The following is a 57671-nucleotide window of genomic DNA, read 5'->3' as shown; positions in this document are numbered from 1 at the left end:
CGTGCGCCGCGACGTACTCCTCGATCGAGGAGAACGGCACCGGAGCACCACGCTGCGACTCCTCGAAGTCGAGGAGCAGGTTGAGGCGGCGCGCGAGCTCGGCGGCGTCGAGCGCCCCGCCCTTCAGATCACCCGTGTCCATCTCGGACTCCTCCCCAGCCGTGTCCGCGCGACCTGTGGGTCCGGCGCGTGGACGCCATGCTAGCGCGGGTGCCCGGCACGCGCGCCGCTACCCTCGTGGGCATGCCCCGCCGCTTCCCCGCCACCGTCGCGGCACCGGTCGAGCACGAGATCGTCATCACGAAGTCGCGGTTCATCACGACCGTGGCACCGGTCTCCGGGGTCGAGGACGCCGACCGCGTGATCGCCGAGGTCCGCCGTCGGTACTGGGACGCCCGGCACAACTGCACGGCGATGGTCACCGGCGTGCTCGGCGACCAGGCCCGTTCCTCGGACGACGGGGAGCCCTCCGGCACCGCGGGCGTCCCGATGCTCGAGGTCCTGCGACGCCGCGGGCTGACCGACGTCGTCGCGGTCGTCACGCGGTACTTCGGCGGGGTCAAGCTCGGTGCCGGCGGACTGGTCCGGGCCTACTCGACCTCGGTGTCCGAGGCGCTCGACACGGCGGTCGTCGTCCGTCGCGAGGCTCTGACGCAGGTGCGCTTCGACGTCGACCACGCCGACGCCGGGCGGCTCGACAACGTGCTGCGCGACTGGGTCCGACACCACCACGCGACGCTCGGCCCGACCGAGTACGGGCAGGCGGCGACCTTCGAGGTGTGGGTCCCCCACGAGGCGCTCGGCGCCCTGTCGGCCGACCTCGCCGCCGCGTCGGCCGGTTCGCTCGAACCCGTCATCGGCGAGGAGCGGATCGTCGACGTCCGCGCCGACTGAATTCGCAGTTCCTGCACACCTCGGGCGTGTCTCCGCATCGGCGCAGAAACCTGCCGCAAACGCACGAACGCCCCGACTCGATGAGCCGGGGCGTTCGTCCTGCGGTGCACCCCCTCGGACTTGAACCGAGAACCCACTGATTAAGAGTCAGTTGCTCTGCCAATTGAGCTAGAGGTGCATGTTCCGGCTTCCGTGCCGCAACGGGAATCAACAATAGCATGGGTTTCGCGCGCCCACGACCACTCGCGGGCGCACGACGCGAACAGGAGCACCATGACCGACCGTCTCGTCCCCGGCGACACCGCCCCCGACTTCACGCTGCCCGACCAGGACGGCGTCGAGCACTCCCTCGCCGCCCTCCGTGGCAAGAAGGTCATCGTGTACTTCTACCCGGCGGCGTCCACCCCGGGCTGCACCACCGAGGCCTGCGACTTCCGCGACAACATGTCCTCGCTGCAGGCCGCCGGCTACGAGGTCCTCGGCGTCTCGAAGGACGAGCAGGCGAAGCTCAAGACGTTCCAGCATGAGCAGGCACTGACCTTCCCGCTGCTGAGCGACCCCGACCTCGCCGTGCACAAGGCCTACGCGGCCTGGGGCGAGAAGAACAACTACGGCAAGATCGTCACCGGCACGATCCGGTCCACGATCGTGGTCGACGAGGACGGCGCCGTCCAGCTGCCGCTCTACAACGTCAAGGCCACCGGGCACGTGGCGAGCCTGCGGAAGAAGCTCGGCCTGGTCTGAGGGCTGGCCGCGCACTGGAGGCCCGGTGCCGGTTCCGAGAACCGGCACCGGGCCTCCAGTGCGTGGCGGACCAGACCGTCTACTCGGCCGGACGCGCGAGCGCGGCCGTCACCGACCGCGACAGCACCAGCGTGATGCCGAGCAGGGCCGGGACGAGCAGCACCCAGCCGACCGCGGCGACCCGGAAGACGCCCTGGAACGCCCCGATCGCGATGGCGCCCTGCAGGACCTGCCAGACGATGATGCCGGAGCGCACCCACGCCCGGCCCTGCCACAGGCCGTTCAGCAGCGCGCCGAGCCAGAGCGCAGCGATGGCGACGAGGACGGTGAGGGCGATGCCGGACGCGATGCTCGTGGCCGGGGCGACGACCAGTTCGACGACCAGGACGACGGTCACGACCACCAGCGCGAGGAACTCGAGGCCGACCACGGCGAGCAGCCCCAGCATCGCCGGCGACCGGCGCGCGACGGGTGCGGAGGGTTCGGTGTCGTTCGGGGTGTCGTCGTGCACAGTGATCCTCCAGCATCGGAACCCTTGATTTGGCCCTACCAGTATGGAACGATATTGGAGGTCGTTTGGACGGCACGATGTGGTGTGCGTCTCCCGTGGTTCATCGCTCCTCCCCCGAGCGTCTCGCGGGCGTCAGACACGCTTCCTGCGGACTCCTCCCCACAGTTGTCCCCTCCATGCCGCATGCATGGTCAGCGGTCCGATCCCCCGAGCCACGGCCCCGGCCTGCCGTTCGAGCATCGACATCAAGGAGCACCACACATGGACTGGCGTGACAAGGCTGCCTGCCTCACCGCAGACCCCGAGCTCTTCTTCCCCGTCGGGAACACCGGGCCCGCCGTCGACCAGATCGAGAAGGCCAAGTCGGTCTGTGCGCGTTGCACGGTCACCGAGATGTGCCTGCAGTACGCACTCGAGAACAACCAGGACTCGGGTGTCTGGGGTGGTCTCAGCGAGGACGAGCGTCGTGCGCTGAAGCGTCGCGCCGCCCGCGCTCGCCGCGCGTCCTGACCCCGGTCGTCTGACACCACGACGCCCGTCGTCCCCTCGGGGGCGGCGGGCGTCGTCGTGCGCGCGGTGCGGGTTCTGCAAAACACCGGTGTTCACGCGTCGAACACCGGAACGCGGGTGTTCGACCGGCGAACACCGGTGTTTTGCGATCTCGAACCGCCGGGCGGCGTCAGGCGGCGGGGGCGGTCAACCAGCGGAACGGGATGGTGATCGTCACCTCGGTGCCGCTGCCGGTCAGGGTGTGCCAGTCGATGGTGCCGCCGAGCTCGCCCTGGATGAGCGTGCGGACGATCTGCGTGCCGAGGCCCGAGCCGACCTTGCCCTCGGGGAGCCCGACGCCGTTGTCGCGGACCTCGATCTCCAGGTGGTCGTCGAAGCGGCGGGCGACGATCTCGACCTCGCCGTCACGGCCGTCCAGCCCGTGCTCGACGGCGTTCGTCACGAGCTCGGTGAGTCCGAGGGCGAGGGGCGTCGCGGCCTCCGACGGCAGCACCCCGAACTCGCCGGTCTTCTTCGGGTGCACGGTGGTGTTGTGCGACGCAGCGACCTCGGTCACGAGCTTGAGCACCGAGTCGAACACCTCGTCGAAGTCCACGGTCTGGCTGAGGCCGCTCGACAGGGTGTCGTGCACGACGGCGATGGCGGCGACGCGACGCATGGCGTTCTGCAGCGAGGTCCGAGCTTCGTCCGAGTGCGTGCGACGCGCCTGGATCCGCAGCAGGGACGCCACCGTCTGCAGGTTGTTCTTCACGCGGTGGTGGATCTCGCGGATCGTGGCGTCCTTGGTGATGAGCTCGCGCTCCTGGTGCCGCAGCTCGGACACGTCGCGGCAGAGCACGATGGCACCGATGCGCTCACCGTGGTCGCGGAGCGGGATCGAGCGGAGCGACACCGTGACGCCCTTCGACTCGATGTCCGCCCGCCACGGTGCGCGGCCGGTGACGACGAGCGGCAGGGACTCGTCGACGTCGAGCTGGGCGCCGATGAGCTCGGTGGTGACCTCGGCGAGGGACTTCCGCTCGAGCTCGCCCTCGAAGCCCATCCGGTTGAACGCGCTCAGGCCGTTCGGGCTCGCGAACGTGACGATGCCGGCGGTGTCGAGGCGCAGCAGGCCGTCGCTGGCACGGGGCGCACCACGACGGGGGCCCGCCGGTGCACCGAGGTCGGGGAAGTCACCGGTGGCGATCATGCCGAACAGGTCGTTCGCGCTCGCGGTGAAGTTGAGTTCCTGACGGCTCGGGGTCCGCATCTCGTCCTGGTTGGAGTGCCGGGTGACGACGGCGATCGGTCGCTCGGTGGTCTCGGCACTCTTCGCGCTCAGGCGGCGGAGCACCGGGATCGCGCGGACACGGGTCGGGGTGTCCTCGTACCAGTCCGGTTCGGCGGAGTCGACGACCCGGGACCCGGCGAAGCTCTCGGTCACCTGGCCGCGCCACTCCTCGCGGATCTCCTGGCCGACGATGTCCCGGTAGAACAGCGTCGCCGCGGAGCTCGGCCGGGCGTGGGCGACGGCCACGAACGAGCCGTCCTCGGCGGTCGGGACCCAGAGCACCATGTCGGCGAAGGACAGGTCGGCGAGGAGCTGCCAGTCCCCCACGAGCAGGTGGAGCCACTCCACGTCTGCTTCCGAGGAACGGCCTTGCGCGAGGACGAGGTCACTGAGGGTCGACACCCAGCCAGTCTAGGTCCGCTGCCTTGTGGAGAACGTCGCCCTCTCCACAGGGTAGACCGGTGTGTATTTCGTATGTCGCACGCCCCATACGCTCGCTCCAACGACGTAAGGGGCAGGGGTGGCAGAGCAGGCACGCCGCATCGATCACGAGACGACGACGGCGCACCCACCGCCGCTGCGGATCGTCGAACCGGCGCCGGAGCCCGCCACGGTGACCGGTCTCCCGGACCCGGCGACGACCGCACGAGCGCTCGGGCTCTGCGTCGCGGAGGTGCTCACCGGGGCGCGGGAGGTCGACAGCATCGCCCGCTGGATCAGCGACGACGTGCAGCGGCACCTGCAGCAGCGGGCCGCGGTGGCAGCGCACGCCCGAGGCTCCGGTCGGCGGGCACGCGGGCGCCCGGTGCTCCGGGTCGGCAGCGTGCTCGTCTGCCGCCCCGCGGCGGGCGTCGCCGAGGCGACGGTGGTCGTGCACGCGCGCAGCCACGCGCGGGCGGTCGCCATGCGGCTCGAAGAGCGACACGGACGGTGGCAGGCGACCGCGATCGGGGTCCTGTAGCCGGATCGCGGACGGACGGGAGGCCCGGTGCCAGCTGGCACCGGGCCTCCCGTCCGTCGTTGGTCACGCTCGGTGAGCAGGAATGGTCGGGTCCCGATGTGGGACCCGACCATTCCTGCTCACGATGCGCTCGCGCGCGGACGCTAGTTCTTCTTGGCCGCCTGGCGACGCTCGGCGCGGTTGCTCGCCGCGGCCTGACCGGAGGCGGTGGCCGCGTTGCCGAACGCGGAGCCCTGCTCCGGCTCGGCGACCGCTTCGGCCTCAGCCTCGGCCTGGGCGCGCTTCGCACGAGCGGTCGCGGCCTGCTCGAGGCGACCCTTCTCGTCGCGGACCTCGACCTCGCCGTCGATCGACGGTGCCGAGTACTCGAGGCCGGAGACCTCGTCCTCGCCGAGGCCCTTGGCCTCGATCACCGCGTTCTCGCCGTCGGACTGCACCTGGACCTCGAGGTTGAAGAGGTAGCCCACGGACTCTTCGCGGATCTGCCCCATCATCGTCTGGAACAGGGCGTAGCCCTCGCGCTGGTACTCGACCAGCGGGTCGCGCTGCGCCATCGCGCGGAGGCCGATGCCGTCCTTGAGGTAGTCCATCTCGTACAGGTGGTCGCGCCAGCGGCGGTCGATCACCGAGAGCACCACACGACGCTCGAGCTCACGCATCGCCTCGTCGCCGAGGAGTTCCTCGCGCTGCTGGTAGGCCAACTTGGCGTCGGAGAGGATCTCGCGGGCCAGGAAGTCACGCGATGCCTTGCCCTTCGAGCCGGCCTCGGTGATGACCTCGTCGATGGAGATCGAGATCGGGTAGAGCGTGCCGAGCTCGGTCCACATGGCGTCGAGGTCCCAGTCGTCCGGGGAGCCTTCGCCGGTGTGGCTGTCGATCACGTCGTCGATGACGGCCTTGAGGAACGACTGCGCGCGGTCGTGCAGGTCGTCGCCCTCGAGGATGTGGCGACGGTCGCTGTAGATCGCTTCGCGCTGGCGGTTCAGGACGTCGTCGTACTTCAGGACGTTCTTGCGGATCTCGGCGTTGCGGCCCTCGACCTGCGCCTGGGCGGACCGGATCGCACGGCCGACGAGCTTGTTCTCGATCGCCAGGTCGTCCGGCACGTTCGAGCGGCCCATGAGGCTCTCGGCGGCACCGGAGTTGAACAGGCGCATCAGGTCGTCGGTCAGCGACAGGTAGAAGCGGCTCTCGCCCGGGTCGCCCTGGCGGCCGGAACGACCACGCAGCTGGTTGTCGATGCGGCGTGACTCGTGGCGCTCGGTGCCGAGCACGTACAGGCCGCCGACGGCGCGGACCTTGTCGCCCTCTTCCTCGACCTCGGCCTTGACGCGGGCGAACACGTCGTCCCACTCGGCCTCGTACTCGTCGGGGGTCTCGGTCGGCGACAGGCCCTTGGCGTGCATCTCCTGCACGGCGAGGAACTCCGCGTTGCCACCGAGCATGATGTCGGTACCACGACCGGCCATGTTCGTCGCGACGGTCACGGCGCCGAAGCGACCGGCCTGGGCGACGATCGCGGCTTCACGTGCGTGGTTCTTCGCGTTGAGGACCTCGTGCTTGACGCCCTGCTTGGCGAGGAGCTTCGACAGGTACTCGGACTTCTCGACGCTCGTGGTGCCGACGAGGACGGGCTGGCCCTTCTCGTGGCGCTCCGCGATGTCCTCGGCGACCTGCTCGAACTTCGCCTTCTCGTTCTTGTAGACGAGGTCGGTCTGGTCGATGCGCTGCATCGGCTTGTTCGTCGGGATGGGCACGACGCCGAGCTTGTAGGTCGACATGAACTCGGCCGCCTCGGTCTCGGCGGTACCGGTCATGCCGGAGAGCTTCTGGTAGAGGCGGAAGTAGTTCTGCAGCGTGACGGTGGCGAGGGTCTGGTTCTCGGCCTTGACCTCGACACCTTCCTTCGCCTCGATCGCCTGGTGGATGCCCTCGTTGTAACGGCGGCCCATCAGGATGCGGCCGGTGTGCTCGTCGACGATGAGCACCTCGCCGTTCATCACGACGTAGTCCTTGTCCTTCTTGAACAGGGCGACGGCCTTGATGGAGTTGTTCAGGAACGAGATGAGCGGGGTGTTCGCCGACTCGTACAGATTCTCGATGCCGAGGTAGTCCTCGACCTTCTCGATGCCGGGCTCGAGGACACCGACGGTGCGCTTCTTCTCGTCGACCTCGTAGTCCTCGCCCGGGGTGAGGCGCTTGGCGATCGAGGCGAACTCGGTGAACCAGCGGTTGGCCTCGCCCGAGGACGGACCGGAGATGATGAGCGGCGTGCGGGCCTCGTCGATGAGGATCGAGTCGACCTCGTCCACGACGGCGAAGAAGTGACCACGCTGCACCATGTCGGATGCCTGCCACGCCATGTTGTCGCGCAGGTAGTCGAAGCCGAACTCGTTGTTGGTGCCGTACGTGATGTCGGCGGCGTACTGCTCGCGGCGCTCGGCCGGGGTCTGGTTCGCGATGATGCAGCCGGTGGTCATGCCCAGCGCGCGGAAGACGCGGCCCATGATCTCGGACTGGTACGACGCCAGGTAGTCGTTGACCGTGATGACGTGCACACCGCGCGACGGGATCGCGTTGAGGTAGGCGGCGGTCGTCGCGACGAGGGTCTTGCCCTCACCGGTCTTCATCTCGGCGATGTTGCCGAGGTGCAGTGCCGCGCCACCCATGAGCTGCACGTCGAAGTGCCGCATGCCCAGGGTCCGCTTCGCGGCTTCACGCACGGCGGCGAACGCCTCGGGCAGGAGGTCGTCGAGGGTCTCGCCGTTGGCGTACCGCTCGCGCAGCTCCTTGGTCTCGTCGTGGAGTTCCTCGTCGGTGAGGCTCGAGAAGTCGTCCTCGAGGTCGTTGATGGCCGAGGCGTACGCCTTCAGCCGGCGGAGGGTTCGTCCTTCGCCGATGCGGAGGACCTTCTCCAGCACGTTTGCCACGTGAACTCCTTACGAGGTCGTCGCGCGCGACCTGCACGCCCGATCGACCAGTCATGCTAGCAACCCGCGAACCCACGGCGCTGTGAGCGGCGCGGCTGTCGCGGACACGGGTGTGCGCGGCCCGCGAACGGACCGCGCACACGGTGCGGGACCGGAGTCCCGAGTCGGATCAGGCGATCGCGGCTGCGCGCTCCGCGTCGGTGTCGGCGTCGACCGCGGCCGGCGCCTGGCCGGCGGGCACCTCGTCGATGCCGATCACGCCGTAGTCCCAGCCCTTGCGTCGGTACACGACACTCGGACGGCGGGTCTCGGCGTCGAGGAACAGGTAGAAGTCGTGCCCGACGAGTTCCATGTAGTACAGGGCGTCGTCGACCGTCATCGGGGCGGCCTCGAAGACCTTGTGCCGGATGACGACCGGGCTGTATACCTCGTTCTCGTCCTCGGCGGCCTCTTGATCGACGACCGGGACGGCACCGGTCGCGACGTCCTCGATGAGCTTGCCGTCGGCCGGGACGACGCCCATGCCGTCGAACCCGCTGCCGGCGGCCTCGGCGACCGAGGTGGGGCGGTGCCGGCCGTGGTGCACCTTGCGGCGGTCACGCGCCCGACGGAGGCGTTCCATGATCCGCGCGAAGGCGAGGTCGAAGGCGGCGTACTTGTCCGACGCCGCGGACTCGGCCCGTACGAGCGGCCCCGGTCCGATCAGCGTGAGCTCCACGCGGTCCTCGCCCTGGCTGCCGCTCGACTTCTCGTGGTGGCGGCTGATGCGTACCTCGAAGGCGAGGGCGCGGTCGGCGAGCACGTCGATCTTCTCGGACTTCTGTTCGACGTAGGTGCGGAAACGGTCGGTGACCCCGACGTTCCGGCCCGTGATCGTCACGTCCATGTGGCGGCTCCCATCCAGTGTCGGCGCGTCGCCTCCGTCCGGCGACCCGAACGCCTTGTCGCGAGGCTAGACCCGGCGCACCCTCGGCGTCACGGGGAGGCGGCGAGTCCGCCGGACACTCACCGGACACACAGCGGCCACCGGGTGTTCACCGATCATCAGTCGTCGACGCTCGCCACGGCGACGCAGCGCACCACCCGACCGCCCGCCGCCCGCACCGCGCGGACGCCCTCGGCCATCGTGACGCCCGTCGTCACGACGTCGTCGACGAGCACGACGTCGCGGCCGTCGACACCGGTCGCCCGCAGGGTCCCGACGGTCGCGGCGACGCGTTCCACCGCCGACCGCTCCTTCTGCCCCGGTGCGGATCGCCGTCGTCCGGCAGGGGTCCGGCCGAGGCGCCCCGTGTGCCGGACACCACCACGGGCGAGCAGCAGCACCACCGGGTCGAACCCACGGCGTCGGGCACCCGCGCGGGACGGCGGCACCCGGAGCACCACGGTGCCGTCCGGGGCCGCGGCGAGCGCCGCGCGGACGAGGACACCGAAGCGGACGCCGAGCGGACGGGCGACGTCGACCCGGCCCCGGAGCTTGAGTTCGAGCAACAGGGTGCGGACCAGCCCCTCGTACTCGAAGGCCGCGTCGAGCCGGACGCCGGCGACCAGCCGGACCCGCCGGGGCCGTGCGTCGAGCGCCGCGCGGCACGGTGGGCAGAGCGCGCGGTCCGGGCGGCCGCAGCCCAGGCAGGCGACGGGCAGGAAGAGCCCGAGCACGGCGAGCAGGGCGTCACGCCACGGGGTGGGGGCGTCGTCAGGGGGCATGCCCACGACTGTGGTGGTGACCGGACGACGGCGGTGGGCCGGCGAGCCGGACGGTGGACGGGCCTCCAGGCAGGGCGGGGTGTGGAGGACGGTGGCGTCAGCGCTGGACGCCGAGCACGTCGGCGGTGACGCCCGTCGAGTCCCAGCCGCCCCCGGTGGACTGCAGGACGTCGCCGCTCGACATCCGCAGCAGCAGCGCGCCGCCGCTGCCCCCGCTGATCGCGGTGGCGCGGCCGTCGGGCTTCGGCAGGGTGCTCGACTTGCCGCCGATGGTGGTGCGGACGATGTTCGGACCGGTCGGCGTCTGCCCGACCGAGGCGACGTCGGTGTCGTTCACCCACGTGGCGTCGACCGCGGTGCCGCTGGCGGCCTGCACGCGGACCGGGGCGCCGAACGAGGTCGGTGACCGGTCGGACCCGCGGATGATCGCCATCACGTACAGGCCGGGGCCGTCCGCGGTCTCGATGAGTGCGAGGGCCCTGGTGGAGTCGCGGGACACCTGGAACGACACGAGGTCGCCGCGCGGCAGGGTGGTGCGCACCTGGTGGGGGTCGCCGCCGAGGCCGTACGCGGTGATGCGACGGGTGTCGGACTGCTGCCCCGCCCAGACGAAGCCGAGGTCGTCGACGGCGGGGGCGACGAGGTCCTCGCGGGCGTCGACGCGCAGGCGGTCCTTGCCGCGCACGACGACGACGCCGTCCTGGTTGCCGACGGCGGCGGTGGTGCCGGACGCCGACAGGGCGATCGAGGTCGGGTCGAGGCCGGCGATCGCGGCCCCGACGCCGCTGCCGAGCTCGGCGACCTTGCCGGTGCCCGAGGCGGCGTAGCCGACGACGCCGTCCTCGTCGACCAGGGGTCGGGGGTCGACGTCGGGGTTCTGCTGGGCGTCCGCTCCCCCGGAGTCCGGCACCGACAGCGTCGCGCCCTCGATCGTCATCGACACCGACGAGATGGTGGCGACCGAGGCGAGGGACTTGCTGAGCTGTTCGCGCATCCGGACCTTGTCGACGGTGCTCGCACGCAGGGCGTCGCTCGACAGGTCGACCAGGGCGGTGCCGCTGTCGATCGTCACCGCGTTGAGGGACAGCTGGGTGCCCTCCGGGAACGACGAGACGACGGCGCCCTTCAGCCAGTCGGCGGGGCCGGCGAGCAGGGCGCTGGCGATGCGTGTGCTGGTGGAGGACCGAGCGAGGAACCAGCGCTGGTCGGGCACCAGGAAGCGGTAGGTCGGGTCGTAGAAGTACAGGGCGTGCGACTGGAACACCGACTCGAAGCTGACCGGCGACAGGATGATGCCGTCCGGGGCGTAGGCGATGCGCCACTCGCCGTCCTCGCGGACGAACTGGAACGTCAGCGTCGACGAGGTCGGGCGGACCGCCTGGGTGTACTCCCCGTCGGAGTCGACCGTGGCACTGGCCGTCATCGTGTAGGTGAGCTCGCGGTCGTCGGCGCGCTCGACGGTGCCGCTGCCGTCCCGGATCGTGACGCCCTGCCGGGGGTTCCACCGCTGGGCGAAGTCGGCGGCCAGGAACTGCCGGGCGATCGCGTAGTTGTCCTGGGCGCCGGTGGCGGCGGCGATGAACCCGCGGAGGATCGCCGTCTGGTCGGACCCGGTGATCGGCTTGTCCGGCCGGAAGTCGACGCCCGAGAGCGACTCGTCCTTGATGGTCTGCCCGGAGCGCACGGCACCGTCGGTCGGGATGGCCGCACAGGCGGTGACCGCGAACAGGCTGACCGCGGCGAGCGCGACGGCGAGGACGTGGCGGATCCGGTGGCGCATCAGGACTCCTCTCGCACGGCGCGGGGGCCGTCGTACGACTCGTCGAGCTCGGGCAGCGGGATGGCCGAGGTGGCGGTGGTGCCCTGCTCGTTGCGGGGCAGGGTGAGCACGAACGTCGATCCCGCGCCCGGCCGGGACCACACGTCGATGCGCCCGCCGTGGAGCTTCGCGTCGCCGAGGCTGATCGCGAGGCCGAGGCCGGTGCCGCCGATGGTGCGCTTGCGGCTCGGGTCGGCCCGCCAGAAGCGGTCGAACACCCGTGCGGCGTCCTCCGGCGGCATGCCGACGCCCTGGTCGCGGACGGCGATGGCGACGGTGCGTGCGTCGCTGTCGACGACGACCTGCACGGGCTTCGCGTCGCCGTGCTCGATGGCGTTGCCGACGAGGTTGCGCAGGATCCGTCGGACCCGCTTGGCGTCGAGCCGCATCGTGGTGTGGCCGCCGGGGGTCGCGAGCTGCAGGTCGATGCCGGCGCGCTCGGCCAGCGGGCGGAACTCCTCGACGATGTCCGCGGCGAGGGAGGCCGGCACGACGGGTGCGGTGTCGAGCTGCACCGCCTGGGCGTCGTACCGGGAGATCTCGAGCAGGTCGGCGAGGAGCATCTCGAAGCGCTCCACCTGCGCGTGCAGGAGCTCGGCGGACCGGCCGACCGACGGTTCGAACGCGTGCCGGGAGTCGTAGAGCATGTCGCCGGCGAGCCGGATCGTGGTGAGCGGGGTACGGAGCTCGTGCGACACGTCGGAGACGAACCGCTGCTGCACGCGGGAGAGTTCGGCGAGCTGGGTGATCTGGCGGCTGACCGCCTCGGCCATCCCGTTGAAGCTCCGTGCCAGGGTCGCCAGGTCGTCCTGGCCGCGCACCGGGATGCGCTCGTCGAGGCGCCCCGCGGCGATCTTCCGGCTCGTCTCGGCGGCTCCGCGGATCGGCACGACGACGAGCCGGACGACGAGCGAGGTGACCAGGGCGATGAGCACCATGAGCGCCACACCGCCGATCGAGAGCGTCTGGGAGACGAAGTCCAGGGTCTGCTGCGCGTCGGAGAGGTCGTAGACCAGGTAGAGCTCGTACTGGCCGGCGCTCGGGATCTGCAGCGTGGAGCCGACGGCGAGGCCCGGCACCCGGCGCCCGTCGTCGTCGAGCTCCACGGGCTGCAGGCTGAGCCGACCGGTGTTCTGCGCGACCTCCTTGCGCAGGGCATCGGTGATCACCGCGTCCGGGAAGTCCTGGCTGGCGATGGTCTGCAGCGTCTGCGGGGTGGACTGGTCCGGGCTCCGCTCGATGGCGATGCTCGTGCCGCCCGGACTCGTCGTGTTCGACAGGATCGCCTGCTGCGCCTCGTTCTGCAGGGTCTCGAGCTCGGACTGGTTGTTGTCCTCGGCCGCCGTCGCCGCGTCGAAGATCCCCTGGGCGACGATGGTGGCCCGTGCGGACTCGGACTCGATCTGGTCGCGGCGCTGCGAGTAGACGTTCGTCGAGATGCTCACCATGACCGCGGTGCCGATGATCCCCACCGCGAGCCCGGTCGTCATCACGGTGATGGCGACCGAGCGGAACATGAGCGAGCGCCGCCACAGGTAGGCGATCGGACGCCAGGCGCGTCGGAGCCAGCGCCGCATCCGGCGACGGCTGCGGTCGACGACGCCGATCGAGACGGTGGTGCTGCCGGACCCACCGGCACCGCCGGCCCCACCGGCACCGCCGACCCCACCGGCACCGCCGACCCGGCCGGCGCCGCCGACCCGGCCGGAGCGTGCCGAGCCCGGCGGGCGCGTCGAGGGCGGCACGGTGCTCAGGCTCCTCCGGCGCGGTACCCGACGCCGCGGACCGTGGTGACGGTCTTCGGGTTGTCCGGGTCGTGCTCGATCTTCGCGCGGAGCCGCTGCACGTGCACGTTGACCAGGCGGGTGTCCGCCTTGTAGTGGTAGCCCCAGACCTGCTCGAGCAGCATCTCGCGGGTGAACACCTGGTTCGGCTTCTCGGCGAGCGCCCGGAGCAGGTCGAACTCGAGCGGCGTGAGCGCGATCACGGTGTCACCGCGGCGCACCTCGTGCCCGGCGACGTCGACCGTGACGTCGCCGACGTGCAGCACGGTGGCGTCGGACGCGCTCGGCCGCAGGCGGGTCCGGATGCGCGCGACGAGCTCCTTCGGGTTGAAGGGCTTCACGACGTAGTCGTCGGCACCGTTCTCGAGCCCGAGGACGACGTCGGCGGTGTCGCTCTTCGCCGTGAGCATGATGATCGGCGTGCCGCTCTCGGCACGGATGCGCTTGCACACCTCGATGCCGTCGATGCCGGGCAGCATGACGTCGAGCAGGACGAGGTCCGGCTTGGTGGCGTGGAACGCGTCGACGGCGTCGTTGCCGTCGGCGCTGAACTCGGGTTCGTACCCCTCGGAGCGGAGCACGATGCCGATCATCTCGGAGAGGGCCTGGTCGTCGTCGACGACGAGGATGCGCGGTGTCATGTGATCTGGACTCCGGGTGGCGTGCGGGTGCCGTGGTCGGCACGTGTCCCCACACGATAGCCGAGGCCCCGCCGCGCCGGGTTTTCCGCCAGGATGGGGGTGGACCGTGCATCGCTGGCTCGGTCCGACACGACGAGGGGGCTGGAGTCATGTCCGATTGGCACACACCGGGCGGTGGGCAGCAGGGTGCGCCGACGCCGCCGGCATCCGGACCGGCGCAGGGACCAGGACCCCAGCCTGGAGGCCCGCCCCGCTTCTCCGTGCCGCCGCAGCCCGCCCCGGGGCCGGGTCCGGGGCGACCGGGCGGCCCGTCAGGTGGCTCGCGTCCGGTGATCCCGCTGCGCCCGCTCGGTCTCGGTGACATCCTGGCCGGCGCGTTCACGGTCTTCCGCCGGAACGCCCGCGTGCTGCTGCTGTGGAGCGTGCTGCTGAGCGGCGTGCTCGGCCTGCTCTCGACGCTGGCCAGCACCTTCGGGCAGCAGGCGCTGCAGTCGCGGATGTTCTCGGCCCTCGACGGCGGCAGCGGTGCCGACTCGGTGGTCGCTGGCACGCTGACGCTCACGGCACTGCTCTCGGTCGTGCTGCCGTTCCTCGCCTACCTCGGTCGCGGGTTCCTGGTGGCGCCGGTCGCCGCGGACACCGGGCAGCGGGTCCTCGGCCGTCGCGCCACGTTCCGGGGGCTGTGGGCGCTGCTCGCCGGCCGCCGGTGGTCCGTCGTCGCGTGGATGCTCGTGCAGATCGGGGCCGGTGTGGTCCTCGCGCTCCTGGCCGGGCTCGTGTTCTTCGGGGTGTTCGCGGCCATGGGCGCCGCCGACTCCGGCACCGGGTGGTTCGTGCTGGCGCTCGTGCTGTTCGTGCTCGGCATCGGTGTCGTCGTCGTGTGGCTCGCCACGCGCTTCGTGCTCACCGTCCCGACCATCGCGCTCGAGGGCCGGCCGGTCTTCGCCGCAGCCGCCCAGTCGTGGCGCCTGACCCGCGGGGCCTTCTGGCGGACCTTCGGCATCCTGCTGCTCGTGCAGCTCATGTTCGGGTTCGCGGCGTCCATCGCGTCGATCCCGCTCACCATCGGCGCCGTGCTCGTCGGGGGCACCTTCGACCCGCTCGGGCAGACGGGCGGCACGTCGGGAGCCGGCACCGGTGCGGTCATCGCCATCGTCGTCGGCAGCCTGCTCGCGATCGCGGTGCAGTGCATCACCGACGTGCTGAGCGCCTCGATCACCACGTTCCTCGCCATCGACCGGCGGATCCGCACCGAGGCGCTCGACCAGCGGATCGCGTCGCACCTGGACTCCGGGCAGCCGACCGACCCGTTCGCCCCGTCCGAGCCCGTCGCACGCCCGCCGTGGCCGCCGCAGCAGCAGTGGGGTGGCCAGCAGTGGCAGGCGCAGCAGCAGCCGTGGCCGGGACAGCAGCAGTGGCAGCCGGCCCAGCAGCAGCCGCCGTGGCAGCCCGGTCAGCAGCAGCCCGGTCAGCAGCAGCCGCAGCAGCAGCCGTGGCAGCAGGGTCCGGGCCAGGCGCCGCCGAACGGCTCCGCGTGACGGCGGTCGACCCGGACGAAGCGCGTCGCCTGCTCGAGCGCGAACTCGAGCGGTCCGCCTACGACGGTGCCCGGCCGACGTGGTGGGACCGTGCCTCGCGCTCCTTCCTCGACTGGCTCGGGTCGCTGCGCGCCGACGGCATCGACTCCCCCGCTGCGGCCCGCACGGCGCTGGTGATCGCGATCGTGGTGCTCATCGCGGTCGTCGTGCTCGTCGTCGTCGCCCGCGGACTCCCCCGCCGACGCGCGCGGGCCGGAGACGGTGACACCGGCGGGGTGTTCGACGCCGACGACCTGCGCTCCGCCCGGGAACTCCTCGAAGCGGCCCAGGCCGCGGTGCGTCGCGCCGACTGGTCGGCAGCGGTGCTCGACGGGTTCCGCGCGATCGCCAGGGGGCTCGGCGAACGCGACCTGGTGCCCGACGTGCCCGGAGCCACCGCGCGGACGATCGCCGCGCGGGGTGCGGTGCCGTTCCCCGCGTCGGCAGGTGCACTCGACGCGGCAGCGACCGCCTTCGACGCGGTCCGGTACCTCGGTGCCGAAGCCGACGAAGCCGCGGCCCTGCGCGTGCTCGACACCGAGCGGACCGTCCGGCAGGCCCGGCCAGCCCGGGCCGAGGGACCGGTGGTGCCGGCATGACGACCGACACCGCCACGCGGACGAGCGCCGGACCGACTCCTGCTCCGGCTCCGGCCGAGGGACGCCGGCTCCGCATCGGGTTCTGGGTCGCGATCGTCCTGGTCGGCGTCCTGCTCGCCGCGCTGACCGCCGTCGTGCAGGGCACCGACACGGACGCACCGCGCGCACTCGACCCGACCTCGACGACGGCCAGTGGTTCGGCCGCGCTGGTCCGGGTGCTCGAACAGCGGGGCACCGCGGTCTCCGTCACCGACACCGTCGACGGCGTCGGCGGGATCGACGGCGGCACGGTGTTCATCGACGACGCCGACGGCGCGCTCGACCCCGCCGTCGCGGAACGCATCGCCCGCACGGCCCGGCACGTCGTGGTCGTCGGGACGAGCGGCGCCGGCCTCGATGCGCTGCTCGGGTTCCCGGTCGACCCGCCCGCCCAGATCGACGGCGACGCCACCGTCTCGACGGCCTCGTGCGGGATCCCGGCGGCGGCCTCGGCTGCCCGGGTGACGACCGCCGGCTCCGGGTACACCGTGGACGACGACGCCGCCGAACGGTGCGCGCCGACGGGCGAGGGCGGCTCCCGGGTCTGGGGCCTCGTGCGCACCTCGACCCCGGGCGGCGACGTCACCCTGCTCGGCACGACCTCGGCATTCCGGAACGACACGATCGCAACCGCCGGGAACGCCGCGCTCGCCCTCGGGCTGCTCGGCGCCGACGAGCGACTCGTCTGGTACACCCCGGCCGTCGGCACCCCCGACGCCGCACCGACCCTCGGCGAGCTCGCCCCGCCGTGGGTCCCGAGCGCCCTCGCACTGCTCGCCCTCGTCGCCGTGGCGGCCGGCGTCTGGCGGGGCCGACGGCTCGGCCCGCTCGTCGTCGAGCGGTTGCCCGTCGTCGTCCGTGCCGCGGAGACCACCGAGGGTCGCGCCCGCATGTACGCCCGCACCCGTGACCGCACCCACGCCCTCGACACCCTGCGCGTCGCCGCCGTCCGCCGCATCGGCCGGATGCTCGGACTTCCCCGATCGGCCCACGTCGACGAGGTCGTCCGGACCGCGGCCCAGGCCACCGGCATCCCGCACACCCGTGTCGGCGCCGTGCTCGTCGGCGGGACCACCGACGACGACCGTGCGCTCGTCGACGGCACCGCCGCGCTCGACGACCTCGAACGCGCCGTCCGCCGGGCGACCTCCGGTGACCGACCGACCTCCGACCCCGACCGACCAGGAGCACGACCGTGACCGACCTGCCCCCTGCCACCACCGAGCACACCGCACCGGAGCACGACCCGGCGACCGCGGCCGGGTCCGACCTGCGCGACGCGTTCGGCTGGGTCCGCACCGAGGTCGCCAAGGCCGTCGTCGGCCAGGAGGGCGCGGTCTCCGGCATGATCGTCGGGCTCCTCGCACAGGGGCACGTGCTGCTCGAGGGCGTCCCCGGTGTCGCGAAGACCCTGCTCGTCCGCAGCCTCGCCGCCGCGATGACGCTCGACACGAAGCGCATCCAGTTCACGCCGGACCTGATGCCCGGCGACGTCACCGGGTCGCTCGTCTACGACGCCTCGACCGGCACGTTCCCGTTCCGCGAGGGCCCCGTCTTCACGAACGTCCTGCTCGCCGACGAGGTCAACCGCACGCCGCCGAAGACCCAGTCGGCCCTGCTCGAGGCGATGGAGGAACGCCAGGTGAGCGTCGACGGTGACGCTCGGGCACTGCCGGACCCCTTCTTCGTCGCCGCGACGATGAACCCGATCGAGTTCGAGGGCACGTACACGCTGCCCGAGGCGCAGCTCGACCGGTTCCTGATGAAGCTGACGCTCGACATCCCGCCGCGCGACGTCGAGTGGCAGGTGCTCCGGCGCCACGCCGACGGGTTCGTCCCGCGCGACGTCCGGTCCGCCGGTATCACCCCGGTGGTCGGCGTCGACGAGGTCGTCCGTGCGCAGCGTGCCGTCCGCGGCGTCGGGGCGCGCGACGACGTGCTCGCGTACATCGTCGACCTCGCCCGGGCCACCCGGCAGGCACCGTCCGTCCGCGTCGGGGTGAGCCCCCGCGGAGCGACGGCACTGCTCGCGGCCGCCAAGGCCTGGGCCTGGCTCACCGGCTACGACGCGATCACCCCGGACCACGTGCAGGCCATGGCCCTGCCGGTCTGGCGGCACCGCCTGCGGGTCGCCGCCGACGCCGAGCTCGAGGGCGTCGGCGCCGACGGCGTGCTCCAGCAGGTGCTCGAGCAGGTGCGGGTGCCGATCTAGTGGCGGTCTCCGGCCGGTTCGTCGCGCTCCTCGCCGTCGCCCTCGTGCCCACCGTGCTGCTCGGCAGCGGGTGGGCCGGTCTGGCGTGGGTCGGGGTGGTGCTGCTCGCCGCGGCGCTCGACGTCGTGCTCGCCGCCGACCTGCGACGGGTCCGCGTGGAGCGGCGGATGCCCCGGCTCGCTCGACGCGACAGCACCGCGGACGGCACCCTCGTGCTCGCCAACGACGGCTCCCGGACGGTCCGCGGTGTGGTCCGTGACATGTGGGAGCCGTCGGCCGGCCACCGTCCCCGTCGGATCCGGATGACGGTCCCCGCCGGGGAGCGACGGACGGCCCGGATGCGCTTCACACCGTTCCGTCGTGGTCGACGCCGCACCACCGGGGTCGCCGTGCGGTCCTTCGGTCCCCTGGGCCTCGCCGCACGGCAGCGGGTCGTCGCAGCACCGGGCGAACTCGTCGTGACGCCGCCGTTCCGCTCCCGGCGGCACCTGCCGTCGCGGTTGGCACGGCTCCGCGAGCTCGACGGCGAGACCACGCTGCAGCTCCGCGGGCACGGCACCGAGTTCGACTCGCTGCGCGACTACGTGCGCGGCGACGACGTGCGGTCCATCGACTGGCGCGCCACCGCGCGGCGGCAGGACCTCGTCGTCCGCACCTGGCGTCCGGAACGCGACCGGCGCGTCGTCGTCGTGGTCGACGCGGGCCGGGCGGGTGCCGGCCGCGTCGCCGACGAACCCCGACTCGACACCTTCATCGAGTCGGCGCTGCTCCTCGGTGCCCTCGCGGCCGCCGCCGGTGACCGCGTCGACCTGGTGGTCCTCGACGACACCGCACACGACCGCGTGCACGGCGCCACCCGCACCGACGTCGTGCAGCGTTTCGGCGAGGCGCTCGCGATGGCCGAACCCGGGCTCGCCGCGACCGACTGGGCATCCGTCCCCGCACTCGTCGACTCGATCACGACCTCGCGCGCCATGGTCGTCCTCGCCTCGAGCCTCGACTCCGTCGGCGCCTCGGGCGACCTGCTCGCCGTGCTCCCCCGGCTGTCCCGACGGCACGCGGTCGTCGTGACGAGCATCGAGGACCCGGCGGTCCAGCGGATGGCGCGCGGCGGGGTGGACTCGACCACGGCGATCCGCACCGCGCGGGGCGGACGGGTGCCGGGCCTCCCGACCGGCGCGGAGCGCGACGTCTACCGACGCGCGGCCGCCGAACGCACCCTGCTCGACGCGGACGGTGCGGCGGACGTCGCACGGCGCTCCGGCGCCGAGGTCGTGCGCGGTGCACCGGCGGACGTCCCGCCGCTCGTCGCCGACGCCTACATCCGGGCGAAGGCCACCGGCCGGCTCTGAACCGGGACGGACGCTAGCCGGCCACCAGGGCGGTGGAGCCGCGCTCGAACTCCTCGAGGTCGCCGCGCTCCCCCGCTCGGTACGCGCGGCCGCCGAGCACCCACTGGTAGGCGAGCACCGCGACCAGGGCGAGGGTGCCGATGCCGATCTTGATCGGCCACGGCCAGTCCTGCCGCGTCACCACGCCCTCGACGATGCCGGACAGCAGCAGGGTCAGGGTCAGACCGATCGCGATGGTGATGAGCGCACGGCCGTCCTCGGCGAGGGCCTGGGCGCGCGTGCGTCCAGGCCCCGGCGCCACCCACGACCAGAAGATCATCAGCCCCGCACCGCCCGCGAGGAACACCGAGTAGAGCTCGAGCTGCCCGTGCGGGGAGATGTAGAGGAAGAAGTCGGCCAGGCGCCCCTGGGAGTGCATGATCGCCGCGGAGACCCCGAGGCTGACGGCGTTCTGCATGATCGAGAACGGCACGAAGACCCCGGTGATGCCGAACGCCACCATCGTCGCGGCGATGTAGGCGTTGTTCGTCCAGACCTGCGCGGTGAAGGCCCCGAGGCCACGGTCGGAGTAGTAGTCGACGAAGTCCTGCGTGGCGTACCGGCGCAGGGCCTCGTCGCTGCCGAACGTCGCCGTCGCACCGGGGGTGGTGGTGATCCAGACGGCGACGATCGCCCCGATCGCCACCGTGGCGAGCGCGACCCAGATCGTCACCCAGCGGATCCGGTAGAGCGCCGCGGGCAGCTGCCGCGTGAAGAACAGGACGACGGCGGTCAACGGGTCGACGGGGGTGCCGGTGAAGCGCAGGCGGGCGCGGAACAGCGTGAGCGAGAGCCGGTCGCCGGTCACGGTGCGCGGTGCGGCGCCCCGGATGCGGGCGAGGTCGGTCGCGGCCTCCTGGTAGCCGGCGACGAGCCGGTCGACGTCCGCACCGGACCGGTGCCGGGCACGCGCCAGACGGTCGAGCTCCTGCCACCGGTCACGGTGCACCTCGGTGTAGGCATCCAGGTCCACGTGTTCCCCCTCAGGTCGCGCGATCTCCGACAGAATGATCCCATGCCGAAGCCCCGCACGCCGCGTGACCTCGCCGACGCCCGGTTCTCGCGCGACCTCGACGAGACCGCCGACGAGCTGGTGGTGGGCGAGGGTGTCGCGCTCGACGTCCAGCCCGCCGGACTCGTGCTGCGACTCGCGGCCGCGCTGCTGGACGGCCTGTGCGTCCTCGTCCTGTTCGTGCTCGCGCTCTTCGGCGTGTGGCGGCTCTGGCCGAGGGGACTCGAGCCGGCCTGGGGTGCTGCGCTCGACATCGTGCTGCTCGTCGTCGTGCTCGTGCTGGTGCCCGCGGCGGTCGAGACCGTGACGAAGGGGCGGAGCGTCGGACGGTTCGCCACCGGCACCCGGGTCGTCCGGCTCGACGGCGGCGCGATCGGGTTCCGGCACGCCTTCACCCGGGCGCTCGTCGGCCTGTTCGAGCTCTGGATGACGTTCGGCTCGGTCGCCCTGCTCGTCGCGCTGTTCGGCAGTCGGCCGCGGCGCCTCGGGGACCTGCTGGCGGGCACGATCGTGCAGCACGAGCGGCTGCCGAAGCAGCGGGACCCCGAGGTGCTGCTGCCCCCGGAGCTCACGGCCTGGGCCGGTGTCGCGGACGTCTCGGCGCTGCCGCAGCGGTTGGAGAACCGCCTCGGTGCGTTCTTCCGCGGGGCTGCACTGATGCGACCCGAACTGCGCGAGGCGGCGGCGCAGACCCTGGCGGCCGAGGTGTCCGCGTTCGCACACCCGGTGCCGCCCGTCCCGCCGGAGGTCTTCCTGGCCGGGGTCGTCGTGCTGCGGCGTCGTCGGGACGTCCGGGCGCTGGGTGCCCGCGCCGAGCTGCTGACCGCCGCGGGGGCGACCGCGGCGGCGCCCCCGCCGGGCTTCCCGCGCTGACGCGCACGGCGGCGCCCGGGCTGCTCGCAAGACACCGGTGTTCGCACTCCGAACACCCGCGTGCGGGGGTTCAACGTGCGAACACCGGTGTTCAGCGGAAGCGGCCGCCCCGCGGCGCTCAGTAGCGGTAGTGGTCCGGCTTGAAGGGACCCTCGACCGGCACGCCGATGTACGCCGCCTGCTCCGGACGCAGCGACGTCAGCTGCACCCCGAGGGCGTCGAGGTGCAGGCGCGCGACCTTCTCGTCCAGGTGCTTCGGCAGCACGTACACGCCGGTCGGGTACTCCTCGCGCCGGGTGTGCAGCTCGATCTGGGCGAGCACCTGGTTCGTGAACGAGTTGCTCATCACGAACGACGGGTGCCCGGTGGCGTTGCCGAGGTTCATGAGCCGGCCCTCGGACAGCACCAGGATCGACCGCCCGGTCGGCAGCCGCCACTCGTGCACCTGCGGCTTGATCTCGACCTTCGAGACGCCGGGCAGCGCTTCGAGCCCCGCCATGTCGATCTCGTTGTCGAAGTGCCCCACGTTCGCCACGATCGCCAGGTGCTTCAGCCCGAGCATCTCGTCGACCCCGACGACGCCCAGGTTGCCGGTGCACGTGATGACCATGTCGACGGTGTCGACGACGTCCGCCAGGCGCGCGACCTGGTAGCCGTCCATCGCCGCCTGCAGCGCGCAGATCGGGTCGACCTCGCTGACGATGACGCGGGCGCCCTGCCCGCGGAGCGCCTCGGCCGCACCCTTGCCGACGTCGCCGTAGCCGACGACGAAGGCGACCTTGCCGCCGATGAGCACGTCGGTGGCCCGGTTCAGGCCGTCGGGCAGCGAGTGCCGGATGCCGTACTTGTTGTCGAACTTCGACTTCGTCACCGAGTCGTTCACGTTGATCGCTGGGAACTTCAGCTCGCCGTTCCGGAACAGCTCGTACAGACGGTGGACGCCCGTGGTGGTCTCCTCGGTGACGCCCTGGATGTCGGCCGCGATCCGGGTCCAGCGGTCGGAGGACGTCTCGAGCGACCGCGCGACGGTGTCGAGCACGATCTTCCACTCGGTGCTCGCGTCCGGCTCGGCGACCGGAGCGGCACCGGCCGCCTCGGCGTCGGCGCCGGTGTGCACGAGCATCGTGGCGTCGCCGCCGTCGTCGAGGATCAGGTTCGGCCCGGTCCAGTCGGCACCCGCCGCGGCGGCCTCGTCGCTCCAGTCGAAGATGCGGCTGGTGCACCACCAGTACTCCTCGAGCGTCTCGCCCTTCCACGCGAACACCGGGACGCCGGCGGGGGCGTCCGGGGTGCCGGTGGGCCCGACGGCGACGGCGGCCGCCGCCTCGTCCTGGGTGGAGAAGATGTTGCAGCTGGCCCAGCGCACCTGCGCGCCGAGGGCGACGAGCGTCTCGATGAGCACCGCGGTCTGCACCGTCATGTGCAGGGACCCGGCGATGCGCGCGCCGGCGAGCGGCTGCGCCGCGGCGAACTCGTCACGCAGGGACATCAGGCCCGGCATCTCGTTCTCGGCGAGGCGGATCTGGTGCCGGCCGGCCTCGGCGAGGGACAGGTCGGCGACGCGGAACGCAGCAGCGGTGCGGGTTTCGGTGGGCATGCCCACCAGTCTTCCATGCCGGGAGGCGCGGATCACCAGCCGATCCCGGTCACGTTCCCCGGGCCTCCAGACCGACCCCCGCACCCACGTCGCGGACGCGAGCCGTCAGTCGACGTCGCGCGGCAGCGGCTCGCGCCGCACCACCTGCCAGCCGCGCGGGACGCGCAGGGAGGCAGCGTGCCGGGCGCAGAGGTCGTAGCCGTGCGGCTCGACCCGGGTCGACAGCGGACCGACGACCACCATGGAGTCGCCGTAGTCGTACGTCAGGGTCGACGAAGCGCTGTTGGCACACGCCACCTTGCTGCAGATCCGCACGTCCATCTCGACAGGGAGCCTAGCGGAGCGTCCGGCGCGCACCCGTCCCCGCGTACGATGTGGGGATGCGTCGGAAGCCTCGCCTCGTCACCCCGGTCGACCGCGGTCGGGGGCGCTCCCGGCACGGCCGCGGTGGGCGCTCGAGCGTCACCGGGCCCGAGCTCGCGCCGATCATCACCCGCGCCGAGGCGTTCGACCGGATCGTCGGCGACAGCGCGCACTACCTGCTCGGTCTCTGGCCCGAGGAGCTCTCCGGCGTCGTGTTCCAGGTGGCGGACATGCCCAGCGACACGACCCTGCCGGACGAGATGCCGCGCTGGCGGATCGACCGCGACACCCGCCGCGTGACCGTCTTCCGGATCCCCGTCGAGCGGGTGAACCGGAGCCCCGAGAAGGACGACTCGGACCGCCGCATCATCATCGAGACCGCGGTGTTCCGCGCGGTCGGCGAGCTGATCGGCAAGGACCCCTGGGACCTGGCACCGGACCGCTACCGACACTGGTGAGCCGGGCGGACCGCGCCGGCCCGTCGTGCCGCCGGCGCTGGGCTGACCGCGCCCGGCGTCAGGGGTAGACGCGGACCGGGGTGGAGACGTCGGTCGCCGGGCGCACCGGGAAGCCGGCGATGCCGTCGGCCCCGCGGTAGGTCACGCCCGCGACGATGCCCTCCGTGCCGGTCAGCGTGAGCTGCTTCGCGGTCTGCACCGGGAGCGTCACGGTCGCACCGGACAGGATCTTCAGCGTGCGCCGCTCGTCGCCCGACCGCACCGTGACGGAGCGGTCCTGGCGGGTGGGGTTCACGAAGTTCAGCCGCACACCCTCGCCCGGGGCGATGGCGGTGATCGTCCGGTCGCCCAGCGGCTCGGCCGAGGCGAACCACCCGAGGTCGGTGCCGCTGCTGGCACCGTCGGTCGGCGTCGTGGTGCGCGCACCGGTGACGACCGGCTCGGTCGAGGTGACGGTGAACGAGTACCGGCCGTCCGGGAAGTCGTCGAGCGCGACGTCGGTGACGACCCCGGGCTCGGCGGTGGCGTTGACGGTCGTGCCGCCGCCGTCGGCCGTGCTGATGCCGAGGGTGACGCGCGCCGACTTCGTGCCGGGGACGAACAGCCGGACGATCGGCGCCGCGTCGGCCGTGTCGTCGCCGCGCTGGGCGGCCTGCGCGTCGGCGAGGGCGACGGCGGGGATGACCTGCGAGCGGGACGGCGCGGCCCCACCGGAGACGATGTCGTAGCCGCCCGGGGTGAGGGTGCGGACGACGGACTCCTGCATGTGCGCGACGATCTGGCCGCCGGACGACGTGACGTGCACGACGGTCGAGGCGGCGTCGGACACGAAGCCCGACAGCGGGACGACCTTCTGCGTGTTCGGCGCGACGACGATGCCGGTGGTCCCGGGTGCGCTGACCGTCCCCGAGCCGTCGAAGATCGTCAGGTCGACCGTGGCGTTCACGTCGGTCGGGTTCGAGAGCGTGACGAGGCTCGTCCGACCGGTCTCCGTCGAGCCGCCGACGAGCCACGTGGACTGGGTCGGGTCGTCGCACGAGGCAGCGCCCGCGCCCACCAGGTCGCCGCTCGAGACGCTCTGGAAGCTGCTGCCCGCGACCTGCGGCGTCGTCTCACCAGCGGGGGCCGTCAGGAGTCGGGGGTCGCTGCCGCCGGTGGTCGAGGAGTCGAGCGAGGACCGCTCGACCGTCGAACCGGTCGTCGCCGTCGCGACGGTCGCGGTGCCGACGGTGCTCGCCTGCGTCGCGTCGTTGCCGGCATCGTCGGACAGGCGCAGCGCACTGCCGGCGCAGACACGCTCGGCGGCGGCGGGGACCGGCGTGACGGTGCGCCCGGCCGGTCGACCCGGTTCGGACTCGGTGCCGATGGCGTGCGCCGCGGTGACGGCACCCGCGGCGACGACGACGGCGACGGCCGTGGCGGTGCCGCGGACGATCCAGCGCCGGACCGAGGAGGGGTTGGTGCTCATTCGTCGCGCTCCTCGTCGAAGGTGGTGGCGGGTTCCTCGGCCTCGATGACGTTCGAGGTGGCACGGCGGCGGCGCGGGGCCGTCGGGACCGCAAGGAGTGCTGCGGCGCCGAAGACCACGCCGAGCACGACGAGGTACAGCACGTGGGTGGCCTGGGTCGCCGCGGAGCCGGAGCGGGTGCGGTCGACCTCGCCCTCGTAGTGGAACAGCTGACCGTTCGTGGTCTCGCCGATGCTCGTGAAGAGCGCGTTCTGACCGATCGCGCCGGCGGCCCGGTCGTGCACCGTCTGCGCCTCGGGGTCGTCACCGGCGTCGTCGATGAGCACGAAGCTCACGCCGAGCTCGCGGAGCGCCGGCCGGGGGTCGTACCCGCTGCGGCTCGCCAGGTTGCCGGCGAGCGTCGTCAGCCGTGCGCCGGACTCGCTCAGCCGGAGTGCGGTCGCGTCGAGCGTCGACTGGTCGTCGAGGGTGGAACCCTGCCCGCGCTCGAGCGTGACGGCGAGCGAACCGTCGTCCTGCGGGACGACCACGAGCGTGCCGACGTCCGGGTTCGCCTGGGCCTCGGCGTTCACGTACGCGCTGAGCACCCGGCCGGTGGTCGGCTCGATCGTGGCGGTCCCGAGGTAGAACGCCGCGAAGGCCGGAGCCACGGCCACACCGGCGAGCACGGTCGCGACGAGCCCGGTGACCGGGGCGGCCTTCGGCAGTACGTCGATGCCGATGCAGGCCGCGACCACGAGGGCGAGCCAGTACACGGACAGACCGCTGCCGGGCCAGACGATGGTGGTGGTCGACCCGACACCGGTGACCGTGACGTGGGTGGCGGCGAAGGCCGTGGCGAAGCCGAGGAGCGCGATGACGAGCGCCGAGCCCGCGACCGCCCAGCGGTGGCCGAGCATCGCCCCGATCGCGGCGGCGGCCACGGGGAGCGCGAGGACGGCCATCACGATCGGCAGGACCGTGGCGACCAGCGCGAGTCCGGACGTCGCGGGGAGCCAGCCGCTCCAGTCGGGCAGGGGCTGTCCGATGGCCAGCTGGAGCGCGGACGGCGCCCGGGTCGCGGACGGCGCACCCGGGTCGGCGAACACCGCGAGCAGGTTGCCGCGTGCGGCCTGCGCCAGGATCAGCGGCAGGAAGAGCACCGCGGTCGGCACCGGGATGAACAGGCGACGGTGGGCCCGGCGCCAGCCGACCAGGAGCGCCACGAGCCAGCCGACCAGCAGGACCGGCAGCAGCGACGGCGCCGAGGCGGCGACGACGGCGAACAGGAGCGACGCTCCCGAGGCCCAGGCCCACGAGCGGTGCGCCTCGAGCACGGCGACGAACAGCCACGGCAGCACCAGGTGCGCGATCACGGCGCCGAGGTGTCCGGTCGTCACGGCTCCGACGAGCGACGGGGCGATCGCGTACAGCGACGCACCGATGACCGGCACCCAGGTGCGGGTCGTGACCTTGCGGACCGCGAACCAGGCCCCCAGTGCGGACAGCGGGAACGCGACGAGCATGACGAGCACGACCGCGGTGGACGGCGACCAGAAGACGATCGAGCCGAGCACGGCGAGCACCGCGGCGAAGGGGTCGGACGGGCCGGTGAAGCCCGTGCCGAGCGAGTGGAAGCCGTACCCGACGTTCTGCCAGAGCTGTCCCGGCGTCGCGGAGAGCGGCAGGAGTCCCCCGCCGGTCAGGGCCGGCGACCCGAGCAGCGGGTAGAGCGTCACGACGCTGAGGACCGCGGCGGCCAGGACCACCCAGATGCCGCCGTCGCTCAGGAACGACGCCCGGGCGATCGGGGCGTCCTCGGCCCGGGCGAGTTCGACGTCCCGCGAGGTGGTGCGGTGCTCGTACACCCGACGCCAGCTCACACGGAGCGGTTCGACGGCGGCCCAGCCGAGCTTCTTCGTGCGTGCGAGGTTCTTGCGCGCCCGCCCCGTGCCGCCGCCGAACGCGACGGCGAACGCGGCGGAGAGCTCGGGGACCACGGCGGCGGGGTGCTTCGCGACCAGGTGTCCGAGCGCGCGGCCGATCGCGAACGGCACGAGCGTGAGCCAGTGCAGCCAGACCAGCGCGGCGGGCGCGTACGTCATCCGGCGGTGCAGCTGCGCCTGCCGGTGCATCCGGACGCGCCGCGCTTCGGACACGCGCTTGCGGCCGAACTCCTCGATCGGTCCGGCGCTGGTGACCTTGGCCTCCGGCACGAGGGCGACGCGGTGTCCGGCGAGGCGGACCCGCACCGAGAAGTCGAGGGCCGCGTCGACGTCCGGCAGCGCCGGGTCGAAGCCGCCGAGTTCGTTCCAGACCGAGCGGCGCACGAGCATGCCACCTGCGGCGACACCGAGCACGTCGGTGTTGCGGTCGTGCTGGCCCTGGTCGAGCTCGTCCTGCACCAGCACGATCGACCGGCCGAAGCGGGTCATGCTCTCGCCGAAGGCGCGGATGAGCGAGGGGTCGTCGTCGGCGACGAGCTTCGGACCGGCGACGACGACCGAGGGCGCGATCTCGACGGCGGACAGCAGGTCGGCGAGCGCGGTCGGTGCCGGCGCGTTGTCGTGGCCGAGGACCCACAGCCACTCGGCGACGGGCTCGTCGGTCGCGGCGGGCGGCGCGCTGCGCTCGCCCTGGCGGACGGCGTCACCGAACGCGGTACCGGCGGGCAGCCGGACGAGCTGCGCGGACCCGCCGAAGGACAGTTCGGCGGTCGATCCGTCGGTCGTGCCGACGTCGACGACCACCAGGTTCTCGGGGTGGCGGGTCTGGGCGGCGAGCGCGTCCAGGGTCCGGTCGAGGTGGGCCGCCCCGTTGGCGGCGACGAGGATCGCGGTGACTCTGGGCTGCATGACGGGCGTCACTCTACGGTCTGGAGGCGCGGTGTCGGCTGCGGACGGCGGCGCGCCGTGAACCTTTGGATGCGCTCACTGCGCGGTGCGGGACGGGCGGAGGTGGTCGCCTTCCGGCGCCTTCGTCGCAGGCTCCTCAGGGGCGCAGTCGCACGGCGCTGGCGCGCCGTGAACGCTCCTACGCCCGTTTCCGCAACTTGCGGCGTTCCCGCTCGGAGAGGCCACCCCAGATGCCGAAGCGTTCGTCGTTCTCGAGCGCGTACTCGAGGCACTGCGCCCGGACCTCGCACGAGGTGCAGATCTTCTTCGCCTCGCGCGTGGAGCCGCCCTTCTCGGGGAAGAACGCCTCGGGGTCGGTCTGCGCGCAGAGCGAGTCGACCTGCCAGGCGAGCGGGTTCTCCTCGTCGTCGGTCTCCGGACGTCGGACACCCGGGACGCCGAGCGCCACGGGATCGACGTGCCAGTCCTCCGGAACTCCGGCGTGGAACTCGGAACCGTTCACCCTGATCACCCCTGCCGCCTCGACAACGAACCCCAACTCTTGCGGCCGTTGCCTGTAATTACAGCGGTGTCATTCGCCTGAGTCAAGTCGCGGATCATAGAAGGCACTGACCGCTCCAGCGTGTCATGTCCCCCGTTTGGGCGTGTCGCACCGCTCGGGTGGGCCTTCCGGGGGACAACTGACTCGTCCTCAGGCGCTCAGGAGGCGCTGCGACGGGCCTCCCAGGCGCTCGACACCATCTCGTCCAGGGAGTGCCGCATGGCCCACTCGAGGTCACGGGCGGCGGCTTCGCCGGTCGCGACGATGCGGGCCGGGTCGCCGGGGCGCCGCGGTGCGATCTCGGGGTCGAAGGCGATCCCGGTGCCCGACGCCATCGCGTCCATGATCTGCCGGACGCTCACGCCGTCGCCGCTGCCGAGGTTGTAGGCCCGCGCGAGCGGCTCCCCCGCCTCGAGCTTCCGCGCGGCCACCGCGTGCGAGTGCGCCAGGTCGGCCACGTGCACGTAGTCGCGGACGCAGGTGCCGTCCGGGGTGGCGTAGTCGTCGCCGTTGATCCGCGGGGTCCGGCCGGCGAGCAGCGCGTCGAAGACCAGCGGGAACAGGTTGTGCGGGCTGGCGTCGTACAGGTCGGGCTCCCCCGAACCGACGACGTTGAAGTACCGGAGCGACGTGGTGGTGAAGCCCGCGGCGACCTCCATGTCGCGCAGCAGCCACTCGCCGATGAGCTTCGACTCGCCGTACGGCGACTCCGGGTTCTTCGGGGTGGACTCGACCACGGTCTCGACGTCCGGCGTGCCGTAGACCGCCGCGCTGGACGAGAAGACCGCCTTGGTGACGCCGGTCTCCGCCATCGCGCGCAGCAGGGTCGCCATGCCGGTGACGTTCTGCTCGTAGGTGTGCAGCGGGCGCTCGACCGAGACGCCGGCGTACTTGAACCCCGCGACGTGGACCACACCGGTGACCTCGTGCTCGCGCAGCGTGCGTGCGACGAGCTCGCCGTCGAGGATCGTGCCCTCGACGAACGGCACGTCGTCCGGGACGAACGCGCGGAAGCCGCTCGACAGATCGTCGAACGCGACCGTGTCGATGCCGGCCGAGCGCAGCGCTCGGACGACGTGGGACCCGATGTACCCGGCACCGCCGGTGACCAGCCAACTCATGGTCGCCACGCTAGCGGACGTCGGCGACGCCCCGGTGGCGGTGTGCGGGTCCACGCCACGGCGTGCGGCCCCGCGCCGGTCCCGGTGCCGGTGCCGGTCCGTGCCCTAGGCGCCGGTGGCGATGAACACGGTCGACGTGATGCCGTCGGAGGAGTCCGCCTCGACCGTCACGTCGCCCTCGTCCGGGGTGATGAAGCACGACTCGCCCTTGCGGAGCAGGGTCGCCGACTGCGCGCCGACGAGCGTGACGACGCCCTCGGTGCAGATCGCGATCGACGGCCCCACGAGCGGGGCGACCCCGCCGGTGCTCAGTCCCACCGGGCGACCGTCACCGTCCACCCGCAGCAGCGCGAAGCCGACGCCGTCCGGCGCGAACCGGTCGACGCCCTCGGCGATGTGCTCGGGCTCGAGGACCGGTGCCGGGTACGCGGTGAAGTCGAGCACCCGCAGGAGCTCCGGCACGTCGACGTGCTTCGGCGTGAGCCCGCCGCGCAGCACGTTGTCCGACGGCGCCATCAGCTCGATGCCGAGTCCGTCGAGGTACGCGTGGATGTTGCCGGCGGGCAGGTACATGGCCTGCCCCGCGGTGAGCGTCACCCGGTGCATGAGCAGGGAGACGACGATGCCGGGGTCGCCGGGCCAGGTAGTCGCCAGGTCGCGGACGGTCGCGGTGTTCGGGGTGAGCAGGTCGTCGTCGAGCGAGACGGCCAGGTCACTCGCGGCCTGCACCACGGCGAGCGCGGACTCGTCGGCGGTCTCGAGCCAGCGGACGGTGTCCTCGAGCCCGTGCAGCAGGTGCACCTCGAGCGGACCGAGGCGGCCGGTACCGGCGTCGAGCACGCGGACCTCGGCCAGGGTCTCCTCGACCGGGCGGAAGCCGCTCAGCGCCTCGAACCGCTCGCTCAGCGCGACGACGAGCTCGGGCTTCGGGAACGGGTCCTTGTAGTTGCGGGCCGGGTCGTCGAGCGGGATCCCCTCGCGCTCCTCGCGGGCGAAGCCCTCTTCTGCCTGCTCCGGGGTCGGGTGCGCCTGCAGCGAGAGCGGTGCCGCAGCGGCGAGCACCTTGAGCAGGAAGGGCAGGCCGGTGCGGTCCGGACCGAGTGCGGTCTCCGGCTCGTCGGCGATCCAGTCGCGGAGCGTGTCGGCCCCGCCGACCATGGCCGGGTTGACCACGACACTGGGGCTGCCGGCGTGGGCGCCGAGCCAGAGCTCCGCCTGCGGGGCACCCGTGACGGTGCGGCCGAGGAGCTCCGGGATCGCGGTGACCGAGCCCCAGGCGTAGTCGCGGGGGGTGTTCGTGATGCCGAGGAACATGGGCCAGAGCCTACCGGCGCTGCCGGTGGAGTCCTGCGGACGGCGACCGGCCGGTAGCCTGGCGTCGTGACGAACACCTGGCCACTGGCGCGCGGGACCGTACCGGAGCGCGAGGCGTTCGCCTTCGGGGCGACGACCCTGTTCGTGCTGTTCGCGGGCGACGCCGTGCCGAACACCCTGACCTGGGTCGGGGCCGGCATCCTCTGGGCCCTCGTCGCGGCATGGGGCATCACGATCCTGGTCCGGGCGAGGCCACCGCTCGTCCGCACTCCCTGGGCGCTCTGGGCGTTCCTCGGCTGGTGCCTGGTGACCCTGGTCTGGTCGCACTGGCGGTTCGCGACGATCTCGAGCCTGACCGTGCAGGTGATCTGCGCGGCCGTCGCGTTCACGATCGCCTCGACCCTGACGTGGCGCCGGATCACCGACGCCCTGAGCCTCGCGCTCCGGTGGGTCCTGATGCTCTCGCTCCTGTTCGAGGCCGCCGTCGCGGTGTTCGTCCGGCACCCGATCGCCCCGATCTGGACGGACTACGGCGACCGCGACGTCCCCGACGCCTTCTACTTCTCGCGCGCCGAGCTCTTCACCGGGGGCCGGATCCAGGGGCTGCCCGGCAACGCCAACCTGCTCGCGATGGTGGCCCTGCTGGTCGCGATCGTGGTCGCCGTGCAGTTCGCCGAGGGTCGGATCCGCCGGAACCAGGCGATCGGCTGGCTCGTCGTCGCGGCACTCGGCTTCGTCCTCACCCGCTCGTCGACGGTCATCGCCGCCGCACTCGTGGTCGCCGTGGTCGCACTCGCCGCCGTCTGGATGCGCCGTGTCCCGACCGAGCGCCGCACCCCGCGCTACCTGCTGCTGGCGGTGGGTGCCGTCGTCGTCGCCGTCGCCGCGTTCGTGCTGCGCGGCCCGGTGTCCGAGCTGCTCGGCAAGGGCTCGGACGCCACCGGACGCGGGGAGATCTGGGCCAAGGTGCTCGGCCTGATCGACCAGCACCCCGTGGGCGGCTGGGGCTGGATCGGGTACTGGTGGCCGGGCATCCCGACGCTCGCCGACCTGGCGCAACGCAAGGGCGTCACGTACCTGCAGGCCCACGATGCATACCTGGACGTCTGGATGCAGACCGGCATCATCGGCCTGGTGCTCTTCGCGATCTACGTGGTCACGACGCTGTCCCGCTCGTGGGCCTGCGCGACCCGCATCGGGTACGACGCCGCGCTGCGTCCGCGGTCGTTCGACCCGGTGTCGCTCCTGCCGCTCCTGGTCGTCGTCGCCCTGCTCGTGCAGTCCGTCGCCGAGTCCCGCCTGCTCTACCAGGGGAACTGGGTGCTCTTCGCCCTGCTCGCCATCAAGACGCGCATCGTGCTGACCGGCGAGGAACCGGTGTCCACCGGCGACGGTCCGCGCACGCCGCCCGCCAAGCGCGAGTTCCGCTGGGCCGGCACGCGCTGACCCGCACGCTCCCTCAGCGCGACAGCCACGAGCACGACACCGGGGACGACCACGGGTTCGACTTCACCCGGGCGACCTCGAGCGTCGGGTCCGCGTCGCACGCCGCCACCGCCGCCGGCAGTTGCCCCGCCCACACCGGCCCGTCGCTCCGCCGCGTGTCGGTCGGCGCGACGTGCAGGACCGCCGACGCGACGACGGCGGTGACCACGCACCAACCGGCCAGCGCGCCGACGAGGCGACCAGGGCCTCCCGTCCGTCCGGCAGCACGCGACCAGCTGCGGGCGTCCACGAGCGTGGCGGCGGCGACCACCGCGGCGCTCACCAGCAGCAGGCCGGCGGCCGCGGCGTAGCGCTGCGGCGGCACGGCGGCCATCGCGGCGACCGGCGCCGACCAGCGGAGGCCGTCGCCGCCGTTGGCGAGCAGGGCCACCCACCACACCGCGACGGAGCCGACGGCGAGGGCTGCGACCATCCACCGCGTGCGCGCCGGCCCGACCACGACGGCCGCCACCAGGACGACGAGCAGCAGGGCTGCGGGCACCACGACCACCGCCCAGCCGTGCTCGACCACCGCCGTCAGCACCGCACCGAGGTCCGGGTCCCAGGCACCCGCCACGGGACGCAGCAGGTACCCCGCGAGCACGTCGCGCACTGCCGGCGACCCCGTGGCGAGGGCCCGCGGGCTCGTCAGGGTCGTGATGCCCTGCACCGCCAGGGCGACGACCACGACGAGCGTGACCGGCAGCGCGGTCCACCGGCCGGCCGGTCCGGGCGCACGGCCACGCGGCGTCCAGGCGAGGAGCAGCAGGGGCGCGAACAGCGCGGTGAGCGGTTCGGTGAGCACGACCGCCCCCGCGACCACGGCGAGTGCCCCGGCCGCCCACCACGACCGCGCACGCCACGCGAAGACCCACGGCACCAGGACGAGCAGGAACCAGTGCAGGTTCGCCGCGTTGCCGCTGATCTCGTACGGGGCGAGCGGCAGGACGACGGGGACGGCGGCGAGCACCAGCCGCAACGGCCACGGGCGGACGACGTCGCGGGACAGCACGAACACCAGGGCGCAGGCCCCGCCGACGACCGCGCACGCGGCGAGCGCCACCACCTGCGCGTACCGCTCGGGCGGCAGCGCGTACCCGAGGTCGACGATGAGGCGCGGCAGCAGGTGCACGTACCCGGCGTAGGGGTGCAGCAGGGTGTCGACGGGACCCATCGCGATCCGTTCGCGCAGGAACACGCCACCGTCCTCGGCCCAGACGGTGTTCCGCGGCACCGGGCCGAGCCGGTACCAGGCCAGGGCGGTCGTGAGCAGGCCGACGACGACCGCGACGAGGGGGACGCCGCTGACCCTGCGCGCGAGGTCCATCCGGTGAGGATAGTTCGGTCATCGCGCATCGTCGATACAGCCACACCGCGATGCGGTGTGCTCGTCACAAGGTCGTGCGCCAAGATGGACGCGTGACGGACGGCCGGGTGAGCAGACAGGTGCTCGGGCGCCGGTACCTCTCCGCCTGGATCGGCTTCTCGGCCGGTGGACGGTTCAGCCAGGCGCTCGCGACGGTCATCGTGCTGTTCGGGTTCGGCCAGCCCACCGTCGAGGCCCTCGTCGGCCGGGCGGGGACCTGGGCGGTGCTCGTGACGCTGTTCGTGCTCGCGGGGCTGAGCCTGCTCGGCCAGCGCTACCGGATCGAGTGGCACGGGGTCCTCCCCCTCTCGCTGCTGGCCTTCGTCGGCTACTGCGCGTTGAGCGTGCTCTGGAGCGAGTACTCCTGGGTGGCGCTCCGCGGACTGGTGCAGACCGTGTGCTTCATCGGCCTCGGGCTGTACCTGGCCCTCGGCCGCGACCTGGTGCAGGTGATCCGGGCCTCGGGCGACGCCTTCCGGATCCTGCTCGTGACGGCCCTCGGACTCGAGGTCCTGTCCGGCCTGGTCCTCGACGTCCCGTTCCCGGCGTTCGGCATCCGCGGCGACATCGCGTACGGCGGCCCGATCCAGGGCATCGGCGGCACGCGCAACTTCATGGGCTTCATCGCCGCGATGGCCCTGGTCACCTTCGTGGTCGAGTTCCTCACCCGGTCGGTCACGGTCTGGCGCGCGATCGCCTCGACCTCGCTCGCCGTCATCGCCCTGATGCTCGTGCAGTCCCCCATCACCGGGCTCGCGATGATCGCGCTCGCCGTCACCGCACTGGCGCTCTGGTCACTCCGGCACGCACGACCGGCGACCAGACCGGTGGTCAACGGCGTCCTCGGCGCGGTCGTCCTGCTGACGCTCGCCGTCGGGGTGCTCGCCCGGCACCGCCTGCTCGCCGAGATCGGGGCGGCCGGCGGCACGGCCACCCGGACGGACCTGTGGTCGCAGATCCGGGTCCTGGTGGAGCGCTACCCGATCCAGGGCTGGGGCTGGGTGGGCACGTGGCCGACCGAGCCCGTCGTGCCCTACGTCACGCTCATCGACCCCGCCGGCGTCCGGTTCACCTCGGGCCTGAACGCCTTCGTGGACGCCTGGCTGCAGATCGGGTTCGCGGGCACGCTCATCCTCGGCATCACCGCGTTGCTCGCGTTCGCGCGTGCCTGGGTCACGGCGACGACGTTCCCCGGGGTGGCGTACGTGTGGCCGGCCGCCGTGCTCGTGCTGCTCGCCGTCACCAGCACGGCGGAGAGCTACCTGCTGCACGGCGCGGGGCTGATGTTCTTCGTGACGGTCCTCGTGATCGCCGCGCGGCGCCGCTCGTGGCGCCGGCACCTGCCGCGCGTGTAGCGGCGGTACGGCGCGACCCACCGACGGCCTGGAGGCCCGTGGCGGCCCCGCACCGCGCCTCCAGGCCGTCGCGCCCAGCGTTCCCGGCGCGCGCATCGTGAGCAGGAACGGTCGCCCCTGCGGAGGCGACCCGACCGTTCCTGCTCACGAAGCGAGCGAGCGGGCGCCCTACGGGCGCGTGCGGCGACCGAGGCGGCGCTGCACGCCCCACTGGGTGACGCGGAGCATCGCCTCGAGGACGATGGACCGGCTCATCTTGGAGACGCCGTGCACGCGGTCACGGAAGCGGATGGGCACCTCGACGATGCGGCCGCCGAGGGCGTCCACGCGCAGCGTCATGTCCACCTGGAAGCAGTACCCCTTCGAGTCCACCGACCCGAGGTCCATCCGCGCGATCGCCGACGAGCGGTACACGCGGTAGCCGGCGGTGATGTCCCGCACGTCGAGCCCGAGCACCAGGCGGGCGTAGGTGTTGGCCCCGCGGCTGAGCGCCTGGCGCCGGAGCGGCCAGTCGACCACCGACCCACCGGGGACCCAGCGGGACCCGATGGCGAGCAGGACGTCGTCGGACGCGGTCACGGCGTCGACCAGTGCCGGCAACCGGTCGGCCGGGTGCGAGCCGTCGGCGTCCATCTCGACCAGCAGCGGGTACCCGCGCTCCAGGCCCCACCGGAACCCGGCGACGTACGCCGTGCCGAGCCCGAGCTTGCCGGAGCGCTGCAGCAGGTGCACGCGGTCGTCCGCGGCCGCCAGGGACCGCACGATGTCCCCGGTGCCGTCCGGGCTGCCGTCGTCGACGACGAGCAGGTGGGCACCGGGCACCGCCGCCAGCACGGCGGCGGTGATCGCACGGATGTTCTCGGCCTCGTCGTACGTCGGGACGATGACGAGGGCGGTGGTCTCCCCCGGGGTCACCGGTTCAGGCGCCGCTTCACCTTGCCGGCGACGCTGCGGGGGCCCTCGGTGCGCAGGTAGTGCACGGCACGGCCGAGGTCGTAGCGGACGCCGGAGAGCTTCTTGCGCTCCGGGACGCGGACGCGCATCTTGTGCGGCTCGATCGACGACGCGGTGTCGCGCACCGACTTGTCCGCAGCGCGGATCGGGTTCCGGCAGAACTCGACGAGCGGGGCGAGGACGTTCTCCCACGTGAACTGCTCGCGCACGCGGTCGACATTGCCGATGAACTCCGTGCGGGCCTTCTTGTCGAAGAGCGCCGTCTCGAGCGCGGTGGCCAGGCCGTCGATGTCCTGCTCGTGCACCGCGATGCCGAGCTTCTCTTCTGCGACGAGGTCACCGAACGAGTCGCCGGCCGTCGTGACGATCGGCAGCCGTGCCCACAGGTAGTCGAGGATGCGGGTCCGGAACGAGAAGGTGGTCTCGAGGTGCTCGTAGTGCGTCGAGACGCCGGCGTCGGCCTCGAGCAGGTAGGCGCCGCGCTCCTCGTACGGGATCCACTGGTCGTTGAAGAACACGTGCTTGCCGGTGAGCCCGAGGGCGTCGGCCTCGGCGCGGACCTTCGCGACGATGTCCATCTCGGGGACGTCGGGGTTCGGGTGCTGCACGCCCATGAAGAAGAGCTTCACCGACGGGCGGCGCTCGGCGAGCTGGGCGATCGAGCGGACCAGGGTGATCGGGTCGAACCAGTCGTAGATCCCACCGCCCCAGACGACGAGCTTGTCGTTCTTGCCGATGCCCGGCACGACGCCCTTGACGCGCTGCTGGTCGTGGACCGGCGGCGTCGAGGACAGGCCGAACGGCACGACGCCGATGAGCGAGCGCAGGTCGGCGTCGCGCGAGTAGGTGCGGGCGTTCACGCGGCCGGAGCCGGCGAGCTGCCCGAGCCAGAACATCCGCTGGCGCTCCGAAGCGCAGATGAAGTAGTCGCCGAGCTCGAGCTGGTGGTTCAGCGTGTCCGAGGCGTCGAGGATCTGGCGGTTCCACTTGTCGACGTCGTCGCTGCGGCCCTGTTCGAGCTGCTCGAGGTGCAACGGGTCGTAGACGTCGACGACCAGGATCTTGCTGGTCGACTCGAGCACCGGGAACAGCCGGAGCGCGTGGCCCTGCACGATGATGACGTCGGCCCAGCCCTCGTGCTCGACCATCTGGCGCGGGTGGCGGTGCGGGACCGTGACGACCTCGTACGACGGGTCGATCGGCGACGAGCGGGTCAGGCTGACCACGCGGACGTCGTGCTCGGACGCCAGCTGCTTGGCCATCTGGGTGGCACGGATCGCCGGACCGGCCATCTTCGCGCCGATCGAGTCGCCCGTGATGATGAGGACGCGGCGGCGGGTGCCGACCTCGAGCACGCCGAGGGAGTGCACGATCTTGTCGTAGCCGGCCAGGTAGTTCTCGATCGGGTAGGCGGGCTCGTCGCGGTTGCCGAACAGGCGGAGGAGCTCGCGGTCGGACCGGACGCGGGTCGCCTGGATCTGGCGGCGGGACTCGGTCATCGACGGCAGCTGCTCGACGAACTGGTCGACACCGTAGATGCCCGCCATGCTCGTCTTCGGCACCGGGATCGTCGGGACGCTGTCGTCGCCGGGGTTGCGCAGGTCGAGCTCGGTGGAGTCGAGCTCCCCGCGGCCCACGGCACGGCGGACGGCGAGCGCCAGGGAACCGGGCAGCGCCGCGGCGAGCTGCTCGTCACCGAGGTTCTTGTAGAGCGTGAACAGTGCGTTCCGCTCGAGGAGGTAGGTCTCGCGGAAGTCGCCGAACTTGTTCATCGACGCGTGGTGCTTGTGGAACGCGACCGACTTCGGCTGGTACCGGAAGCGCCAGCCGAGCAGGTTGAGCCGCCAGCCGAGGTCGACGTCCTCGTAGAACATGAAGTAGCGGTCGTCGAAGCCGTCGAGCTGCTCGAAGAGCTCCGCGCGGATGAACATCGCGGCGCCGGTGCCGAACAGGACGTCGGTCTCGCTCTCCCACCGGCCGGTGTCCGGCGACCCGGCGAAGGGCTTGTAGCCCATGCCGTACCAGGTCATCGCGGCCTCGGTGAAGTCGACGTTGACGCCTTCCCAGTCGAGGACCTTCGAGGCGACGGCACCGATGTCGGCACCGGAGGCGAAGGTGGCCATCGCCTCGCGCACCCAGCCGGTGTCCGGGCGGGCGTCGTTGTTGAGGAACGCCACGACCTCGCCGGAGGACTTCTCGACGCCGAGGTTGCACCCGCCGGTGAACCCGAGGTTCGCGCCCGCGTCGATCAGGGTGAAGTCGAGGCTCGAGGCCTTCAGACGCCCGAGGTGCTCGGGGCCCGAACCGTTCTCGACGACGATCACCTCGAGCTTGTCCTGCGGCCAGTCCTGCTTGCGGAGTTCCGCGATGCTCGTCAGGGTGTCGTCCGTGCCCTTGTAGTTCACGAGGATGACGGACACGACTCCCGGCTTGCGCTCTGTCACGCGAGTTCCTCCAGCAGCTGCCGCGCACCGGGCGCGGGTCGATGGGTCGGCCAACGGGGTGCCGCGGGCCGATGACACCCTACAAGGCGCGCCCAGGGACTCCCTGCCGCCGCTGCGGATTCGTGCAGAATGGCGTGCGTGACCGCAGTGATCCCGAGCACCCCCATGTCCTCTCCCCTCCGCGAGGACTACGCGGCCCTCGCGGCCGACGAGCACGCCGAGGGCCCCCGCGGCACGATCCGCTTCGCGGTGTCGACCGCCGACCCGACCGAGGGCAAGGGCGACCTGTTCGTCGCGCTCGGGCTGGCGCGGGCGTTCCGGGCCGAGGGCTGGGGCGTCGCGATGTGGCCGCTCGAGCGCTGGGGCGAGGAGCTCCCCGCCGACACCGCCGTCGTGGTCAGCATGATCGAGTCCTTCGTGCCCGGGTACGTCCCCGCCGGCACCGCCCTGGTGGCGTGGGTGCGGAACTGGACCGCCAAGTGGGCCGCCCTGCCCTACCTCGACGAGTTCGACGCGGTCTGGACGTCGTCCGGGATCGCCCGCGACACGATCGCGGCGGCCTACTCCGGCCCCGTCGAGGTGGTGCCGATCGGCGTCGACACCGAGCTGTTCACGACCGACGCCCCCGCACCGCGCGAGCGCACGGACCGCGCCGTGACCACCGTCAACTTCTGGGGCGTCCGCCGCCGCGTGCAGGACGTCCTGGCCGAGATCGCCCCGGCCGAACCGATCGTCTGGTTCGCCGCGAACGTCGACCACGTCGAAGCCTCCGCGGGCGTCGAGCTCCGACCGGCCGTGTCCTACTTCGCCCTGCCCGAGGTCTACCGCGCCGCCGGCTTCGTGGTCGACGACGTCATCGAGCCGGCCGCCGAGTACGGCACCCTGAACTCCCGCCTGTACGAGTCGCTCGCGTCCGGTGCACTGCCCGTCACCGACTGCGCGCTCGGGCTCGACGAGCTCGGCCTGTCCGACGTGCCGGTGTTCGACGACGCCGGCTCGCTCGAGCGCGTGCTCGCGATGCCCCGCGACGAGCGCACCGCCCTGGTCGCCCGGCTCCGCGCCGTCGTGGTCGAGCGGCACTCGTTCCGCAGCCGCGCCGAACAGGTCGGTCCGTCGCTCGACGCCGCCGTCGCCGCCGCCTCGGGCCGGAGCGGCGAGCGTGGCGCGTTCCTGCGGTGGGCCACCGCCCAGCGCGAGACGCTCCGGCAGACCGAGCACGACCGCGACGTCCACCTGGCCGGCGTGCACGACATCAACGCGCGCCTGGTCGCGTCGGAGCAGAAGGTCGGCGCGTACGACACCGCCCGTCGCCTGGCCGAGGCGGAGCGCGACCAGATCGCGGCCCGCTTCGAGGGCCTCACGCGCTCCCCCGAGTACCGACTGCTGCACGGCGTGGGCCTGATGGCGCGGCGCGCGCGCCGCTGACGGCGGTCGACGCGACCCACGACGGACGGGAGGCCCGGTACCAGCTGGTACCGGGCCTCCCGTCCGTCATCTGGTGCCCGTCTACTGCACGGTGACGGTCTTCGTACCGAAGCTCTTGTAGGTGCCGCTCGGCAGGTCCTGGAAGTAGACGCGCACGGTGTGCGTGCCCTTCTTCACCCCGGTGAGCTTCCGCGACAGCCCGACGTCCGAACCCCAGTCCGGGTGCACGGCCTGCACGTCGGTGCGGGTCGCGTTGACGGTGCCCGGCGAGACGGCCACGCCGTCCAGGTGGATCTTGTACTTGACCGGGTCCCAGACGTCCGGGTCGATCGCCCAGCCGGCCACGGTGATGGTGCCCGTGCCGCCGGTGACGGACTCGTACAGGCCCTTGACCGAGCCGGTCTTGCCCGTCTTGCCGGTGGTCGGCGGGTCGGTGACCGTCACGCTCTTCGTGCCGAAGCTCTTGTACGTGCCGCTCGGCAGCTCCCGGAAGTACACGCGCACGGTGTGCGTGCCGGCGGTCAGCCCGGGGATCTTCAGCGAGAGGCCGACGTCGGAGCCCCACGCGGGGTGCACGGCCTCGACGTCGGTCCGCTTCGCGTTCGCGGTCCCGGGGGCGATGGCGACACCGTCGACGTGGATCTTGTACGCGACGGGGTCCCAGACGTCGGGGTCGATCGCCCAGCCGCGCACCGTGGCGCTGTTCACGCCACCGACCACGGACTCGAACGCACCCTTGACCGAGCCGGTCTTGCCCGTCTTGCCGGTCGTCCCCGACGCGTCGGGTTCGGCGGTCGACGCGGCGGTCACCGTCACGGACTTGGTGCCGAAGCTGACGTACTTGCCGCCCTGCAGGTCCTGGAAGTAGACGCGCACGGTGTGCTTGCCCGCCTTCAGGCCGGTGAGCCGGAGCGTCAGGCCGACGTCGGAGCCCCACGTGGGGTGCGTCGCCTCGACGTCGGTGCGGGTCGCGTCCGCGACCCCGCTGTTCGTGCTCACGCCGTCGACGTGGATCTTGTACTTGACCGGGTCCCACACGTCCGGGTCGATCGCCCAGCCGCGCACGGTGGCCGTGCCGACGCCGCCGGTGACGGAGTCGTACGACCCGCGCACGGCACCGGTCTTGCCGGTCTTGCCGGTGGTCGGGGCGTCCACGACGACCGACTTCGACGCGACCTTCACGTACTTCGTGCCGGGCTTGTCCATCACGTACAGCGTCACGGCGCGCGAGCCCGCGCTGATGCCACCGATCGTCTTCGAGAAGCCGAGGGTGCTGCCGACGCCGGGGTAGACCTTCGCCACGTCGGTGCGGGTCTTGTCCGCCGTGCCGGTCGCCTTGCTCACGCCGTCGACGAGGATCTTCCACGAGCCGGGCTTGGACGAGTCGGGGTCGAGGACCCAGCCGGTGGCCGAGATCGTGCCGACGCCGCCGGTCACCGAGTCGAGGACGCCCTTGGGCGCCGCGCTCGTGATGGTGCGGGTGTAGCAGCCGAGCAGGGTGTTCGCCCCGCGACCCTGGTTGATGGCGTAGCTGCAGACGGAGTGCTTGCCGAGGCTCAGCCCGGTCAGTTCGGCCGAGAACCCGTGCCGGGTGTTGTTCGCGCCGAGGGTGCCGGCGAGGTCGCTCCGGGTCTTGTCCGCCGTGACGGTCTTCGCGCCGGCACCGTCGACGTAGAACGCGACGCGCAGGGCGTTGGTGGTGTCCGGGTCGGCCGCCCAGCCGGTGACCGTGATCGACGAGGTGGAGGTCGCGGTCACGGAGTCGACGTCGCCGTAGGGGTTGCCGCCGCCGGCCGCAGCACCGAACCAGTCGGTGTACATGCGCCAGAAGTTGCGGTTGCCGTAGGCGGAGCAGCTGTCACCGGAGCCGTAGAGGTTCGACATGGCCGCCGCGTTCGGGGTGTACGGGGTGTAGATGTACAGGCTCGCGGTGGCCTGGTTCTGGATGTAGACGGACTTCCGACCGCAGGCCGCGTTCGGGTTGAGCAGGATCGAGTTCGTCCGGCCCGCCTGGTACGCCCACGAGGTCGGCGACGCCTGGTACCGCTTGAACTGCAGGGCCGCTGCGTAGACCTGCTGGCCGAAGCCGAAGTAGGCCGGGTCGCACGGGGCGGTGTCCGGGCACGCGAAGCCGGTGGCGTGCAGGTACATGTAGGACGTCGGCGAGGACGTCGTGACGATGCCCTGCTCCTTCTGCAGGAGCACGAGGAGCACCTTCTGGCTGATGCCGCACGCGGCACCGACCTGGGCGATCATCGTCGCGGCCGACTTGGTGCCACCCGCGATGGCCGCGCACCGGCCGGAGACGGCGCCGATCGAGCTCATCTTCTGCGAGAAGTCCTTGAGGCAGGCGGGGCCGCTCGACGACTTCCGGCAGTTCGGCGCGACGCTCGTCAGGAACGACTGCACGGCGGCGGCGTTCATCGCCGAGCCGTTGTAGAAGTTCGCGTCGCTGATGATGTTGCCCGGGTCGAAGTCCGAGGCGACCGCGGCCGAGGCCGACTGGGTCGTGGTCTGCTCCGCGAGCACCGTGCCGAAGGTCAGGCCGCTCACCGCGACGGCGAAGGCCGCCACCAGGGCGAGGGAGCTCCGGAGGGAACGGCGGGAGCGGGCTGCTCGGGGGGAACGGGGGGTGCGCATCACGGGACCTCGGCGGTCAGGGGGTCGGACGTCGTCGACGCGGAGCCGACGGCGTAGGTCAGGGTGACGGACCAGGTGCCGCTCGACACCTTCGCCGCGGGGAACGACACCTGCGCGCAGTTCACCGACGAGGCACTCGCCTGGGCGGTGCTCGTGGCGGTGCGCGTGACGCCGTCCTTCGTCGCGGTGAAGGTGCACTTCCCGCTCGTGTCGGTCGTACCGGAGACCAGGCCACCGGCCTGGAGGGTCTTCGAGCCGGTGTCCCAGCCGGCGAACGTGACGACGGACGTGGCCGGGTACTCCGACGGGTCGGTGTCCGGCTGGTTCGTCGCGCCGCTGCCCGGGAACGCACCGGGGGTGTCGTCGTCGGAGGCGCCGGCGTCGTCGCCGTCACCGTCGTCGGACCCACCGTCGGTCGGCGTCGAGGCCGTACCGGTGGGGGCCGAGGTCGCCGAGTCGTCGTCCGTCGGGGTCGCACTCGGGGTGCGCGAGACGGACGCGGACGGCGACGGGGTGGCGTCGTCGCCACCACCGGAACAACCGGCCAAGAGGAGACTGAGTGCACCGACCACCGCGAACGCAGCGATCGGCCTGGATGCGAGGAGCATGCTGACGGGCCGTCCTGTGGATGTTGACAAGGGTCCGGGTTGCAACAACGGTAACTCGAAAGTGAAGGTTGAGGGTTGGATCGGCCGGAATCACCCCCACTCGGGGTGCACGACGACCGTCGCCCAACCCCGTCCCGCGGGCCCGGTGAGTATGCTGTTCCGGTCCTGCCCCCACGAACGAAGAGACGTATGGTCGACCAAGCCCGCATGACCGCGCTCGCGAAGGAACCCCTCGTCGTGATCGGCGCTCCGACGAGCGCCTTCCGCGGGACCTTCCGTGAGCTGCGCGACGTCTTCCGGCAGCGCGAGATGCTCGGCATGCTCGTCCGGCGTGACCTGAAGGCCCGCTACAAGGACTCGGCACTCGGGTTCGTGTGGACGCTCGTGCGCCCGCTGACACAGCTGCTCATCTACTACTTCGTCATCGGCAAGGTCCTCGGCGCCGCCAACGGCATCGACAACTTCGCGATCTACGTCTTCACCGGCCTGACCGCCTACACGCTCTTCAGCGAGATCGTCGCCGGGTCGACCGGGTCGATCGTCGGCAACTCGGGGCTGATCAAGAAGGTCTACGTCCCGCGCGAGGTCTTCCCGCTCGCCAGTGTGGGCGCGGCCCTGGTGAACTTCACCATCCAGTTCGCGATCCTGCTGGCCGCGACGGTCGTCATCGGCGTCTTCCCGTGGCACGAGGGTCTGGTCTACCTGATCCCCGCGCTCGCGGTGATCCTGGTCTACGGCGCGGCCATCGGCCTGGTGCTGTCCGCGCTCAACGTGTACCTGCGCGACGTGCAGTTCGTCATCGACGTCGGCCTGATGGTCCTGCTCTGGGCCTCGCCGATCGTCTACTCGTACTCGCGGGTGGTCGCCACCGTGAACGCCGACTGGCTCCTCACCCTCTACACGAACAACCCGCTGACCCTGTCGGTGCTCGGCCTGCAGAACGCGATCTGGCTGCACGACCCGGCCGACGTCACGTACCCGGACCACCTGATGCTGCGGCTGGGGATCGCGTTCGTGATCGGTCTCCTCTGCCTCATCGGTGCGCAGCGGATCTTCTCCCGCCTGCAGGGCAACTTCGCGCAGGAGCTCTAGACCATGGCCATCAGCACCCCCGTCGCCCCGACGACCGCCGGCGAGACCGCCGAGCGTCCGGACGTCATCGTCATCGACCACGTCCGCAAGCGCTTCACGGTCCGCAAGGACAACACCCTGCGCGAGCGCATCGTCACGCTCGGCCGCGCCGGGCGGAAGCACCGCCAGGACTTCTGGGCCCTCGACGACGTCACGGTGTCGATCCAGGCCGGCTCGACCGTCGGGCTCATCGGCCAGAACGGCTCCGGCAAGTCGACCCTGCTCAAGGCCATCGGCGGCATCATCCAGCCGACCTCCGGCACGGTGTCCCGCCGCGGTCGCCTCGCCGCCCTGCTCGAGCTCGGCGCGGGGTTCCACCCCGACCTGTCGGGTCGCGAGAACGTCTACCTCAACGCGAGCCTGCTCGGCCTCAGCCGCAAGCAGACCGACGAGAAGTTCGACGACATCCTGGCGTTCTCGGGCATCGGGGACTTCATCGACACCCAGGTGAAGTTCTACTCATCGGGCATGTACGTGCGGCTCGCGTTCGCCGTCGCCGTGCACACCGACCCCGACGTCCTGCTCGTCGACGAGGTGCTGGCCGTCGGTGACGAGGCCTTCCAGCGCAAGTGCCTCGACCGCATCCGCACCTTCCAGGAGGCCGGCAAGACGATCATCATCGTCACGCACTCCCTCAGCCAGGTGCAGGAGATGTGCGACCGCGTCGTCCTGCTCAACAAGGGCAAGGTGCTGCACGACGGTGACCCCGTCCAGGCCGTGAGCATGTTCCGCGAGGTGCTCGAGGAACGCCGTCAGGGCGAGCTCAGCACTGACGTCGCCGTCGGCCGGGGCAAGGTCATCGGCGCGAGCGTGCGCGTCGACGGCAAGGAGCCCCGCGCCGAGGTCATGCCGGGCGACGACCTCGTCGTGGACATGGAGTTCGAGCACCTGGACGGCATCGCCGACTGGGAGGCCGCGGTCCAGATCAACAACGCCGGTGGCCAGGTCGTCTACGGCACCACCACCGGCATCATGGGCCTCGAACTGCAGCCGCTGCACGGTCGCCGGAAGCTCCGCCTGCGGATCGCCGACACCGCGTTCGGCACCGGCAAGTACTTCATCAACGTGTCGATGATGGACTCCGCCGGGCGCCACCTGCACGACATGCCGGAGTGCGACTCCTTCGAGGTCCCCGGGTTCGAGCACGCCGTGGGCACGGTCTACGCCGAACCCTCGATCGAGGAGCTCGACTGACCCCGGACGACGGCGACACCGGGACCAGCGCCGACGGCATGCCCCGTGGTGACTCCGCGCCCCGGACCGACGGCACGCTCCGCACCGCGGTCGTCGTCGTCAACTGGAACCGCGCCGACCTGACCACCGCGGCCGTCCGCGCCGTGCTCGACGAGGGCACGGCCGACGACGTCATCGTCGTCGACAACGGGTCGTCCGACGACTCCGTCGCGGTGCTCCGCCGTGCCCTGCCGGACGCCACCGTCGTCGCACGCGGCGACAACGGCGGCTTCGCGGCCGGTGCCAACGCCGGCATCCGGCACACGGACGCCGACGTCGTCGTGCTCCTGAACAACGACGCCGTGCCCGCACCGGGCTTCGTCGCGGCGCTCCGCGACCACCTGGCGCACGCCGGGCCCGAGGTCGCCGCAGTGACGGGCCGCATCGTGCTCGCCGGACGCTGGACGGGCCTCCCGGCCGGGCTGGAGCCCGCACCCGGCCAGCGCGTGCTGCGCGACCACGACGGCCGTCGCTGGACGCCGTCGGCGGACGGCGAGGTCCGGCTCAACTCGACCGGCGTCCGCGTCGACCGCGACGGCAACGGGATGGACCGCGACTGGTTCGCGCCCGTCGACCGGGTCGCCGACGTCGACGTCTTCGGGTTCTCCGGCGGCGCGTCCGCGCTCCGGCGCACGGCGCTGGACGACGTCGGCCTGCTCGACGAGTCCCTGTTCATGTACTACGAGGACACCGAGCTCGCCTGGCGGCTGCACCGCCGCGGATGGCGCGTCGAGCACGCGGCCGACGCGGTCGTCGAGCACGACCACTCGGCGTCGTCCGGCGTGCAGAGCGACCTGTTCGTCTTCCGGAATGCCCGCAACCGCATCGTCGTCGCGCTCTGGCACGCTCCGTGGCGGACCGTCGTGCGGGCGAGCGTCCGCACCCTGGTGCGCGGCCTGCGCGGGCTGGCCTCCGGTCGCACCCGCCGGGAGGCGCGGCTCGTCCTGACGGCGTTCGCGGACGTCGTGGGGACCCTGCCGGTCCACCTCGCGCGCCGGCTGCGCGAGACCCGGCGCGCGTCCGTCCCGCGCCGCAGCGTGGACCCGGGCGCATGAGTGCAGCGGGCTATCCTGGACACTCCCCCGTCGACGGCCCCGGCCACGACGTCCCCGCCCGGAAGGAACCACGCGTGCCGCAGCTCACCGTCCTCGTCGACGGGACCGCGGTACCGCAGGCGCTCGGCGGCGTCGGACGCTACGTCGAGGGGGTCGTGTCCCACCTGACCGACCCGTCGCTCGACGTCCACCTGGTCGTCCGCCCCGTGCACGCTCCGCACTTCGCCGCCGTCGCGCCGCACGCGACCGTGCACACCGCGCCGGGCTGGACCGACTCGGTGCCGCTGCGGTTCCTGTGGGAGCAGACCGGGCTGCCGGCGCTCGGCCGTCGGCTCGGGGCGCAGGTGCTGCACTCCCCGCACTACACGTTCCCGTTCGGCTGGCGCGGCGGGTCCGTCGTCACGCTGCACGACGCCACGTTCTTCTCCAACCCCGAGTGGCACTCACGCCTGAAGCGCACCTTCTTCACCTGGTGGAGCCGCCGGTCCCTGCGCACCCGACCCGTCGTCATCGTGCCGAGCGCCGCGACCGCGACCGAGGCCGCCCGGGTCGTACGGGGCATCCGCGCCGACGTCCAGGTCGCACCGCTCGGCGTCGACCGCACGGTGTTCCACGAGCCCGACGTCGCCGCGGTCGAGGACGCCCGGATCGCCGCCACCCTGCCCGAGGGTGCTCCGTGGATCGCGTTCCTCGGCACCATCGAACCGCGGAAGAACGTCACGGCGCTGCTCGACGCGTACGGCTCGGTGCGCGCCGCGCGGGCGGTCGCCGCCGGGGCGGACGGCGGCTCGGCTGGTGGCGCCGACGTCCCGTGGCTCGTGCTGTCCGGGGCCCGAGGCTGGGACGAGTCGGCCATCGCGCGGCTCGACGCCCTGCAGCCCACCGACCACGTCATCGAGGCCGGCTACCTGCCACTCGAGGACCTCGCCGGGTTCCTCGGCGGTGCCGAGTTCGTCGTCTACCCGTCCCTCGGCGAGGGCTTCGGGCTGCCCGTGGTCGAGGCGATGGCCTCCGGCGCGTGCGTCCTGACCACCCGGCGGCTGTCCCTGCCCGAGGTCGGCGGTGACGCGGCCGTCTACAGCGAGCCCGACGCGACCGCGCTGGCGTCCGCGATGACGGCGCTGCTGGACGATCCCGCGCTCGTGGCGTCCCACCGCGCGGCGGCGCTGACGCGGGCATCCTCGTTCACCTGGGAGGCCACCGCAGCCGTGCACGTCGAGGCCTACGAGTCCGTCGCCGGGGGTGCGCGGTGATCCGGGTCGCGGTGCTGACGGTCACCTACAACACCGGCGAGACCATCCGGCCGTTCCTGGCGAGCGTCGCCGGTGCCTCGAAGGACCCGGTCGCCGTCGTCATCGCGGACAACGGTTCGGCCGACATCGACGCACTCCGGGCGATCGGTGAGTCCTACGGCGCCGTCGTGGTGTCCTCCGGTGGCAACCGTGGCTACGGCGGCGGCATCGACGCGGCCCTGAGCGCCCTCGACGACGTCCTGCCGGACGTCCGCCCGGAGTTCCTGCTCGTGACGAACCCCGACGTCGTGCTCGGCGAGGGCTCGATCGACGAACTCGTGGCCGCCGCCGACCGGTTGCCGTCCGGTGGGTCGTTCGGGCCCCGGATCCTCGACGACCAGGGCGAGACCTACCCGTCCGCCCGGCAGCTCCCCTCGCTCCGGACCGGCCTCGGCCACGCGGCGTTCTCGCGGTTCTGGCCGGCGAACCCGTGGAGCCAGCGGTACTGGTCCACCACGAAGGTCGTCGAGCGCGAGGCCGGATGGCTCTCCGGCGCGTGCTTCCTCATCCGGACGTCGCTCTTCCGCGAGCTCGACGGGTTCGACGAGTCGTACTTCATGTACTTCGAGGACGTCGACCTCGGGCAGCGCGTCGGTCGGTCGGGACGAGCGAACGTGTACGTGCCCTCGGCGGTCGTCACCCACACCGGAGCCCACTCGACGTCGTCCAACCGGCGCCGGATGGAGATCGAGCACCACCGCAGCGCGTACCGGTTCCTGTCGCGGAAGTACCGCGCGTGGTGGCTCTGGCCCCTGCGCGTCGTGCTGCACGCGGGACTCTCGCTCCGCGCCCGCTGGGTCACGCGCAAGTAGTTCCCGCTCGGTCGGGCTGTCTCGTTCACGGGCTGTCCCGTTCGCAGGACACCGGTGTTCGCGCGTTGCACCGCGGTCTGCGGGTGTTCCGAGCGCGAACACCGGTGTCTTGCGGGCCCGACGGCGTCAGGTGCGGCGGGGGTGCAGGCGGGTGCGCGACGCGCGGGCCGCCGCAAGCAGCACGGCAGCGCGGGCGTCGAATGAGTGCTCGGCGGCGATGCGCTCAGCCACGGCGGCCCTGTCGGCAGCCGGCGGCCACGCGCGCGCCGGTTCGAGCAGGTCGGCCAGCCCGTCACGGGAGCCCGCAACCTCGAGGGTCGGGACGTCCAGCACGTCGGACAGCCCGGCCACCGGGTCGGTCACGACGACTCCCCCGGACGCCAGCACGTCGAACACCCGGTTCGACACGAAGCCCCCGGCGGCCATGTCGGGCCAGTGGTCGTTGAGCACCACACGCGCCGAGGCGTAGGCCGCCGCGACCTCGGCCCGGGTCAGCGACGGTTCGCCGAGCGACTCCGCGGGGACGACCTCGTCCCAGCCCGGACCGTGCACGCGCAGATCGGCACCGAGCGCGACCGCGTCGGACACGATGGGTCGCGCGGCACCGCGGGTCGAGCCGACGAACACCACGTGGTCGGCATCGGGGCTCGTCGCCGTGCGCGCGCCCGGGTGGAACACCGCCGGCTCGGTCGCCTGCAGCAGGGTCCGGACCGGCACGCCCGCACGCGCAGCGGCTGCGGCTGCCCACACCGGCCCGGCCGCGAACACCGCGTCGAACGACCGCAGTTCGGTGTCGGCGACGTCGTCGGGGTGGCTGATCACCCAGAGCAGGTTCACCGACGCCGGGTTCGGCGGCACCCGGTCGAGGCCCCGGATCACCAGCGTGACGTCGTCCGAAGCGTCGTCGGCCCGCACGTGGGCGTCGCGTCGGTCGATCCGGACGCGCTGCCCCAGCCGCTCGAGTGCCCCGGCGAGCTCGGCGGCGAAGTGCACGTCGCCCCAGCCGTCACCCTCCGGCCCGGCGGGCGCAGCGATCTTGAGCGACCAGGTGAGGTGTTCGGCGTCACCGCCGGTCACGCGCGCGGCCGGGGCCACCGGCCGGGCACCCCAGGGCGGCAGCGGCGGTCCGGCGACGACACCGTCGCCCTCGGACGCGCGGTCGCGCCAGGCGGTGAACGCGTCGACGGTGGCGGCGTCGACGGTGCGGCCGGCCTCGACCGAGCGGGTCGCCTCGCCGACGACGCGCACCGCTCCGCCGTGGGCATCGGCGACCGCGCGACTCCAGGCCGTCAGGGTCATGCGTTCGTCCGGGAGGCACGGTGCCGGCACCAGCGCCGCCCCCGGCACCGAGAGCACCGGCTGGTCCGCCGCGAAGACGGTGTCGACGTCGGTCACGGTGTCGGCGCGGTCGTCCGACCACGGCAGGGCACCGGGGCGCAGCAGCCGGGCACCGGAGCGGAGCGTGCCGTCCGGCAACCGGACCCGGGCCTGCGCGACCGAGCCCGCCGCCGCGAGGGCGTGCAGCGCCGGCACGTCGACCGACACCGAGGTGTCGACCACCACGAGCGTCCGGCCCGCACCGGCTGCGACACCGGCGTTGATCGCCGAGCCGAGGCCGTCGACGGGTTCCGGTCGGACCCACGGCAGGCGACGGCCGAACGGGTCGACCGGCGACGCGTCCGCGACGTAGCTCACGGCCCGGACGTCGACCCCACGACCGAAGGCATCACGAGCGACCGACACGAGTCGGGCGACCTCGGCGTGCCGGTCCGAACGGGTCGTGACGAGCACCGTGACGTCCTGGTCGAGCCGCGGCAGCGGGTCCGGGAACCCGGTCACGGGAACGACGGACGCCGCCGTCGCGGACGCGGGACGGGCCTCCCGGCCGGGGTGGCCGGAGGCCGTCGCATCCGGACGGCGGCGTCGACCGAACCAACCAGGGGCGGGGGTCACGTGCGGAGCTAGACGCCGAGGAGTCGCTGCAGGTAGACGCCGTAGCCGCCCTTGACCAGCGGCGCGGCGAGCTCGGCGAGCTGCGCGTCGTCGATCCAGCCGTTCCGCCAGGCGATCTCCTCGATGCACCCGATCTTGAAGCCCTGACGGTCCTCGATGACCTTCACGTACTCCGACGCCTGCATCATCGACTCGAACGTGCCGGTGTCGAGCCACGCGGTGCCGCGGTCGAGGACCTGGACGCCGAGCTCGCCGGCCTCGAGGTAGCGCTCGTTGACCGTGGAGATCTCGAGCTCGCCGCGGGCGCTCGGCTCGATCGTCTTGGCGATCTCGATGACCTTGTTGTCGTAGAAGTACAGGCCGGGGACGGCGTAGTTCGACTTCGGCTCGGCCGGCTTCTCCTCGATGGAGACGGCGGTGAAGTCGTCGTCGAACTCCACGACGCCGTACGCCTTCGGGTCGGCCACGTGGTACGCGAAGATCGTCGCACCCTGGACGTCGGTGTTCTTCCGGAGGTTCGTGCCGAGGCCGGTGCCGTGGAAGATGTTGTCGCCGAGGACGAGGGCGACGCTGTCGTCGCCGATGAACTCCTCACCGATGACGAAGGCCTGCGCCAGACCGTCGGGGGACGGCTGCACGGCGTACTGGATCTCCATGCCGAGCGCCGAGCCGTCACCGAGCAGGGCCCGGAACTGGTCGTTGTACTCCGGCGTCGTGATGACCAACACCTCTCGGACGCCCGCCATCATCAGGGTCGACAGGGGGTAGTAGACCATCGGCTTGTCGTAGATCGGCATGAGCTGCTTGCTGATGCCCTTGGTGATCGGCCAGAGGCGCGTGCCGGAACCGCCGGCGAGGATGATGCCCTTCATCGGTGTCCCGTCCCTTACTTCTTCGTCCGGAGCGACTCGGTGTACGCGACGCACTCCTCGTACGTCGGCAGCAGGCCCTGTGCCGCGGCTTCCTCGAGGGTGGGGGCGCTGGTGTCCTTCTCGGACAGCACCAGCTCGCCGAGGCCCTCGGGCAGGTCGAGCCCGACCGTCGGGTCGAGGATCGTGATCCCCTTCTCGCGCTCGGGGTTGTAGTGCGCGCTGACCAGGTAGTTCACGGTCGACTGGTCCTCGAGCGCGACGATCGCGTGGCCGAGCCCCTCGGACAGGTAGACGGCCTTGCGGTCGACGTCGTCGATCCGGACGGAGTCCCACTGGCCGAACGTCGGGGACCCGACGCGGATGTCGACGATGTAGTCGATGAACGCCCCGCGCACGGCGGTGACGTACTTCGCCTGGCTCGGTGCCACGAGGGCGTAGTGGATCCCGCGGGCGACACCGGCCGCGGAGATCGACATGTTCACCTGGCGGAGGTCGAGCGGGTGACCGACGGTCTCCTCGAGCACGTCGGCGCGGTACGCCTCGAGGAATGCTCCTCGTGCGTCGCCGTGCTGGACGGGCGTGAACTCCCACGCGCCAGGAATCTTCAGTTCGCGGATCTGCACCGGGGAAGCCTAGCAAGCCGTGAGTTCGCATAGGCTGTCCTGGTTCTGTGCCCCGCGCCCCGCGCGCTGCGACTCCCGAAACGAGACCAAGCGAGCCCGTGAAGCTATTCGTCCAGATCCCCTGCCTCAACGAGGAGAACACCCTCGCCAGCGTCATCGACTCCATCCCGCGGGAGATCGACGGCATCGACGAGATCGAGATCCTGGTGATCAACGACGGCAGCACCGACCGCACCGTCGAGGTCGCCAAGGAGCACGGCGTCAAGCACTTCGTGCACCACACCACGAACATGGGCCTTGCCCGCTCGTTCCGTGACGGCGTCGACTACGCGCTGCTGCACGGTGCGGACATCGTCGTGAACACCGACGGGGACAACCAGTACCCGCAGGCACAGATCGCCGAGCTCGTGCAGCCGATCCTCCGGAAGGAAGCCGAGATCGTCATCGGCGACCGGCAGACGCGCACCATCGAGCACTTCTCCGGCTTCAAGAAGATCATGCAGCGCTTCGGCTCGTGGGTCGCCAGCCGCGCTGCCGGGCTCGACCTGCCCGACGCGGCCAGCGGGTTCCGCGCGTACTCGAAGTACTCGCTCATCCGCCTGAACATCGTGACGCGCTTCAGCTACTGCATGGAGACCATCGTGCAGGCCGGCTACAAGCGCCTGGCGATCGCGTCGGTGCCGATCACGACGAACCCGAAGACCCGCGAGTCGCGGCTCTTCAACAACATCTTCCAGCACATGTTCGAGTCCGGCTCGGCGATCGCCCGCGTCTACCTGATGTACCGGCCGATGGCCCTGTTCCTCTGGGTCGCCGCGGTGCTCGGTGCGCTCGGGCTCTGGCCGCTCATCCGCTACCTGGTGCTCCTGGCGATGCAGACCGGCGGCAACCACCTGCAGTCGATCATCCTCGGTGTCGTCCTGCTCATCACGGCGCTCCTCTCCATAGTCATCGGCGTCGTGGCCGACCTCACCCGCCTCAACCGCACGCTGGCCGAGGAGCAGCTCGACCTGCAGAAACTGCAGCGGTATGGCGACTGACACGGCCCCGGCCGTGTCGCGCTCCGACGTCCGACCCGCGGTCGGGCGGCGCGAGCGCATCCTCGTGATCGCGTTGACGGTGGCCTTCGCCGCCGTCCTCGCGGTCTGGGCCGTCGTCACCACGACGTACAAGGCCCCGGACGAGCCGACCCACGTCGACGCCGTGCTGCACCTGGCGATCGGTGACGGCTGGCCGGCGCCCGGCGCGATGCACTACCTCAACGCGGTGCACGACACCCAGATCAGCAACATGCGGCAGTCGACCGACGTGAACCAGACGTGGGGCGAGCTGCTCCGCGAGTTCCCGGGCGTGCACCCGACGAGCATCGACCAGATGTCGCAGCACCCCGCCACGTACTACGCCCTGGCCGCCGGGGTCCTGCAGCTGGTGCACTTCGAGGACCTCCGCTGGGACCTCGCCGTCATGGTGCTGCGACTGTTCGACGCCCTGCTCGTCCTGCCGCTGCCGTTCCTGGCGTGGGCGACCGTGCGTCGGCTGACGCGGTCACCACGGGCCGCCCTGGTCGGCGGTGCCGCGGTGTTCGCCCTGCCCGAGGTCGCCTCGATCGGCACCTCGGTCACGAACGACGCGCTCATGCTGCCCTTGGCCGGGGCGCTCGTGTACTTCGTGGTGCGACTGCTCACCGGCGACCTGCGGGTGCGCACGACCATCTGGATCGGGCTGCTGCTCGGCGCGATGCTGCTCGTCAAGGGCACCGCGCTGCCCGCGATCCCGTTCGTGGGCATCGCCGTGATGGCCGCGGGCTGCACCCGGGCGACCGTCTGGCGGAACGCGCTCCGGACGCTGTGGACCCTGGGGCTCGCCGCCGTCGTCGGTGGCTGGTGGTGGCTGCGCAACATCCTCGTGTACCGCGACATCCAGCCGGACGGCATGGCCGGCGCACGTCCGCCGATGCCGTTCCCGGCCGGCACCGCCGCCAGCCCCGAGGTGTTCCTCCGCGACTACTGGAACGGCGTCACCCGCACCTTCTGGGGCAGCGTCGGTGGTCTCACCCAGTTCCAGCTCGCCCAGGTCCTGATCGACGGGCTGACCATCGCGTCGCTCGTCGGCATCGTCGTCTGGGGCTTCCGCCGCGGCCCGTCGCTCCGCCCGGCGATCGTGCTGGCGTCGTTCCCCGTGATCCTCATCGCCCTGCACCTGCAGAGCGGGTGGGGCGGGTACGTCCGGAGCACCATCGTCGCCGGCACCCAGGGGCGCTACTACTACCCCACCCTCATCGCCCTCATCGCCCTGAGCGCCCTCGCCTGGCGCCGGGTCACCGTGACGGCAGCCGGCACCACCCGGCTCGCCGTCGGGATGTCGATCGCGGCGATGGCCATCGCGCTGTACGGCGTCGTCTACGCGCTGCGGGCCTTCGGGCGCGACGCCGCCTTCTGGGTCGACGAGTTCGCGGTCGGCCGGTTCGACCGCTACGGCATGGTGCCCGCCGGCACGAACTTCACCCTCGTCGCCGTCGCCGCGGTCGCACTGACCGTCACCGCCGTGCTGCTCGTCCGGTTCATGCGCCGTCCGGAGGTGCCCGCGTGAGCGCCCCGCGACCGCTCGTCGGCCGGCACGAGTGGGTCCTGCTCGGCACCGTGACGCTGGCCTGGCTCGCCTTCCTGCTGACCTTCGCCCTCGTCACCCCGGCCTTCGGGGCACCCGACGAGCCCGCACACGTCGACGCCGCGTTCCGCCTCGCGCTCGGACTCGGCTGGCCGCACGGCGGCGAGATGCACTACCTCGCCGCCGTGCGCCAGATCGTCGAGCACCCCGCACCGGCCGTCGACCGCCCCACGGTCGACGCGCTGCTGGCGGCGGTGCCCGGGGACTCCCCCGCGATCGACCCGATGTCCCAGAACCCGCCGACGTACTGGTTGGTGGCCGCCGGGATCCTGCGCGTCATCCGGTTCGGCTCGCACGACTGGGCGACCTCGGTGCTCGTGCTCCGCGTGTTCGACGTGCTGCTCGTCACCGCGCTGCCGGTCCTGGTCTGGGCGACGGTCCGTCGGGTGACCCGCTCGCCGCGCACCGCACTCGTCGCCCCGGTCCTGCTCTTCGCCGTCCCGCAGCTGGCGCAGGTCACCTCCGGCGTCACGGTGTGGGCACCGGTCGTCCTGCTCGGCGCCGTGCTCGTCTGGCTGAGTGCACGCGTGCTGACCGGTGATCGCTCGTGGTGGACCACCGCCGGGCTCGCCGTGGCCGTCACCGGGCTGGCCGCCCTGAACGCGCTGGGGCTCCTGGCGATCCCGTTCGTCGTCCTCGTGTCCGCCCTGGCACCGGGCCGGACGTGGGGTCGTCGTGCTCTGCACGCCGGCGTGGTCGTCCTCGCTGCCGTCGCCGTGTCCGGCTGGTGGTGGGTGCGGACGCTGCTCGTGAGCGGGACGCTCCTGCCCGACGCCCTGCGCGCCGTCACGACCGTGCAGCCGTACCCGGCGGGCGGTGCGAACCCCGGGGCGTTCGCCGGGCGCCAGTGGGACGGCCTGACCGCCTCGTTCTTCGGCGCACTCGGTGCGAACCAGTGGCCGTTGCCGTCGATGGTCATCGACACGCTCGCGGTCGTCGGACTGGCCGTCATCGGGTGGTCGTACGCCCGCCGGGCTCCGGGCCGCCGGGTGACCACGATCCTGCTCGTCTGGCCGACGGTCGTCCTCGTCGCCACCTTCGCCTACAACTGGCGGAACTACCTCGGCACGCACCAGGGCAACGGGCTGCAGGGCCGGTTCCTGTTCGTCGCGGTCGTCGCGCTCGTGCTCGCACAGGCGGTCGCGTGGCACGCCCTCGTCGTCCGTCCGGAGCTCCGCCGACGCCTGGCCAGGCTGGCGGTCGTCGGTTCGCTCGCGATCGGCACGTACGGCATCGGCCTGACCTACCGCGGCGGGTGGGAGAACACGCAGTTCCGCATCACGCCCGGCGGGATCTCCGCGATGGCCGGCGGCGCGGTCACCGGACCCTTCGCCATCCTGCTGGTCGCCATCGTGTTCGCGGCCGCCGCCGTCGCGACCGTCGGCCTGGTGTGGCGGACCGTCGCCGAGCCGGGAGCACCCGCCACCGCCGCCGAGCCCGCCGACGCCGCCGACCCCGCCGACCCCACCAGCGGCCCGCTAGAATCGCCGCCGACCCACGAACCGACCGTCAGGAAAGAGAACTCGTGAAGATCCTCGTCACCGGAGGAGCCGGCTTCATCGGCTCGAACTTCGTCCGCCGCACGCTGGAGGACGCGTACCCCGGCCTCGAGGGCGCCGAGGTCGTCGTCTACGACGCGCTGACCTACTCCGGCAACGAAGCGAACCTCGCCCCGGTCGCCGACTCCCCCCGCTACACCTTCGTGCACGGCGACATCCGCGACGCCGCGAAGCTCGACGAGGTCGTCCCGACCGTCGACGCCATCGTGCACTTCGCCGCCGAGTCCCACGTCGACCGCTCGGTCCGCGACTCCGGCATCTTCGTCGAGACCAACGTCGTGGGCACCCAGCGCCTGCTCGACGCCGCGCTCCGCCACGGCACCGAGCGGTTCGTGCACGTCTCCACCGACGAGGTCTACGGCTCCATCAGCGAGGGCTCGTGGGACGAGGAGCGCCCGCTCGAGCCGAACTCGCCGTACTCGGCGTCGAAGGCCGGCAGCGACCTGCTCGCCCGCAGCTACCACCGCACGCACGGGCTGAACCTCTCGATCACCCGCTGCTCGAACAACTACGGGCCGTACCACTTCCCCGAGAAGGTCATCCCGCTCTTCGTCACCAACCTCATCGACGACGTGCACGTGCCGCTGTACGGCGAGGGCAACAACATCCGCGACTGGCTGCACGTCGACGACCACACCCGTGGCATCGCGATGGTCCTGACCCGTGGCCGCGCCGGCGAGATCTACAACATCGGCGGCGGCACCGAGCTGACCAACAAGGAGCTCACGCAGCTGCTGCTCGACGCGACCGGCAAGGACTGGTCGTACGTCGACCGCGTCGCCGACCGTCTCGGCCACGACCTGCGCTACTCGGTCGACATCTCGAAGATCCAGGCCGAGCTCGGCTACGAGCCACTCGTGCCGTTCGAGCAGGGTCTGGCCGACGTCGTGCAGTGGTACCGCGACAACCGCGCCTGGTGGGAGCCGCTCAAGCAGCGTGCGGCCCTGAGCTGAACCGGCACACCGTGACCAGGTACCTCATCACCGGCGCCGCCGGCATGCTCGGCCAGGACCTCCAGGCCGCACTC

General features: G+C 72.1%; 49 protein-coding genes and 1 tRNA gene (2 of these 50 cut by a window edge). 24 read left to right on the top strand and 26 right to left on the bottom strand.

Translation table 11 applies throughout. From position 1 onward, the window contains the following. A protein-coding gene (locus tag DEJ12_RS07150; RefSeq protein WP_051596928.1) for a hypothetical protein crosses the window boundary here: on the bottom strand, window positions 1-142 show its beginning. Its footprint begins 299 nt before the window's first position; only the first 142 of its 441 coding nucleotides appear in the window; it begins with the start codon at window positions 140-142; its stop codon lies beyond the left edge, outside the window. Between the two features lie 101 nt (window positions 143-243). Here DEJ12_RS07150 and DEJ12_RS07145 point away from each other — a divergent pair, with 101 nt between their 5' ends. Continuing rightward, window positions 244-894 carry a YigZ family protein gene (locus DEJ12_RS07145; protein ID WP_375334577.1) on the top strand — a complete coding sequence of 217 codons (651 nt, stop codon included), beginning with the start codon at window positions 244-246 and terminating at the stop codon, window positions 892-894. Between the two features lie 105 nt (window positions 895-999). Here DEJ12_RS07145 and DEJ12_RS07140 read toward each other — a convergent pair. Then, window positions 1000-1072, bottom strand: a tRNA-Lys gene (locus DEJ12_RS07140). A gap of 95 nt (window positions 1073-1167) precedes the next feature. Here DEJ12_RS07140 and bcp point away from each other — a divergent pair. After that, window positions 1168-1638 carry a thioredoxin-dependent thiol peroxidase gene (gene bcp, locus DEJ12_RS07135; RefSeq protein ID WP_111029495.1) on the top strand — a complete coding sequence of 157 codons (471 nt, stop codon included), beginning with the start codon at window positions 1168-1170 and terminating at the stop codon, window positions 1636-1638. 79 nt (window positions 1639-1717) lie between these two features. On the opposite strand, the gene DEJ12_RS07130 is transcribed toward bcp, so the two are convergent. Continuing rightward, window positions 1718-2149, bottom strand: a complete 432-nt coding sequence (locus DEJ12_RS07130) for a hypothetical protein (protein ID WP_084741237.1) — start codon at window positions 2147-2149, stop codon at window positions 1718-1720. Window positions 2150-2410: 261 nt separating this feature from the next. On the opposite strand from DEJ12_RS07130, the gene DEJ12_RS07125 reads away from it, so the two are divergent. Further along, on the top strand, window positions 2411-2659 hold the full coding sequence (locus DEJ12_RS07125; protein WP_017888820.1) for a WhiB family transcriptional regulator: 249 nt from the start codon (window positions 2411-2413) through the stop codon (window positions 2657-2659). A gap of 169 nt (window positions 2660-2828) precedes the next feature. Here DEJ12_RS07125 and DEJ12_RS07120 read toward each other — a convergent pair whose 3' ends face one another. Then, window positions 2829-4331: a sensor histidine kinase gene (locus DEJ12_RS07120; RefSeq protein WP_110865382.1), complete on the bottom strand. Its 1503-nt coding sequence runs from the start codon at window positions 4329-4331 to the stop codon at window positions 2829-2831. Between the two features lie 118 nt (window positions 4332-4449). On the opposite strand from DEJ12_RS07120, the gene DEJ12_RS07115 reads away from it, so the two are divergent. After that, a complete protein-coding gene (locus DEJ12_RS07115) occupies window positions 4450-4890 on the top strand; it encodes an Rv3235 family protein (RefSeq protein ID WP_111029494.1) in 441 nt (146 codons plus the stop codon). 143 nt (window positions 4891-5033) lie between these two features. Here DEJ12_RS07115 and secA read toward each other — a convergent pair whose 3' ends face one another. The 6 genes from secA to mtrA all read right to left on the bottom strand — a co-directional run bounded on the left by secA (window position 5034) and on the right by mtrA (window position 13771). Then, window positions 5034-7820 (bottom strand): preprotein translocase subunit SecA, encoded by a 2787-nt coding sequence (secA, locus tag DEJ12_RS07110; protein ID WP_111029493.1) that lies wholly within the window; start codon window positions 7818-7820, stop codon window positions 5034-5036. A 169-nt stretch (window positions 7821-7989) separates the two neighbouring features. Further along, the gene (gene hpf / locus DEJ12_RS07105) at window positions 7990-8706 is read right to left on the bottom strand and encodes a ribosome hibernation-promoting factor, HPF/YfiA family (RefSeq protein WP_111029492.1); all 717 of its coding nucleotides are present in this window, start codon (window positions 8704-8706) and stop codon (window positions 7990-7992) included. A gap of 158 nt (window positions 8707-8864) precedes the next feature. Then, window positions 8865-9527 carry a ComF family protein gene (locus DEJ12_RS07100; RefSeq protein ID WP_146245097.1) on the bottom strand — a complete coding sequence of 221 codons (663 nt, stop codon included), beginning with the start codon at window positions 9525-9527 and terminating at the stop codon, window positions 8865-8867. Between the two features lie 97 nt (window positions 9528-9624). Then, a complete protein-coding gene (locus DEJ12_RS07095; protein WP_111029490.1) occupies window positions 9625-11307 on the bottom strand; it encodes a GerMN domain-containing protein in 1683 nt (560 codons plus the stop codon). Continuing rightward, on the bottom strand, window positions 11307-13091 hold the full coding sequence (mtrB, locus tag DEJ12_RS07090) for an MtrAB system histidine kinase MtrB (protein WP_258370486.1): 1785 nt from the start codon (window positions 13089-13091) through the stop codon (window positions 11307-11309). The genes DEJ12_RS07095 and mtrB overlap by 1 nt, the downstream gene beginning before the upstream one ends. A gap of 5 nt (window positions 13092-13096) precedes the next feature. After that, a complete protein-coding gene (gene mtrA, locus DEJ12_RS07085) occupies window positions 13097-13771 on the bottom strand; it encodes an MtrAB system response regulator MtrA (RefSeq protein ID WP_017888813.1) in 675 nt (224 codons plus the stop codon). 329 nt (window positions 13772-14100) lie between these two features. Here mtrA and DEJ12_RS07080 point away from each other — a divergent pair, with 329 nt between their 5' ends. Genes DEJ12_RS07080 through DEJ12_RS07060 form a run of 5 tightly spaced genes read left to right on the top strand, consistent with a single transcriptional unit; the run spans window position 14101 to window position 19550 of the window. Next, a complete protein-coding gene (locus DEJ12_RS07080) occupies window positions 14101-15309 on the top strand; it encodes a glycerophosphoryl diester phosphodiesterase membrane domain-containing protein (RefSeq protein ID WP_111029489.1) in 1209 nt (402 codons plus the stop codon). Then, window positions 15264-15947 carry a DUF4129 domain-containing protein gene (locus DEJ12_RS07075; RefSeq protein ID WP_146245542.1) on the top strand — a complete coding sequence of 228 codons (684 nt, stop codon included), beginning with the start codon at window positions 15264-15266 and terminating at the stop codon, window positions 15945-15947. Before DEJ12_RS07080 ends, DEJ12_RS07075 begins: the two co-directional genes overlap by 46 nt. Further along, entirely contained in the window at window positions 15944-17185 is a 1242-nt protein-coding gene (locus DEJ12_RS07070; protein WP_111029487.1) for a DUF4350 domain-containing protein, read from the top strand. The genes DEJ12_RS07075 and DEJ12_RS07070 overlap by 4 nt, the downstream gene beginning before the upstream one ends. A gap of 5 nt (window positions 17186-17190) precedes the next feature. Next, window positions 17191-18198 (top strand): AAA family ATPase, encoded by a 1008-nt coding sequence (locus DEJ12_RS07065; protein ID WP_375334578.1) that lies wholly within the window; start codon window positions 17191-17193, stop codon window positions 18196-18198. After that, on the top strand, window positions 18198-19550 hold the full coding sequence (locus DEJ12_RS07060; RefSeq protein ID WP_111029486.1) for a DUF58 domain-containing protein: 1353 nt from the start codon (window positions 18198-18200) through the stop codon (window positions 19548-19550). Before DEJ12_RS07065 ends, DEJ12_RS07060 begins: the two co-directional genes overlap by 1 nt. A gap of 13 nt (window positions 19551-19563) precedes the next feature. Here DEJ12_RS07060 and DEJ12_RS07055 read toward each other — a convergent pair whose 3' ends face one another. Beyond that, window positions 19564-20562, bottom strand: a complete 999-nt coding sequence (locus DEJ12_RS07055; RefSeq protein WP_111029485.1) for a stage II sporulation protein M — start codon at window positions 20560-20562, stop codon at window positions 19564-19566. Between the two features lie 42 nt (window positions 20563-20604). Here DEJ12_RS07055 and DEJ12_RS07050 point away from each other — a divergent pair, with 42 nt between their 5' ends. Continuing rightward, on the top strand, window positions 20605-21474 hold the full coding sequence (locus tag DEJ12_RS07050) for an RDD family protein (RefSeq protein WP_111029484.1): 870 nt from the start codon (window positions 20605-20607) through the stop codon (window positions 21472-21474). A 118-nt stretch (window positions 21475-21592) separates the two neighbouring features. On the opposite strand, the gene ahcY is transcribed toward DEJ12_RS07050, so the two are convergent. Continuing rightward, the gene (gene ahcY, locus DEJ12_RS07045) at window positions 21593-23071 is read right to left on the bottom strand and encodes an adenosylhomocysteinase (RefSeq protein ID WP_111029518.1); all 1479 of its coding nucleotides are present in this window, start codon (window positions 23069-23071) and stop codon (window positions 21593-21595) included. Window positions 23072-23176: 105 nt separating this feature from the next. Next, window positions 23177-23392, bottom strand: coding sequence for a DUF3499 family protein (locus tag DEJ12_RS07040; RefSeq protein WP_111029483.1), 216 nt, complete (start codon window positions 23390-23392; stop codon window positions 23177-23179). A 59-nt stretch (window positions 23393-23451) separates the two neighbouring features. On the opposite strand from DEJ12_RS07040, the gene DEJ12_RS07035 reads away from it, so the two are divergent. Beyond that, entirely contained in the window at window positions 23452-23892 is a 441-nt protein-coding gene (locus DEJ12_RS07035) for a metallopeptidase family protein (RefSeq protein ID WP_071405768.1), read from the top strand. A 58-nt stretch (window positions 23893-23950) separates the two neighbouring features. Here the strand turns inward: DEJ12_RS07035 and DEJ12_RS07030 are convergent, their stop codons facing one another. From DEJ12_RS07030 to manA, 5 genes are all read right to left on the bottom strand, one after another. Next, complete coding sequence (locus tag DEJ12_RS07030; protein ID WP_071405767.1) at window positions 23951-25360, bottom strand: DUF5719 family protein; 1410 nt, start codon at window positions 25358-25360, stop codon at window positions 23951-23953. Then, the gene (locus DEJ12_RS07025) at window positions 25357-28194 is read right to left on the bottom strand and encodes a glycosyltransferase (RefSeq protein WP_111029482.1); all 2838 of its coding nucleotides are present in this window, start codon (window positions 28192-28194) and stop codon (window positions 25357-25359) included. Before DEJ12_RS07025 ends, DEJ12_RS07030 begins: the two co-directional genes overlap by 4 nt. A 178-nt stretch (window positions 28195-28372) precedes the next feature. Then, on the bottom strand, window positions 28373-28705 hold the full coding sequence (locus tag DEJ12_RS07020; protein WP_081827389.1) for a WhiB family transcriptional regulator: 333 nt from the start codon (window positions 28703-28705) through the stop codon (window positions 28373-28375). A 188-nt stretch (window positions 28706-28893) separates the two neighbouring features. After that, complete coding sequence (gene galE / locus DEJ12_RS07015) at window positions 28894-29856, bottom strand: UDP-glucose 4-epimerase GalE (RefSeq protein ID WP_111029517.1); 963 nt, start codon at window positions 29854-29856, stop codon at window positions 28894-28896. 105 nt (window positions 29857-29961) lie between these two features. Then, window positions 29962-31170 (bottom strand): mannose-6-phosphate isomerase, class I, encoded by a 1209-nt coding sequence (gene manA / locus DEJ12_RS07010; protein ID WP_111029481.1) that lies wholly within the window; start codon window positions 31168-31170, stop codon window positions 29962-29964. A gap of 66 nt (window positions 31171-31236) precedes the next feature. Here manA and DEJ12_RS07005 point away from each other — a divergent pair, with 66 nt between their 5' ends. Continuing rightward, window positions 31237-32616 (top strand): O-antigen ligase, encoded by a 1380-nt coding sequence (locus DEJ12_RS07005; protein WP_111029480.1) that lies wholly within the window; start codon window positions 31237-31239, stop codon window positions 32614-32616. A 13-nt stretch (window positions 32617-32629) separates the two neighbouring features. On the opposite strand, the gene DEJ12_RS07000 is transcribed toward DEJ12_RS07005, so the two are convergent. Further along, window positions 32630-33982 (bottom strand): hypothetical protein, encoded by a 1353-nt coding sequence (locus tag DEJ12_RS07000; protein WP_111029479.1) that lies wholly within the window; start codon window positions 33980-33982, stop codon window positions 32630-32632. A 107-nt stretch (window positions 33983-34089) separates the two neighbouring features. Between DEJ12_RS07000 and DEJ12_RS06995 the strand changes: the two genes are divergently transcribed. After that, the gene (locus DEJ12_RS06995) at window positions 34090-35376 is read left to right on the top strand and encodes an O-antigen ligase (RefSeq protein WP_128780653.1); all 1287 of its coding nucleotides are present in this window, start codon (window positions 34090-34092) and stop codon (window positions 35374-35376) included. 168 nt (window positions 35377-35544) lie between these two features. Here DEJ12_RS06995 and DEJ12_RS06990 read toward each other — a convergent pair whose 3' ends face one another. Both DEJ12_RS06990 and DEJ12_RS06985 read right to left on the bottom strand, forming a co-directional pair. After that, window positions 35545-36291 carry a polyprenol monophosphomannose synthase gene (locus DEJ12_RS06990; protein WP_111029478.1) on the bottom strand — a complete coding sequence of 249 codons (747 nt, stop codon included), beginning with the start codon at window positions 36289-36291 and terminating at the stop codon, window positions 35545-35547. Further along, the gene (locus DEJ12_RS06985) at window positions 36288-38774 is read right to left on the bottom strand and encodes a glycosyltransferase (RefSeq protein WP_071405761.1); all 2487 of its coding nucleotides are present in this window, start codon (window positions 38772-38774) and stop codon (window positions 36288-36290) included. The genes DEJ12_RS06990 and DEJ12_RS06985 overlap by 4 nt, the downstream gene beginning before the upstream one ends. A gap of 138 nt (window positions 38775-38912) precedes the next feature. Here DEJ12_RS06985 and DEJ12_RS06980 point away from each other — a divergent pair, with 138 nt between their 5' ends. Beyond that, complete coding sequence (locus DEJ12_RS06980) at window positions 38913-40199, top strand: glycosyltransferase (RefSeq protein WP_181433033.1); 1287 nt, start codon at window positions 38913-38915, stop codon at window positions 40197-40199. 81 nt (window positions 40200-40280) lie between these two features. On the opposite strand, the gene DEJ12_RS06975 is transcribed toward DEJ12_RS06980, so the two are convergent. Together DEJ12_RS06975 and DEJ12_RS06970 are read right to left on the bottom strand one after the other, a co-directional pair. Continuing rightward, window positions 40281-42839 (bottom strand): hypothetical protein, encoded by a 2559-nt coding sequence (locus DEJ12_RS06975; protein ID WP_146245541.1) that lies wholly within the window; start codon window positions 42837-42839, stop codon window positions 40281-40283. After that, on the bottom strand, window positions 42839-43447 hold the full coding sequence (locus DEJ12_RS06970; RefSeq protein WP_111029475.1) for a hypothetical protein: 609 nt from the start codon (window positions 43445-43447) through the stop codon (window positions 42839-42841). Before DEJ12_RS06970 ends, DEJ12_RS06975 begins: the two co-directional genes overlap by 1 nt. Before the next feature lie 189 nt (window positions 43448-43636). Here DEJ12_RS06970 and DEJ12_RS06965 point away from each other — a divergent pair, with 189 nt between their 5' ends. From DEJ12_RS06965 to DEJ12_RS06945, 5 genes are all read left to right on the top strand, one after another. Further along, window positions 43637-44539: an ABC transporter permease gene (locus tag DEJ12_RS06965; protein WP_111029474.1), complete on the top strand. Its 903-nt coding sequence runs from the start codon at window positions 43637-43639 to the stop codon at window positions 44537-44539. 3 nt (window positions 44540-44542) lie between these two features. Then, window positions 44543-45772, top strand: coding sequence for an ABC transporter ATP-binding protein (locus tag DEJ12_RS06960; protein ID WP_111022340.1), 1230 nt, complete (start codon window positions 44543-44545; stop codon window positions 45770-45772). 38 nt (window positions 45773-45810) lie between these two features. Further along, window positions 45811-46866, top strand: a complete 1056-nt coding sequence (locus DEJ12_RS06955) for a glycosyltransferase family 2 protein (RefSeq protein WP_111029473.1) — start codon at window positions 45811-45813, stop codon at window positions 46864-46866. A gap of 74 nt (window positions 46867-46940) precedes the next feature. Continuing rightward, the gene (locus DEJ12_RS06950) at window positions 46941-48119 is read left to right on the top strand and encodes a glycosyltransferase family 1 protein (protein ID WP_220034775.1); all 1179 of its coding nucleotides are present in this window, start codon (window positions 46941-46943) and stop codon (window positions 48117-48119) included. Further along, window positions 48116-48970, top strand: a complete 855-nt coding sequence (locus DEJ12_RS06945) for a glycosyltransferase family 2 protein (RefSeq protein WP_071406439.1) — start codon at window positions 48116-48118, stop codon at window positions 48968-48970. Before DEJ12_RS06950 ends, DEJ12_RS06945 begins: the two co-directional genes overlap by 4 nt. Window positions 48971-49096: 126 nt before the next feature. On the opposite strand, the gene DEJ12_RS06940 is transcribed toward DEJ12_RS06945, so the two are convergent. The 3 genes from DEJ12_RS06940 to DEJ12_RS06930 all read right to left on the bottom strand — a co-directional run bounded on the left by DEJ12_RS06940 (window position 49097) and on the right by DEJ12_RS06930 (window position 52418). Further along, complete coding sequence (locus DEJ12_RS06940; RefSeq protein WP_111029471.1) at window positions 49097-50809, bottom strand: glycosyltransferase; 1713 nt, start codon at window positions 50807-50809, stop codon at window positions 49097-49099. A gap of 122 nt (window positions 50810-50931) precedes the next feature. Continuing rightward, the gene (gene rfbA / locus DEJ12_RS06935; RefSeq protein ID WP_111029470.1) at window positions 50932-51795 is read right to left on the bottom strand and encodes a glucose-1-phosphate thymidylyltransferase RfbA; all 864 of its coding nucleotides are present in this window, start codon (window positions 51793-51795) and stop codon (window positions 50932-50934) included. 14 nt (window positions 51796-51809) lie between these two features. After that, the gene (locus tag DEJ12_RS06930; RefSeq protein ID WP_071406436.1) at window positions 51810-52418 is read right to left on the bottom strand and encodes a dTDP-4-dehydrorhamnose 3,5-epimerase family protein; all 609 of its coding nucleotides are present in this window, start codon (window positions 52416-52418) and stop codon (window positions 51810-51812) included. A 98-nt stretch (window positions 52419-52516) separates the two neighbouring features. On the opposite strand from DEJ12_RS06930, the gene DEJ12_RS06925 reads away from it, so the two are divergent. The 5 genes in view from DEJ12_RS06925 to rfbD are tightly spaced (at most 11 nt apart) and all read left to right on the top strand, a layout consistent with a single transcriptional unit that may run on beyond the window. Continuing rightward, a complete protein-coding gene (locus DEJ12_RS06925) occupies window positions 52517-53458 on the top strand; it encodes a glycosyltransferase family 2 protein (protein ID WP_111029469.1) in 942 nt (313 codons plus the stop codon). Beyond that, window positions 53448-55007, top strand: a complete 1560-nt coding sequence (locus tag DEJ12_RS06920) for a glycosyltransferase family 39 protein (protein ID WP_111022337.1) — start codon at window positions 53448-53450, stop codon at window positions 55005-55007. Before DEJ12_RS06925 ends, DEJ12_RS06920 begins: the two co-directional genes overlap by 11 nt. Then, complete coding sequence (locus tag DEJ12_RS06915) at window positions 55004-56614, top strand: glycosyltransferase family 39 protein (RefSeq protein ID WP_111029468.1); 1611 nt, start codon at window positions 55004-55006, stop codon at window positions 56612-56614. The genes DEJ12_RS06920 and DEJ12_RS06915 overlap by 4 nt, the downstream gene beginning before the upstream one ends. Then, complete coding sequence (gene rfbB, locus DEJ12_RS06910; RefSeq protein ID WP_071406432.1) at window positions 56611-57597, top strand: dTDP-glucose 4,6-dehydratase; 987 nt, start codon at window positions 56611-56613, stop codon at window positions 57595-57597. The genes DEJ12_RS06915 and rfbB overlap by 4 nt, the downstream gene beginning before the upstream one ends. An 11-nt stretch (window positions 57598-57608) precedes the next feature. Then, window positions 57609-57671, top strand: partial view of a dTDP-4-dehydrorhamnose reductase gene (rfbD, locus tag DEJ12_RS06905; protein ID WP_111029467.1) — the beginning only. Its footprint extends 789 nt past the window's final position; the window shows 63 of its 852 coding nt (coding positions 1-63); it begins with the start codon at window positions 57609-57611; its stop codon lies off the right edge, out of view.

This window comes from Curtobacterium sp. MCLR17_059, assembly GCF_003234665.1.
GTDB lineage: Bacteria > Actinomycetota > Actinomycetes > Actinomycetales > Microbacteriaceae > Curtobacterium > Curtobacterium flaccumfaciens.
The sequence above is the reverse complement of the archived record's forward strand: the minus strand, read 5'-3'. Positions and strand labels throughout refer to the sequence as shown.

Coding starts and splice junctions, on each gene's coding strand:
- DEJ12_RS07145 (WP_375334577.1), top strand. CDS start 244: ATGCCCCGCCGCTTCCCCGCCACCGTCGCGGCACCGGTCGAGCACGAG.
- bcp (WP_111029495.1), top strand. CDS start 1,168: ATGACCGACCGTCTCGTCCCCGGCGACACCGCCCCCGACTTCACGCTG.
- DEJ12_RS07125 (WP_017888820.1), top strand. CDS start 2,411: ATGGACTGGCGTGACAAGGCTGCCTGCCTCACCGCAGACCCCGAGCTC.
- hpf (WP_111029492.1), bottom strand. CDS start 8,706: ATGGACGTGACGATCACGGGCCGGAACGTCGGGGTCACCGACCGTTTC.
- DEJ12_RS07100 (WP_146245097.1), bottom strand. CDS start 9,527: ATGCCCCCTGACGACGCCCCCACCCCGTGGCGTGACGCCCTGCTCGCC.
- DEJ12_RS07095 (WP_111029490.1), bottom strand. CDS start 11,307: ATGCGCCACCGGATCCGCCACGTCCTCGCCGTCGCGCTCGCCGCGGTC.
- mtrA (WP_017888813.1), bottom strand. CDS start 13,771: ATGACACCGCGCATCCTCGTCGTCGACGACGACCAGGCCCTCTCCGAG.
- DEJ12_RS07070 (WP_111029487.1), top strand. CDS start 15,944: ATGACGACCGACACCGCCACGCGGACGAGCGCCGGACCGACTCCTGCT.
- DEJ12_RS07050 (WP_111029484.1), top strand. CDS start 20,605: ATGCCGAAGCCCCGCACGCCGCGTGACCTCGCCGACGCCCGGTTCTCG.
- ahcY (WP_111029518.1), bottom strand. CDS start 23,071: ATGCCCACCGAAACCCGCACCGCTGCTGCGTTCCGCGTCGCCGACCTG.
- DEJ12_RS07040 (WP_111029483.1), bottom strand. CDS start 23,392: ATGGACGTGCGGATCTGCAGCAAGGTGGCGTGTGCCAACAGCGCTTCG.
- DEJ12_RS07035 (WP_071405768.1), top strand. CDS start 23,452: ATGCGTCGGAAGCCTCGCCTCGTCACCCCGGTCGACCGCGGTCGGGGG.
- DEJ12_RS07030 (WP_071405767.1), bottom strand. CDS start 25,360: ATGAGCACCAACCCCTCCTCGGTCCGGCGCTGGATCGTCCGCGGCACC.
- DEJ12_RS07025 (WP_111029482.1), bottom strand. CDS start 28,194: ATGCAGCCCAGAGTCACCGCGATCCTCGTCGCCGCCAACGGGGCGGCC.
- galE (WP_111029517.1), bottom strand. CDS start 29,856: ATGAGTTGGCTGGTCACCGGCGGTGCCGGGTACATCGGGTCCCACGTC.
- manA (WP_111029481.1), bottom strand. CDS start 31,170: ATGTTCCTCGGCATCACGAACACCCCCCGCGACTACGCCTGGGGCTCG.
- DEJ12_RS07000 (WP_111029479.1), bottom strand. CDS start 33,982: ATGGACCTCGCGCGCAGGGTCAGCGGCGTCCCCCTCGTCGCGGTCGTC.
- DEJ12_RS06975 (WP_146245541.1), bottom strand. CDS start 42,839: ATGCGCACCCCCCGTTCCCCCCGAGCAGCCCGCTCCCGCCGTTCCCTC.
- DEJ12_RS06970 (WP_111029475.1), bottom strand. CDS start 43,447: ATGCTCCTCGCATCCAGGCCGATCGCTGCGTTCGCGGTGGTCGGTGCA.
- DEJ12_RS06965 (WP_111029474.1), top strand. CDS start 43,637: ATGGTCGACCAAGCCCGCATGACCGCGCTCGCGAAGGAACCCCTCGTC.
- DEJ12_RS06960 (WP_111022340.1), top strand. CDS start 44,543: ATGGCCATCAGCACCCCCGTCGCCCCGACGACCGCCGGCGAGACCGCC.
- DEJ12_RS06955 (WP_111029473.1), top strand. CDS start 45,811: ATGCCCCGTGGTGACTCCGCGCCCCGGACCGACGGCACGCTCCGCACC.
- rfbA (WP_111029470.1), bottom strand. CDS start 51,795: ATGAAGGGCATCATCCTCGCCGGCGGTTCCGGCACGCGCCTCTGGCCG.
- DEJ12_RS06920 (WP_111022337.1), top strand. CDS start 53,448: ATGGCGACTGACACGGCCCCGGCCGTGTCGCGCTCCGACGTCCGACCC.